Here is a 47,494-nt window from a genome sequence, read left to right as displayed (position 1 = left end):
CCCACATGGGAGAGGAAAGCGCGATGAGCGACGGTTTCGAGGACACGACGACGGATGAGCCGGTGGAGGACGACTACACCGCGGATGACGCGTCGGGTGACTACTTCGACATCAACGGTGATGGTATCGAGGACGCCACGACGGTGGCCGGTGAGGAGACCTTCATCGATGTGGATCACGACGGGGTCGCCGACGGGGTGTTGACCGCCGACGGGGAGTTGTTCTCCGACACCGATGGTGATGGTGTGCTGGATTCGCAGTTGATCGACGTCGATGGTGACGGTCTGATCGATGAGGTGCACACCGACCTGGACGGTGACGGTGACGTGGATCAGGTCGCGGCCGACACCAACGCCGATGGTCTGGTGGACTCGGTGGGTACCGATGTCGACGGTGACGGGGCGTTGGACACCTACGCGGTGGACGCCAACGCCGACGGCCTGGTGGACTCGGTGATCACCGACCAGGACGAGGACGGTGTGGCGGACGTGACGATGACCGACGCCGACGGTGACGGGTACCTGGAGACCGTCGAGTACGGCGACACCGACAACTCCCAGAACCCCGGCCTGGGCACCAACATGAACCCGAACGCCTGACGACCGGCGTGACGTTCTGACACCGACGGCCCCGCGGCCCGCCCGCGGGGCCGTCGGCGTGCCCGGGGGAGCTCACCTAGGTCTCAGGGTTTCTCCCGATGGTGCCGGCGCGCGGCCCCTGGTATCCATGAGGGAGTGCCGGTAGTGAAGGTGGTGCGTATGTCCACGCGGCGTGACGGGGCGGACGGGGACCTCGTCGAACGGTTCGTCGACGACCTGTCGGCCCGGCTGGACGGCTCACGCCGGGCGAAGGCGGACATGCTGCGTGAGGTGCGGCACGGGTTGTCCGACGCCGCCGCCGGCTACCGGGAGTCCGGCATGGCCGCCGCCGAGGCCGAGGCCGCCGCGGTGGCGGAGTTCGGTAGGCCGGCGGAGTTGGCGGGGGAGTTCCAGGTCGAGTTGGCGGCCCGGCAGACCCGGTTCGCCCTGGGTTTCTTCGCGGTGACGGGCCCGGTGGGGGAGACGTTGAGCCGGATCCAGTGGTCGAACGCGGAGCCGGTGGGGCCGGTCGCGTCGCCGCCGGAGTACACGTACCTGCTGTCGCAGGCGGTGGACGTGGTGGGTTGGGGCGCGTCCCTTCTGGCGGTGGTGTTGCTGTTGGCCATGGGGTTCGGTTTCAGCCCGTTGCGTTTCCGGACGGGGTTGGCGCAGCTGGTGGCGTGGTCGATGCTGGCGAAGGTGGTGCTGTTCACGGTCGCCGGTGCGGCGTTGATGGTCCTGTACGGCCGCTTCGAGCCGTTCGCGGATCCGTTCAGTCTGCTGGTGGGGTTGTCGCATCCGGTGTTCGCGGGTGTCGCGGTGTGGTTGGCGTGGCGGTGCCTGCGTACGGCGGGCCACGCGGACCGGTTGGCCCCCGCGTGACGTGAGTCGTCAGCCGGTGCCGAGGACGGCGCCGATGGTGTCGGCGGTCTGCCGCCACTGGCCGCGTTGGGCGGCGAGTTCCCGGGTGCCGGATCCGGTGAGTGAGTATGTGCGGCGTTCCCGTCCGCCGACGTTGCTCCAACTGCTGCGTAGGTAGCCGTTGCGTTCCAGGCGGCGAAGGGCCGGGTAGACGGTGCCGGTGGGTACGTCGAGGGTTCCGCCGCTGCGTTCCTTGAGGGCTTCGATGATCGCGTAGCCGTGGCGGGGTTCGGATTCGAGGACCGCCAGCAGCATGGCGTCGAGGTGTCCGCGCAACGTATCGGCCTTCATAGGTAGCAACGCTACAGGTATTCGGCGGTGGTCGCCACTCTCACTCGTCCGGCTTGCATACTGTGGCTGTCTACATGTAGGCTCTCGATATGTTGCTAGCCTACCTGTTGGTGGTGGCGCCGTGAGTGTCCTCGACCTGTCCCGGTTGCAGTTCGCCGTCACCACCTCGATCCACTGGCTCTTCGTCATGGTCACCATGGGCCTGGTGGTCGTGCTGGTCATCCTCCAGACCCGCGCGCTGCTGACCCGCGACCCCGGGAAACGGGAACTCCTGTACCGGATGACCAGGTACTGGGGGATGCTCTACGTCATCAACTACGCCATGGGCATCGCCTCGGGCATCATCATGGAGTTCCAGTTCGGCACGAACTGGAGCGGTCTGTCCCACATGGCCGGAGACGTGCTCGGAGTGCCGCTCGCCGTGGAGACGCTCGTGGCCTTCGTCGCCGAGTCGACGTTCCTGGCACTGTGGATATTCGGCTGGGGCCGGCTCCCCGAATGGATCCACACCCTGCTGATCTGGCTGGTCGCCGTCACCGCGTACGCGTCCGCCTTCTGGGTGCTGGTCGCCAACGGGTTCATGCAGGACCCCACCGGCTACGAACTCGTCGACGGCCGCGCCAACCTCGTCGACCCCGCGGCCCTGTTCGCCAGCCCCAACGCCATCATGGCGTTCAGTCACATCTGCGGCGCCGCACTGGCCGCCGGGGGCGTCATCCTCACCGTCGTCAGCGCCGCCTACCTGTTCCGCCGGACCCCCGATCAGGCGTTCTTCGTACGCTCGTTCCGGATGGGATACCTGGTCGGCATGGTGGGCCTGCTCTCCGCGTTCGGCACCGGGTGGGCCCAGTACGGGATCGTCACCGAGAACCAGCCCGCCAAGTCACTGGACGCCCTCACCTCCGGCGGCGAGGCCGACGCCGTGCAGGCGGAACTCGTCGCCCAGTTCGGACAGGGGGACTACCTGCTCCCGGCCGGCCTGTTCGCCGCGTTCACCGTCATGATGATGGTCGCCGAGCTCTTCGGCCCGGTCATGTTGTTCGCCTCGCCCCTGGTGATCTGGCGGCTCCCCGCGAAGCTGTGGTGGCTGATGCCGGTCTTCTGGCTGGCCCTGCCGCTGCCGTTCCTCGCCGCCGTCGCCGGGTGGGTGTTCCGCGAGATGGGGCGACAACCCTGGATCATCTACGGCGTCCAACGCACCTCCGAGGCCGTCAGCGACAACGGCATCGGCATGATGTGGACCTCGTTCATCGCGTTCACCGCGATCCTCCTGGTGTTGCTCGTCACCAACTGGTGGCTGCTCGCCCGCCACGCCGTGCGGGGACCGAACCGGGAACTGTTCGGCGTCACACCCGTCGCCCCACCGGCACCCGCCCCCGTCGCGGCCGCCGCCACACCCCGAGGAGCCCTGCATGGCTGAGTTGTTCCTGCTGCTGGTCGGCACGGTGTTCGCCGGCTACTTCGCACTCGCCGGATACGACTACGGTGTCGGGATCCTGCTGCGGGTGACCGCCGTGACCGACACGGAACGCCGGATGGCACTGGGCGCCCTCGGGCCGTTCTTCCTCGGCAACGAGGTATGGCTGGTGGCCGGGCTGGGGTTGCTGCTCGCGGCGTTCCCGCTCGCCGAGGGGGAACTCCTTACCGGCATGTACCCGATCATGGTCCCGTTGATGGCGGCCGTCCTGGTGTTCACCGCCGCCGTGCAGATCCGCAGCCGGTCACAGGCGGGGCGCGGCGTGTGGGACGTGTTGATCGTCGGTTCCGCCTTCGTGATCTCGTTCGGCTGGGGTGCCGCCCTGGGCGCCATGCTCCAGGGCTTCCCGCTGAAGTTCGGCGCGCTGCCGGTCGTGACCGGGGTGCTGACCACGGCACTGTTCACTCTGCACGGTGCGTCGCTGTTGGCGCTGCGGGGCCGCGACGCGGTCCGGGACAGGGCGCTCGCCGCCGCTCGCCGGATGTCGGGTTCCGCCGTGGTCCTGGTGCCGGTCGCCGCCGTGACGACACTGCTTACCGCGAAGGCGGTGTCCTCGGTGTGGGTGACCGGCGGACTGTTCGCGGTGTTGCTGCTGGCGGTGCTGGCCGCGGCGCGTTTCCGGGGGCGTGGCCGCCCGCTGGCCGCCCTGGTGGCGACGGGGGTGGCGTCGGCGCTTCCACTGGTCATCGCCGGTACCGCCGCGCTTCCGGTGCTGTTCGTTCACGAGGACCCGGCGCACTCGCTCACCGTCGCCCAGTCCGTGGCGGGCGACACCTCGCTCGGGTTCCTCCTGGTGACCGCCGTTCCCGTCATACCGGTGCTGTTGGGCTTCCAGATGGTGACGTGGTGGATCTGGCGGCGGGCGCCGCGGAAACCACTCTTCTACTGAACGTAGAATGACTGTCATGCGTCCCGTGGACCCCGCGATGCTGCGCAGGCTGCCGTCACTGCGACGGTACCTGCGCCGCACCGCGGTCACCTCCGTCGTCTCCGCCGGGCTGATCATCGGCCAGGCCGCCGCGCTCTCCGTCGCGCTGGCCACCGCGGTGCGAGACGGCCTCACGCCCGAGGTCACCACCGCGACGGCGTGGTTCCTGGCGGCCGTCGCCGCGCGTGCCGCCGTGCAGTGGTGGCAGGGGGCGTCGGCCGCGCGCGGCGTCGCCGAGGTCAAGACCGAGCTCCGCGACGGCCTGTTCCGGGCCGCCGCCCGCCACGGCCCGACCTGGCGGGGACGGGGACGCACCGGCGAGGCGGTCACCCTCGTCACCAGGGGCGTCGACGGGCTCGACGCGTACGTCAGTGGCTACCTCCCGCAACTGTGTCTCGCGGCGGTCGTGCCGGTCGCGATCCTGGTCGTGATGGCCGTCAACGACCCCGCCTCCATGATCGTCGTGCTCGTCACCATCCCGCTCATCCCGGTGTTCGGTGTGCTGATCGGCTGGCACACCAAGGCGCAGACGGAGCGGCAGTGGCACAGCCTCCGGCGGCTCGGCGGGCACTTCCTGGACGCGGTGGCGGGCCTGCCGACCTCCCGGGTGTTCGGCAGGGCCGCCGACGGCGCCCGCGCGGTGCTGCGCACCTCCGACGACTACCGCGCCGCGACGATGGCGACCCTCCGGGTCGCGTTCCTGTCGGCGCTCGCGCTGGAACTCGTCGCCACCGTGTCGGTGGCGTTGGTGGCGGTGCCGATCGGGCTGCAACTGCTCGGCGGTGACATGGACCTGCGGGTGGCGTTCCTGATCCTGCTGCTCGCCCCCGAGGTGTACCTGCCGCTGCGGTCGATGGGCAGCCGGTTCCACGCCGCGCAGGAGGGACTGGCCGCCACCGGGGCCGCATTCGACATCACCGACACCGACACCCCGACACCCGAGCCCCGCCACGGCAAGGACACCGCGATGATCGACCACGCCACCAGACCCTCCACACCGGAATGTCCACAACCCGCCGAGTATCCACAGGCCCCCGGGCCGCGACTTGCGCCGCCCCGCGTGGCGCCGGATAGGATGACGAGTGGGGCGGAGGTAGGAGGCCCCCCGGGTATCGAAGGCGACCGATCCGTCGAACCGTTCCTCCGGTTCACCGACCTGGCCGTCACCTACCCCGGCGCGGAGCGGCCCGCCGTCGCCGGGCTCACCGCGACCGTCGCCCCCGGTGAACTCGTCGCCCTCGTGGGACGCAGCGGCGCCGGCAAGTCCACCGTCCTCAACGCCCTGCTCGGCTTCGCACCGGTCACCGGCGGCGCCCTCCACCACCGCGGCTCTCCGATCCGGCCCGGCGAGGCGTGGCTGCGCAACGTCACGTGGGTGCCGCAACGCGCCCACCTGTTCGCCATGAGCGTCGCCGACAACATCAGGCTCGGCCAACCCACCGCCGACCCCGACCGCGTCCGGGCGGCGGCGGACGCGGCCTTCGCCACCGAGTTCGTCAACGAACTCCCCGAGGGTTTCGACACCCCGCTCGGCGACGCCGGATTCGGACTCTCCGCGGGGCAGCGCCGCCGCATCGCGTTGGCCAGGGCGTTCCTACGGATCCAACTGCTCGACTGTCCACTGGTGCTGTTGGACGAACCCACCGCCGGCCTCGACCTGCACAGCGAGGCCCGCGTCGCCGAGGCCACCGCGCGACTCCTCGCCGGACGCACCGCGATACTCGTCGCCCACCGCGAATCGATGCTCGACCGTGCCGACCAGGTGTGGCGGATCGCCGACGGCGCGCTCCGCGAGGTCGTCCACCGTTCACCGGCCGGGGCCGTGTCGTGAACGCGTGGCGCCTACTGTGGCCGGTGCGGAGCCACCTGCCGCGGATCCTGCTGGCCGGACTGGTGTCGGCCGCGGCCGAACTCGCCGGGATCGCCCTGATCGCGACCGCGAGCTGGCTCCTCGCCACCGCCGCCGGGCAACCGCCGTTGACGTCCCTCACCGTGGCGATCGTGGGCGTGCGCGCCTTCGCGATCGGCCGGGGGCTGCTGCGGTACCTCGACCGGCTCGTCGGCCACGACGCGGTGTTGCGGGCGCTGGCGCGGCTGCGGGCCCACGTGTTCCGGGCCGTGACGCCGCTGGCGCCGGGGATGACGCGCAGGCACGGTGGCGGTGACCTCCTGACCAGGCTGGTCTCCGACGTCGACTCCATTCAGGACCTGGTGCTGCGGGTCGTCACACCGGCCTGGACCGCCGGGGTCGTCGCACTGGCCGTCACCGGGTTCACCGCCGTGTTCTCGCCGGCCGCCGCGGCCGTCGTCGCCGCCGGGCTCGCGCTCGCCGGGGTCGGGTTGCCGCTGCTGGCGGGCCGGGTCGCGGGCCGTCACGCCGGAGAGGTCGCCGCGCACCGGGCGCGACTCGCCGACGCCACCGTAGACCTGGTGGGCGGTGCCGCCGACCTGGCCGCCTACGGCGCCACCGACGCCGCCGCCGAACGTGCCGGCCGTGACGCGGACCGGCTGGCCGCCGCCGAACGCCGCGCGGGTGTCGCCGGTGCCGGGATCACGGCGGCCGGGACGTTGATCGCCGGCGCGACCGTCGTCGGTGTGTTCCTCACCGCCGGAGGGCTCGGCGTCATGACGGCGGTCCTGGCGTTGACCGCGCTCGTCGGGTTCGAGGTGGTGGCGCCGTTGCCGGACGCGGCTCGGCGGTTCGTCGAGATCCGCGGCTCCGCCGACCGGGTCGTCGCGCTGCTGGACGCCGAACCGGTGGTGCCGGACCCGCCCGACCCCGCGCCGCTTCCGACCGGCGAGGCACGGTTGACGTTGTGGGACGTCCGGCCGGAACTGCCCGGTCGGCGCAGTCACGGCGCGGGAGTCACCCTCGACCTGCCGCCGGGCCGCCGCATCGGCATCGTGGGCGCCAGCGGCGCCGGGAAGAGCATGCTGCTGGCGTCGCTGGTCCGGTTCACGCCCGTCGCGCAGGGCACCGTGACGCTGGGCGGCATCGACCTGGTCGACCTGACGCGGTTGCGGGGCGACGACGTGCGGACCGTGATAGGCGGGATGCTGTCGGACGCGCACGTGTTCCACACCACCGTCCGAGAGAACCTCCTGGTCGCCGCCCCGGAGGCGGAGGACGAGGCGTTGACGGCGGCGCTGCGCCTGGCGGGCCTGCCAGACCTCGACCTGGACCGGCCGGTCGGCGAGGACGGCGGTGAACTGTCAGGCGGCCAACGGCAACGCCTGCTGTTGGCGCGGGCGCTGCTCGGGACGCACCGGATCCTGCTGCTCGACGAGCCCACCGAACACCTCGACGACGCGACCGCCGACGCCGTCACCGCCGACCTGTTGGCCGCCACCGACGGCCGGTCGGTCATCCTGGTGACGCACCGGCTCACCGGCCTGGAGGCACTCGACGAGATCCTGGTGATGGACGACGGCGCGGTGGTGCAACGCGGACGACACGACGAACTGGTCGCCGTCGACGGGCCGTACCGTCGGCTCTGGCGCGCCGGGCGGTTGCAGACCGTATTACCGGGAACCACAGAGCCGGAGAGGACGACTGATAACACCGTGAAGACACTGCGAAACCTGGCCGCCGTCGCGGTCGCCGCCGTCGCCGTGCTGGCGTTCGCGCCCGGCACCGCCTCCGCGCACGCGGGCCTGATCTCGTCCGACCCGGAGGACGGCGCGCGGCTGCCGGAGCCGCCCGCCCAGGTGGTCCTGGAGTTCTCCGAGGAGGTGGACGCGCCGTCGACCCAACTGGCGTTGGTGGCCCCCGGAGGCGACACCGTGCCGTTGCCGGACCCGTCGGTGGAGGGCGACACCATCACACAGCCCGTCACGATCGACACGCCCGGGACGTACACGTTCTCGTACCGGCTGGTCTCGCAGGACGGTCACCCCGTGGAGGGGTCGATCGAGTTCGACGTGGCGTCGGTCCCGACCCCGTCCGGATCGCCGAGCGGCCGGTCGTCCGCCCCCGCGAGCCCGCAGGAGGACACCGCGACGGCCGCGACCGACGACGACTCCGGCGGGGTCGGATGGGGGACGGTGGGCGTGATCGCCCTGGTCGTGGTGGCCGTGGTCGGCGCGGTGCTGGGAATCATGACGGTGGCGCGTCGCCGCTCCCGGTGACCGGGGTAGGCTGACCGCGGATCGATCGACCGTGATGTGAGGAGGTGGCGAGTGATGACCGGAACGTTCCGCACGCCGCCGGAGGCATCCCAGCCGTTCTGATCCCGGCCGACGGCGGCGGCCACACAGACAGGAAACGGCATCCATGCCGAAGACCACTTTCCCGGTCCGGGGCGACGAGCGCGCCCAGTTGACCGCCTTCCTCGATCAGCAGCGACGTCTCGTCCGGACGAAGTGCGAGGGCCTGTCGGAGGCCGACGCGCACCGGAGCCTGTTGCCGTCCTCACCGTTGACCACGGTGGCCGGCCTGGTGTCCCACCTGCGGTGGGTCGAGTACTCCTGGTTCCACCTGAACCTGCTGGGGACGCCCGACTCGGGGCAGACCCCGTGGGCGCCGGACCGTCACCCCGACGCGGAGATGATGGTGGACTCCGTCCCGTTGGCGGAACTGCTGGACGACTACGACGCCGAGTGCGCGCGGTCCCGCGCGATCGCGGCGGCGCACTCGCTCGACGACGTCGAGAAGGCGCCGCCTCCGGCGGAGGCCGGGTCGTCCGGGCCCGTCTCGCTGCGGTACATCCTGTTGCACATGATCGAGGAGACCGCCCGGCATCTCGGGCACCTCGACCTGTTGCGCGAGATGTCGGACGGCGTGAAGGGTTACAAGCGTCCCTTCGACGGCGCCTGACACACCCCCGCCGCGGCGTCCCGGTGCTCCCGGCTCGCCGCGGCGGGGTCGGTCCTGTCAGGACTACCACCTGCGCGTATGGCGTCGCGGGTTGCGTGTGACCGGTATGGTCGATGGAAGCCCGCACCGTGCCCTCGAACGAAGGTGTGCCGTGACTCATCCTCCACAAGGTCCCGATCACCAGAGCCCCTTCGGAATGCCCTCGCCGGATCCCTCCGGTTGGCCGGAGTCGCGGCAGGAACCCCACGACTATCCGGACCGGGGCAGCGCCGGCACCGAGTACCGGTTCGATTCGCCCGTGGACGGTTACACCCCGGGTCAGCATTCGGCCGTCCCGGCGTCGCCGGGCGCGCCGCAGTACGGGACGCCCGGGTATCCGACGTCGGCGCCGCCGGGTTGGGCGGGGCCGCCGCCCGGCCATCCGCCGCAGCACGTCCCGCAGTATCCGCAGTACCAGCCGCCGGTCCCGCCGCCGAAGTCGCAGGCGGGGTTGTTCGTTGGCCTGGGGCTGGGTCTGTTGGTGATCATCGCCGTCGTGATCGTGGTGATCGCCGCGAACAGTGGTGGCTCCTCCGGCACCACGGCCGACGACACCGACGCCACGACCGCGTTGACTCCGACGCAGGTCGTCGACGGCTACTACCAGGGCCTGAAGAACCACGACGTGGACGCGATCCTGGCGACACTGTGCCAGGTGGAGGTCAACGCCTACAACGCCGACCCGTACACGGAGGAGGAGCTGGAGACCGAGTTGTGGTCGCTGGCCGACGCGTCCTCGTACGAGATCACGCGTGAGGAGGGCGCCGACACGGCCGAGGCGCGGGTGTACGTGGACGTCACGTACCAGGGGCAGACGAGCGTGACGATCGCGGTGTTGCAGAAGGAGAGCGACGCCTGGAAGATCTGCCGCTGGGAGTACCAGTAGCGCCGTGCGGCCCGGGAACCTGAAGCCGGGCTGAATATCCGGTTGACGCCGTTTCGCCCGGTTTGCGACACTTCGCGGTGTGTGTGGCCTGCCCCCGGTCGGGGTGGGGTGTGGGCTCGCCGACGTCTCGCGGCCCGGCATCCCGTCGCGGACCCGTCCGGTCCGGCATGCTGGTCGCGGCGGTCCTGGTCCGCCGCCGGAGGAGGTGCCGGGGTGTCGTTCACCGACGAGGAGCTCGCGTATCTGCGCGCCCAGCCGTTGGCGCGCTTGGCGACGGTCGATCCGGCGGGCGCGCCGGACGTGGTGCCGGTGGCGTTCGAGTGCGACGGCCGGGTCTTCTGGGTGGGTGGCTCGGGCGAGTCGGTCCTCGCCACGCGGAAGTTCCGCAACGTCGCCGCCGGGGCCGACCGGGTGGCGCTGGTGGTGGACGACCTGGTGTCCCTGGACCCGTTCGTGGCGCGCGGCGTCCGGGTGTACGGGCGGGCGGAGCAGCCGGTGCGCCGCACCGGCATGACCGGCCCCGGCGTGTACATGCGGATCACGCCGACGGTGTCGTGGAGTTGGAATCTCGCCGGGGAGCCCGTCGGCGAGGAGTGGTACCCGAGTCGGCGCACCGTGCACGACGTCCCGCGCGACTGAGCACAGTGGTCCCGAGCGCGGCCGTCGTGTGATCCGGCGCGGCGTGAGGTGGCGATCACGGTCCTTCACCTGCTACCGTTTCGCCATGCGCTCGCTTCTGCTCACCAAGCGGCGCGCGATCGACTTCTGCCTGATCGCCGCCAGTCTCTGTCGCCGCTAGTCGGCGGCTGCAACGCGCGCGCCTCCGCTTCGCATGTGATTCGTTCCGCGAAGTCTTGGTATCTGGAATCGCCAGTCCTCCCGTGACGAGTCACCTCGCGTGGTCCCCAGCGCCTGCCACCCGGTCCCTGGTGTGGTCCGTCCGTGTCAGCCGGTAACGCGGTCGCCTTCCATCTCCATCGAATCCTTTCCGTCATCCACAGGAGACACCGCATGAGCCGTGACAACGTCCTGGTCAGCGCAGACTGGGCTGAACAGAACCTCAACGCCGACAAGGTGGTGTTCGTCGAGGTCGACGAAGACACCGCCGCCTACGACGGGTCGCACATCCCGGGCGCCGTCAAACTCGACTGGAAGACCGACCTGCAGGACCAGGTGCGGCGTGACTTCGTCAACGCCGAGCAGTTCTCGACGCTGTTGTCGCAGCGCGGAATCGCGAACGACGACACCGTGGTCCTCTACGGCGGCAACAACAACTGGTTCGCCGCGTACGCGTACTGGTACTTCAAGCTGTACGGGCACCAGGACGTGAAGCTGCTCGACGGCGGCCGGAAGAAGTGGGAGCTGGACGCCCGTCCGCTCACCGCCGACCCGGTCTCCCGCGCGGCGACGAACTACGTGGCGAACCCGCTGGACGAGTCGATCCGCGCCTACCGCGACGACGTCGTGAAGGGCATCGGCGTCGTGAACCTCGTGGACGTGCGTTCACCCGACGAGTACGCGGGCCGTCTGCTCGCCCCGGCGCACCTGCCGCAGGAGCAGTCGCAGCGGGCCGGGCACGTACCCACCGCGTTGAGCGTGCCGTGGAGCAAGGCCGCCAACGAGGACGGGACGTTCAAGTCCGACGCGGAGCTCTCGGCGCTGTACGCCGACGCGGGCCTCGACGCCGACAAGCCGACCATCGCGTACTGCCGCATCGGTGAACGCTCCTCCCACACCTGGTTCGTGCTGCGTGAGCTGCTCGGCCACCGGGACGTCCGCAACTACGACGGCTCGTGGACCGAGTACGGCTCCCTGGTCGGTGTGCCGATCGCGTTGGGCGACGAGCCCGGAAAGGCGGTATGACGTGACCGTGAATCAGACGGCGGCCGGTTGCGCCGCCCCTGCGCAGGGCGGCCCGTTGCCGGCCTCGGTGAACCTCGCGACCGAGACGGTCGTGTCGGGCCGGGTCGTGAACGCCTCCGGTGACCCGGTGACCGGCGCCTACGTGCGCCTGCTCGACGGCGGCGGCGAGTTCACCGCCGAGGTCGTCACCGGTGAGGGCGGCGTGTTCCGGTTCTTCGCCGCGCCGGGCGGATGGACGTTGCGGGCGTTGTCGCGTGACGGCGACGGTTCGCTCGACGTGACGGCACGGCAGGGCCTCAACGAGGTGACCGTGGGAGTGAACCGGTAGACCCGGGGGCGGAATGGACCCGCGGACGGCGGAAGGGAACCCCACCGTCCGCGGGTCTTCGCGTTCTGGTGCGGCCTGACGGAGCCTCACGGTGAGACGGCGCGCACACGCAGGGCGAGGTCGCGCGACCCACTGTCGGTGTGGTGGCCGCCGGGTCGCATAGTGGTTGCCGTGGCAGTGAACCTGATCGAACTCGTGGGGTGGCGCGCGTGACCGGTGGCCGGGGCGGCGCGCGCGACGGTGCCCGCCGCGTGTGGCGTCTCGTGCGGCGCCGGAAACTGGCGGTGGTGGTGACGGCGTGGGCGGTGCTACTGGCGGTGTTGGCGTTCCTGTCGCCGTCGGTGACGGTGCGGGAGCAGACGACCGTCGCGGAGGTGCTGGACACCCTGGACGCCGCGATGGGCGACGCCGCGGTCGCGCTCGCCGGCGGCGACTTCGGTTACCGGGTGTCGGGCCTGACGTCCACGGGCGGCTGCGACATCACCCCGTTGCGGGGCGGCGACCGGTACCTGCGCGAGACGGAGGTGTTCGCGGCGGACACCGGTGCCGCCGTGACGTCGTTGTTCGAGGCGCTGCGGGAACCGTACCGGCTGGAGTTGGTCTCGGCCGACGGCATGCCGCCCCGGTACACCGGGGTGGTCCCGGGTTACGTCGAGCTGGAGCTGCGCACCGAGCCCGACCGGGTGGTGTGGGTCGCCGACACCGGTTGCCGGGCGCCCGGTGACGAGGTCGGCAGCCTGCGGACCGGTTTCGAGCCGCCCGCCGAGGCGGCGGCCGGTTTGACGGCCCTGGGCGTGGAGTCCCCGGTGTGGCGGCTCGCGAGCGCGTACTGCGGTGGCGCGGGCGGCACGGTGAGGTCGGTGACGGGCACGGCGACCGTCCCGGACGGCGCGCCGGGTGTCGACGGGCTCGCCGAGGACCTGCCGGAGTCGGCGACGGTGCTCGTGGCGAACGAGACGGTGCTGGCGTACCGGATCCGGGACGCGGTGACGGTGATCGACGTGGTGGACGGCACCGCCCACGCGAGCACTACTGTGGATTGTCGCTGACGGCCGCCTCGTCCGCGCGGTGCAGGGCGGTGTAGATGTCGTCGGCGGACATTCCGCCCGCCACCTCGCCGTCGGTGTCGCGTACCGCGACCAGGCCCGTGTCGCCGTCCAGCAGTTCCGACAGCGCGGTCCGCAGCGACGCGTCGTGGTCGACGCGCGGGTGGTCGCCGGCGGGCAGGTCGCGGAGTCCGCTGGTGGGGACCTCGGTCACCGATAGGCGTTTCACGCCCCGGTCGGCGCCGACGAACTCACCGACGAAGGTGGTCTGCGGGCTGGCCAGGATCTCGGCGGGGGTGCCGTACTGCTCCAGTTTGGCCTCGTGGGACAGGACCGCGATCTTGTCGCCGAGCCGGATCGCCTCGTCCACGTCGTGGGTGACGAAGACGATGGTCTTGCCCACGTCCGCCTGCAACCGCAGGAACTCCTCCTGGAGCCTGCCGCGCGCGATCGGGTCGACGGCCGAGAACGGCTCGTCCATGAGCAGGACCACCGGGTCGGCGGCGAGGGCGCGCGCCACGCCGACGCGTTGCCGCTGGCCGCCGGACAGTTGGTGCGGGTAGCGCTTCCCGTGTACGGCGACGTCGAGGCCCACCAGGTCGAGCAGTTCCTCGACACGTTCGTTGGTGCGTTGCCTCGACCAGCCGAGCAGGCCGGGCACGGTGGCGACGTTGGCGGCGACGGTCTGGTGCGGGAACAGGCCGACGTCCTGGATCACGTATCCGATGCGGCGGCGCAACGCGACCGGGTCGGCGGTGGCGACGTCCTCGTCGCCGATGGTGATGCTTCCCCCGGTGGGCTGGATGAGCCGGTTGATCATCCTGAGGACGGTGGACTTGCCGCAGCCGGACGGGCCGACGAGGGCCACCAGGTCGCCGGCGGCGATGTTCATGCTGAGGTCCGCGACCGCGACGGTGCCGTCGGGGTAGACCTTGTTGACGCCGTCGAGCCTGATCGGTGCGGCGCTGGCGGTAGACATGGGTTCGACCCTACCCATCGGGGGCACGTTTCAGGCCGGGGTGTGGCCGGGCCGATGCGCGCGGGCGCAGGTGGTGGCGTCGGAGCCGTTGGCGGGGGGGGTATCGCCCGGGGTGCGGTCCGGCCGTCCAGCCGGTACGGTGACGGGGTGTCTGTCGCGAGCCCATTCGACGACTCGGCGAACCCGTGGTTCTCGTGGTCCTATGTCGAGTCGAACTACGAGTCCCTGCTCGACGCGCTGTGGGAGCACGTGCAGTTGACGGCGGTGTCGGTGGTGATCGCGGCGGCCATCGCGATTCCACTGGGGATAGTGGCGGCCCGGTCGCGGTTGGCGGCGACGACGATCCTGTCGGCGTCGGGCGTCATGTACACGATCCCGTCGCTGGCGGTGTTCGCGCTGTTGACGCCCTACCTGGGCCTCTCCTCCGAGACGGTGGTGTTCGGCCTGGTCATGTACGCCCTGCTGATCCTGGTGCGCGCCACCCTGACGGGACTGCGGCAGGTGCCGGTGGAGGTCATCGACGCGGCGGGCGGCATGGGTTACAGCAGGCGGCAGCTCCTGGCCAGGGTGGAGTTGCCCCTGGCGTTGCCGAGCATCATGACCGGCCTGCGGATCGCGACGGTCTCGACGGTGGCGCTGGTGACGGTCGGTTCCGTCGTCGGGCACGGCGGCCTCGGCCAGTTGATCGTCAGCGGTTTCCGGAACAACCTGTACAAGCCGCAGATCATGACGGCGACGGTGATGTGCGTGCTCCTGGCGTTGCTGTGTGAGGCGGCCCTGGCGTTGGCGGCGCGCATGCTGACACCGTGGACGAGGAGGCGGGCGTGAACCCGTTCGCGGCGGCCTTCCAGTGGCTCAACGACCCGCTGAACTGGACGAATCCGGACGGCGTGCTGGTGTTGCTGTGGCAGCACCTGTACCTGTCGGCGCTGGCGGTGCTGCTGGGATGCGTGGTTGCCTGGCCGATCGGGTTGTGGCTCGGTCACTCCGGTCGTGGCGGTGTCGCCACAGTGACGGTCTCCAACCTGACCAGGGCGATTCCGACGATCGCGTTGTTGAGCATCTTCCCGCTCACGGCCCTGGGGTTCAGTTCGTGGTCGGTGATCATCCCGTTGGCGGTGTTCGCGGTGCCTCCGCTGTTGGCGACGGCGTACACGGGGGTCCGCGAGGTGGACGCCGGTGTGCGGGACGCCGCGATCGGGATGGGACTGTCGAAGTCGCAGCTGATGCTGCGGGTGGAGTTGCCGCTGGCGGTGCCGCACCTGGCGGGCGGGTTCCGTACCGCGGCGGTGCAGGTGGTGGCGACGGCGAGCCTGGCGGCGTTGTTCAACGGCGGTGGCCTGGGTGAGATCATCGCGCGTGGTTTCGGCAAGACGATCGCGGTGGGCGCGGGCGAGATCCTGGCGGGCGGCCTGTTGATCGCGGCCCTCGCGTTGGTCGTGGAGGGGCTGCTGGGGCTGGCCGAGAAGTACGCCACACCGCGTGCACTGCGGACGGCGGTCGGCCGGTAGCGCTCCGGGCGCGACATCCCGGGCGGCGCATCGTATCGGCGGCGCGCGCCGGGGCGGGTGTGAAGACGCGGATACTCGTTCCGTTCGTCGGTGTGACCCCGTACGGTGGGGGCATGGCCCCCAAAACCATGAAGAGGATGACCGCGCTACCGGTGATGGGACTGCTGGCGTTGACGCTGGCAGCCTGCGGTGACCCGGGTTCATCGGGCACGACGGCGCCGGAGGACGTCACGGGCGAAGGTTGCGAACCGATCGCCGGTGACACCCTGGTGGCGCTCGAAGACGACAAGCAGTTGCAGGCGTCGGAGAACGTCCTGCCGGTGTTCCACTCCGACGCGGCGGACGACGCCGCGTTGGCGGCGGTGAACGCGGTGTCGGCGGTGTTGACCACCGACACCCTGATCGAGTTGAACAAGTCCGTGGACGTGGACCGGGTGACGCCGGCCGACGCGGCGGAGGGTTTCCTGATCGAGTCCGGTGCCGCCGAAGGGCTCTCCGGTGGCTCGGGCGAGCTGATCGTCGGCCACGCCGACTACTCCGAGAGCGAGACGCTCGCGAACGTGTACGCCGGTGCCCTGGAGGCCGCCGGGTTCGAAGTGGAGCTTCAGGCGGTGGGTAACCGGGAGGCGTACCTCACGGCGCTGCGCGACGGCCAGTTCCAGGTGATGCCGGAGTACGCGGCGTCGTTGACCGAGTTCCTGAACCCCGACGCCGGTCCCGACACCGCGCCGGTGGCGTCCAGTGACATCGCCGAGACGATGGCCATGCTGGAGCCGTGGGCGACCGAGGCGGGTCTGACCGTCGGCGAGCCGTCCGAGGCGCAGGACACCAACGCGTACGCGGTGACCACGGCGTTCGCGGAGGAGCACGGCATCTCGACGTTGAGCGAGTTCGCGGAGAAGTGCAGTGGCAAGGCCAGCATCCTGGGCGGTCCGGCGGAGTGCCCGGACCGGCCGTACTGCCAGCTCGGCCTGGAGGAGACGTACGGCATCCAGTTCGGACAGTTCAAGAAGCTGGACATCGGGACGCTCAGCAAGCAGGCGCTGGTGCAGGGTGAGATCACGGTCGGGACGGTGACGTCGACCGACGGTTCGCTGGCCGAGGGTGTCACGGTGGAACCGGAGCCGCAGCCCGAGGAGAGCTGATCCACGTTCGTCACGACGGGGTGTGTGCGGGTGTCCGCGCGCGCCCCGTCGTCGTGTGCGGTCCCCGGGGCGGCGGTGGAGAATCGTAAAAACGTTTTGCTCGCCGGCGCGGGCGAATACTGTGATGCCCGCCACTGTCCGGCCGTGTCGATACGGCCGTATATGTCCTGTGTTGACCCCAATTCGGCGGCGGTCTCCCGCGGTCCACTGAGGCTTCGAGCCATTTCCATGCCTTTACAAGCGAATCCGATTCGCATACTCTCCCCGGCAAGCTCGTGCCCGCGAGCCCCGCTCTACCCGAGCGTCAAGTGGCGTGACCGGCACACACGTCCCTCCCGGGCGGTGGTCGGCCGTGCCCTTGTAACCCTTCGAGGGAGAAGGCACATATGACCAAACGAACACGACTGGCCGCGGCGGTCGGTGTGGCGGCGACGGCCGCCATCGCCGCGGTGACCCTGGGCGCCGCCCCGGCACATGCCGAGGGCACCGTCCTCGGCGCGGACGCCCCGAACGCCATCGACGGCGAGTACATCGTCAAGCTGAAGGACGTCGTCACGACGGCCACCGGCGAAGGTGTCCTGGCCTCCTACGAGACCGACGTCGCCGCCCGCTTCCCCGCGTTCAACGGCTTCCTGCTGGAGATGTCGGCGGACGAGGCCAGGGCACTGGCCGCCGATCCGTCGGTGGACTACGTGGAGCAGAACGGCACGGTGAGCATCGCCGGTACCCAGTCCAACCCGCCTTCGTGGGGCCTGGACCGGATCGACCAGGACTCGCTGCCGCTGGACGACTCCTACACCTACCCCGACTCGGCGGGTAGCGGCGTGACCGCGTACATCATCGACACCGGTGCGGACCTCGACCACCCCGACTTCGGTGGCCGGATGACCAGCGGTGCCGACACCGTCGACAACGACGACGACGCCGAGGACTGCCAGGGCCACGGCACCCACGTGGCCGGTACCGTCGGCGGCACCGAGTACGGCGTCGCCAAGTCGGTGGACATGGTCGCGGTGCGGGTGCTCGACTGTAACGGTTCCGGCACCTACGACGGTGTCATCGCCGGTGTGGAGTGGGTGACCGCCAACGCACAGCAGCCCGCGGTCGCCAACATGAGCCTCGGCGGCGGCTTCAGCCAGGCCGTGAACGACGCCGTGGCCGCCTCGATCGCCTCGGGTGTCACCTACGCCCTGGCGGCCGGTAACGACTACGGCTCGGACGCCTGTGGCGGCTCGCCGGGATCGACCCCGGAGGCGCTGACGGTCGGCTCGACCAACAGCAGCGACGCCCGCTCGTCGTTCTCCAACATCGGTTCCTGCGTGGACGTCTTCGCCCCCGGCGAGGGAATCACCTCCGCGTGGCTGAACGGCGGTGAGAGCACCATCTCCGGCACCTCGATGGCCTCCCCGCACGTGGCGGGCGCGGCGGCGCTGCACCTGGGTGAGAACCCGAGCGCCACCCCGGCCGAGGTCGGTACCGCCCTGGTGGACAACGCCGTGGACGGCGCGGTCGGCAACCCCGGTTCCGGCAGCCCGAACAAGCTGCTGAACATCGGCTACCTCAACGGCGGCGGCGGACCGGGCGAGCCCGGCCCCGGCGACTGCGAGGCCACCAGTGACTCCGCCACCGCGATCGCGGACCGCTCCACCGTGGAGTCCGTGCTGGCGTTGTCCTGTGAGTCGGCCGGCGCGGCCGAGGTGACGGTGGACATCACCCACACCTACCGCGGCGACCTGTCGATCACCCTGGTGTCGCCCGACGGCACCAAGTTCAGGTTGAAGGCGGCGAGCGTGAGTGACAGCGCGGACGACGTGAAGGCCACCTTCCCGGTGGACCTGAGCGGCGAGACCGCCACCGGTGACTGGACGCTGGTCGTCCGGGACCACTACCGGGGTGACACCGGCACGCTGAACAGCTGGTCGCTGACCATGTGATGCGGCGCCGGTTCCACACCGACGTCGTCTGAGAGCCGCCCGGCCGTGAAGCCGGGCGGCTCTTCGCGTGTCCCGGGCCGTTCAGTGGGCTCGGGACCTCCCCACGACTATCCCTTGTCGACCCGGCGTCGTCGCGGGATCGTCGTGGGCGGCGCCCGCGTGCGGCCGCACCTGCGCGACCGTGTCGTCACGACTCCACTGTGGTTCGCGGCCGGCCTCGATTCGACCCCCGGCTGACCTGCGGCGCGGAACTCTGCGTGCTTTAATGATCATTAAATTGATGGGCGTGAATCTATTTACAACATGAGAATAGTTCAATACGCTCAATGCGGTTCGTGCCCTCGAACCGCGCTTCTCGCCCGGAAGCGAACCTCTCGCGGCCCGGCCGGATTCCGGCACAGTCTGACCGAGCCGCCCCGTATCCCACAGGGAGCGAGACACATGACACAACGATGGACAAGGCGGCTGTCGGCCGTGGTGGGCGTATCCGCCACCGCGGCACTGGCGGCACTGAGTCTGGGTGCCACCCCGGCACAGGCCGAAGGGGTCATTCTCGACGCCGACCTCCCCAACTCGATCGAAGGCAGCTACATCGTCGCGCTCAAGGACGGCGTGAGGACCCAGGCCGACGGCCTGGCGGCCGCCTACGACGGACAGATCAAGCGCACGTTCGGCTCGATCAACGGCTTCTCGGTCCGGATGGACGAGGCCGACGCGTTGAAGCTCGCCGCCGACCCGGCGGTCGAGTACGTGGCCCAGGACGGCACGGTGAGTATCGCCGCGACCCAGAACAACCCGCCTTCGTGGGGCCTGGACCGGATCGACCAGGCGAACCTGCCGCTGGACAACTCCTACACCTACCCCGACTCGGCGGGTAGCGGAGTCACCGTCTACGTCATCGACACCGGCGCCGACCTGGATCACCCGGACTTCGGAGGCCGGATGTCCAGCGGTGCCGACACCGTCGACAACGACAACAACGCCGAGGACTGCCAGGGCCACGGCACCCACGTCGCCGGCACCGTCGGCGGCACCCAGTACGGCGTCGCCAAGAACGCCGACATGGTCGCCGTCCGGGTGCTGAACTGCTCCGGTTCCGGCACCTACGAAGGCGTCATCGCCGGCGTGGACTGGGTCACCGCCAACGCCCAGCTGCCCGCCGCGGCCAACATGAGCCTCGGCGGCGGCTTCAGCCAGGCCGTCAACGACGCGGTCTCGGCCTCGATCGACGCCGGTGTCACCTACGCCCTGGCAGCCGGTAACGACAACGGCGCCAACGCCTGCAACGGTTCGCCCGGCTCCACACCGGACGCGCTGACGGTGGGTGCCACTCAGAGCAACGACGCCCGCGCGTCGTTCTCGAACATCGGTTCCTGCGTGGACATCTTCGCGCCCGGCGTGAGCATCACCTCGGCGTGGCTGAACGGTGGCACCAACACCATCTCGGGCACCTCGATGGCGTCGCCGCACGTCGCCGGCGCCGCCGCCCTGCACCTGGGTGAGAACCCCGGTGACACCCCGGCCCAGGTCGGTGCCGCCCTCGTCGGCAACGCCACCAGCGGTGTCATCTCCAACCCGGGTAGCGGCAGCCCCAACCTGCTGCTGAACATCAGCTACCTGAACGACGGCACGCCGCCGACCGACAACTTCTCGGTCTCGGTGTCCCCGACCTCGGGTACCGTGCAGCCGGGTGGCTCGACCACGGCCACCGTGTCGACCCAGACCACCTCGGGCAGCGCCCAGACGGTCAGCCTGTCGACCTCCGGTGCGCCCGCGGGGGTGACCGCCTCGGTCAGTCCGTCCAGTGTGACCACCGGTGGTTCGGCGACGCTGACGCTGACGGCGTCCAGCAGCGCCGCGTCCGGCACCTACACGATCACGGTGACCGCGACCGGTTCGGTGACCCGCACGGCCAGCTACTCGCTGACCGTCGGTGGCACCGGCGGTAACTGCGCCGGCGCGAACAACACGGCGCGGGCGCTGCCGGACACCGCCACGGTGAACTCCACCGTCGCGGTGAGCTGTGGCCGCAACGCCTCCGCCAGCAGCTCGGTGACCGTGGACATCAACCACACCTACCGCGGTGACCTGCGCATCGTCCTGATCGCCCCGGACGGCACGCAGTACGTGTTGAAGACCCAGAACATCTTCGACGGCGCGGACAACGTCAAGGCCACCTTCCCGGTGAACCTGTCCTCCGAGGCCGGCAACGGCACGTGGACGCTGCGGGTCATCGACTACTACTCGGGTGACTCCGGCACGTTGAACAAGTGGTCGATCACGCTGTAGCCCGATCGCTTCACCCTTCCCTTCCCAGACGCCCGGCCGGAACCATCCGGCCGGGCGTCGCCGTGTGCCCGCGCCCGGCGTCACGGAAAGTGTTCGCGCGGAGACGATTCCGCCCATTTGTCCACATTATAAATTTGTTTCTTTTCCGTTACCTACCAATCGGTAGCCTGCCTGCGAGAACGCACGGTAACGACCGCGACGGCCGTCGCCCCTTAGGAACTATTTGGGAAAGAGCTCTTTACATGCCTAAATCCAGCACATACGGTTCGCATACGGCCTCGACGGGGCGACCAGCCCCGGGAGGGCCGGCTTCTTTCGGCCGGGCGGCGGTGCCGACTACTTCGGTGGCGCCACGGAGGTCGCGACGCGACACCCACAGGGACGCTGAGGCACGGCACCGCAGCAGCCCGCCCACCCCAACGAGAGAGAAGACCGCATGAGAATCAACAAGACGGGGCGCATGGTCGCCCTCGGAGCGGCGGGATCCGTCGCGATCGCCTCGGCGATACTGGCAGCCGCCCCGGCACACGCCGAGGGCACCGTGATCGGCGCCGAGAACCCGGACGCCATCGCGGGGGAGTACATCGTCGTCCTGAACGACGGGGTCTCCGCCTCGGCGAAGACGGCGGCCGGTATCGCGTCCGAGTACGACGGGAAGGTCCGTCAGACCTTCGACACCATCAACGGCTTCTCGGCGAACCTGTCCGAGGACGAGGCACGTGCACTGGCCGCCGACCCCTCGGTGGCGTACGTGCAGCAGAACGCGGTCATGACGATCGCCGCCACACAGGACAGCCCGCCGTCATGGGGGCTGGACCGGGTCGACCAGGACACCGCCACCGGCGACGCCGCCTACACCTACCCGGACTCCGCCGGGTCGGGCGTGACGGCGTACGTCATCGACACCGGCGTCGCCATGGACCACCCCGACTTCGGGGGACGGGCGACCAGCGGTGTGGACACCGTGGACGGTGACGAGGACGCGACCGACTGCCAGGGCCACGGCACCCACGTGGCGGGCACCATCGGCGGTGAGGCCCACGGCCTCGCCAAGAGCGTCGACATCGTCGGCGTCCGGGTACTGGACTGCAACGGATCCGGCAGCTATGAGGGCGTCATCGCGGGCATCGAGTGGGTCACCGAGAACCACACCGCCCCCGCCGTCGCCAACATGAGCCTCGGAGGTCCGCAGGACCAGGCCGTCAACGACGCCGTGGAGGCCTCGGTGGCCGCGGGCGTGACCTACGCGGTCGCCGCGGGCAACGACTCGGGTGCGGACGCCTGCGGATCCTCGCCGGCATCGGCCCCGTCGGCCATCACCGTCGCCGCCAGCGACGACACCGACGCCCTCGCGTCGTTCTCCAACATCGGCACCTGTGTGGACATCATCGCGCCGGGCGTGGACATCACCTCGACCTGGCTCGACGGCGGCACCGACACCATCTCGGGCACCTCGATGGCGTCCCCGCACGTCGCCGGGGCCGCCGCGCTCTACCTGGGTGAGAACACCTCGGCCACCCCGGCCGACGTGTCCGCCGCCCTGGTCGACAACGCGCTGTCCGACGTCGTCCCCGACCCGGGGACCGGCACACCCAACAAACTGCTCAACATCGGTTTCCTGAACGCCTGAGGTGACCGAGCACTGATCCGGCACATGCCGGGGCTCCCGCCAGGGGGTCCCGGCATCAGTGTGTCCGGGGGCCGGCGGCTACTCGCGCACCCCGGCCAGGCCCCGGTCCAGGAGCGAGAACACCGCGGCGACGGTCTGGGCCTCGTCGGCGCCGTCGTTGTACACGTTGCCGCTCGCGTTGGCCGAAACGTGTCCACTGAGGGCCGTCACCGCGATCCAGTCGTAGACGTCCTCGGGCTCGTCGTAGTCCTCGACGTCCTCGGCGAAGTCGTAGGAGGACGTGTCCCACCCGGGTGCCGCGTGGGGAGTGGGGTGGACGCGCCCGGAGTAGTCGTCGGCGGCGTCGGCGCCGAAGGCGAAGACGTAGAAGTTGATGATGAAAGCGTCCATGTCCCACTGGTACACGCAGCTCACGGCGCTGGCGGCGTGTAGCACCTCGTCCCCGCCGACACCGGCGTCGGCGAACTCGACGGCCTCGTCCACGGCGCCGCTGCTCGCCGTGAGGTCGATCTCGTCGAACGCGGGGAAGCCGGGGAACACGGACCGCAGCGCGTCCTCGCTCGGACAGACCTCCTCCGCCGAGGCCCAGAAGTCGTAGGGGAGGTCGTCGAAGAACTCCTGCGCCGCCCCCTCGGGCATCGGGGGCGCCGGGTCCACGAACTCCGCGCGACCGCCACAACCGGCCGGAGCGACGAGCAGCGTTCCGGTGAGCAGGACCCGTGTCGCCCACCGCCGGCCGGGCCGTTCACGGAAGCGGGGTGCCGTCATGCCGTCGTCTCCTGGGGTCGGGGGCCCGCACCGGTACGGTTGGGCGCTCAACCTATCCCCGGACGGCCGAGCCGGGGTTACCGGCGGATGCCGGCGCGGCGACCGCCGGGTGAACGCCCGGCGAACCACCACCCGGCGCACGACCCCGTCACACCGTCTCCGCGCGGTACAGGTCGGCCACCGACACGGTGTCGATCTCGGGATCCGCCTCGACCGCCGCCTCGAAACCCGCCGCGGCGTAACAGGCCAGGCGGCAGTCGGTGACATCGATACCCATGTCTCCCAACAGTTCCCGCGCCCTTGTCAATCGCGCCACCTGACGTCCGCCCATCGTCTCGCCCCACTTCGCCTCTCCGATGGACAGGAGTCGGCGAGGTCGTCCCGGTTCCTCCGGAGCGAAGACCGCCACGTCGATCTCGATCTGGCGGCGCCGGTTGTGGTCTGCGACGACACCGGAACCGACGACGCCCGCCGGTTCGCCCCGATGGTCACGAAGCAGCGCGAAGTCACGGCAGAGGGTTTCCAGGTGTGGTCCGAGGATCTGGCTGTGGAACCGCGATCCGGCGTTACCCCACACCAGCTCGGCGCGCCCGCTCTCCACAAGCGCCCATTGCGGCCGCATCACCACGTTGTAGAAGGCCATCAGGGGCTCGACTATCCGGTAACGTGGCCGACCGCGACGGAAGACGTCGGGCTCTTTCGACAACAACTGGCAGTCTTCGAGGACCGTGAGTTGTCTGGCGAGCTCGTGCGCTCTGCGACCCACGTAACCGGCGATGCCCCCGGCCGTGTGATTGCCCGCCGCGACCGCCGCCAGTATCGAGTGGTAGAGGGCCGCATCGGGTACCCGGGTCTCCTCCTCGAGGAGGTAACGTGCCTCTCGGCACAGCGGAATGGTGGGGTCGAGGACGGTACGGCACACCCAGTCGGAGAAGTCGTCCGGCCCGTCGGGGAGATCGCCTGCGATGAAACCGCGGTAGGCGGGCGTGCCTCCGAGCACACTGTGGGTCTTCAAGGCCGTGATCGGCTCGGTTATACCGAGGAAGGCGGCCGCCTCGCGATAGTCGAAGGGGCGGATGACCAGTTCCAGATTCGCCCGTCCGCGAAGTGGCGCGTTGCCTGAGAGGATGCCGCCCATGACCGACATCGCCGAACCGCACAGCAGGATCGACAGGGGTGTCTCCTCGAACACCGCCCGGTCGACCGCGTGTTGGAGTATCGACGGCAGCTGGGGTGACGCGTCGGTCAAGTAGGAGAACTCGTCGATCACGACCAGGTGCGTTCTGGCGGGTAGACGGGCGTAGAGGAACCGGACGGCCGTGTCCCAGTCGGTGAATCGGCCCACCGGTTCCCCCAGGAAGTCGCCGAGTGCGGTGGCGAACAACCGGAGGGACTCCGTCTCGGTGGACTGAGTGGCGCCGAAGTAGAAACCGCCGGCGGCCTCGGTCAGCGACTGCAACAGGAAGGTCTTGCCCTGCCGGCGGCGTCCGCTGACGACTCCCAGCTGTGGTTGTCGGGATGCGCGCGTGGCGAAGCGGGCCAGCGCGTGCCACTCTCTTTCGCGGCCGAACAGGCGGCTGGGTTTGGATAGCATTGCTCTCCGAAAATGCTCACATCAATGTTAGTAACATCGATGTTAGCAACTCGGAGTAACCGGACGGCGTCAGCCGCTCACCAGGCAGAACGGGTGTCCGGCGGGGTCCAGGTACACGACGAAGCCGGTGCCGTCGTCGCCGAGGTGGTCCTCCAGGTGCCGGGCGCCCAGGCCGACGGCCCGGTCGCCCTCCGCCTGGAAGTCGTCCACTTCGAAGTCCAGGTGGAGCTGTTGGGGGATCTGCTGGCCCGGCCACTCGGGTGCGCGGTAGTCCTCGACCCGCTGGAAACCGAGACGTACGGTCGGCGTGGTCACCGTGATCCACTCGCTGTCGGTGTCACCGATCTCGCCGCCCAGCAGGTCGGCGTAGAACCGGGCGAGGGACGTCGTGTCGGGGCAGTCGATTATGACGTGCGTCTTCCTGATCATCCCGCCACGGTAAACGTGAAACCCGTTCCCGTCCTTCGATTCCGGCAAAGTCGCCCGGCATCGGCGTGGGGGTCGGGGGTGAGACGCCGACTCGCCCGGCTCCGGTGGGAGGGCGGGTCACTCGCCCCGGGCGAGCCGCAGCGCCGCCGCCAGCGACTCCTCGAACGGCGCGGCGTCGGCGTACCACCGCGCCTCGTGCTCGAACACGATCGGACCGGTGAAACCGTTGCCGCGCACCAGGGCCACCGTCTCCCGGATGGGCAGCACGCCGGTGCCCGGCACCAGCGGCCTGCGGTCCTCCGCCGACGAGACGTCCTTGATCTGGAACTCGGCCAGGTACGGCCCCAACAGTGCCGCGCTGTCGGCGGGCTTCTCACCGGACCGCCAGGTGTGCAGGAGGTCCCAGACCGCGCCGGCCCGTCCGGTGACGCCCGCGAGCAACCGGGCGATCGCCGTTCCGGAGAGGAAGGCGTCGTGTGTCTCCACCGTCAACCGGACACCGCTGCCCTCGGCGGCGTCCACCGCCGCCGCGAGCCGGTCGGCCGCGACCTCGGGCTCGGTGTCGCCGGGGAACAGCCGCAACGCGGGCGCTCCGAGGTCGACCGCGAGTTCCAGGTGGGTGTGCAGCGGCTCCAGCAGGTCCGGATCGGACAGTCGGACGTATGTCGCGAGCGCCCCGACCGCCACCCCGGCGTCCCCGAACCGGGAGGCCACCTCGGCGCGTCCCCGTGACGAGAGCCCCGGGTTCACCGGTTCGTCCTCGGCGATCCGCAGTTGCACCAGGTCCGCGCCGTGCCTGGTGGCGACGTCCAGCACCTCCGGGACGGGACGCCCGGGGAATCCAAGAGTGGAGAAGCCCGCCTGGTACATGGTTGGCAGCCTACCCCTTGGCAACCGCATACCGGGGTGGTGGGCGCGCCGGGGCCGAACCGGTGTCGCGCCCCACCGACCGGCGGCGCTGATCTGCCAATACGGACGGTATGCGAGTGGAACGTCTCGGGTAATCTGCGATACGTGGATCACACCCGCCCCACCACACTGGCCGACGTCGCCGCCCGCGCCCAGGTATCGGTCGCCACCGCCTCCCGAGTCCTCAACGGCTCCCCCCACAAGGTGAGCGCCGCGCTCGCCGAGAAGGTGCGCAAGGTCGCCGAGGAGCTGCGGTACGCGCCCAACGTGCAGGCCCAGGGACTCGCCCGCAACACGTCCTCGGTCGTCGCCATGCTCCTGCACGACGTCACCGACCCGTACTTCGCGCTCATCGCCCAGGGCGCCCTGGTCGCCGCCGGTGAACGCGGCGTGCAGATGGTCATCGGCGAGACCGGCATCGACCCCGACGCGGAGATCGCCCAACTGGCCTCGCTGCGCGGCTTCCGGCCCCGCGCCACCATAGTGGTCGGTTCCCGTACCACCCTCGCCGACGCGGAGGACCGGCTCGCCGCCGCGCTCGCCACCTCCCGCGAGTCCGGTGCCGGAGTCGTCTCCATCGGACAACCGGGCCTGCCCGGCGGCTGCCTCTACCCGCAGAACCGGGAGGGTGCCGGAGTGCTGGCCGAACATCTCGCCTCGCTCGGTCACCGGCGGTTCACCGTCGTCGCCGGTCCCGAGACCCTGAAGGTGGTCGCGGAACGCCGCGAGGGCTTCGCGGCGGCGCTTCCGCCCGGCGCGGACGTGGCCGTCATCGCCACCGACTTCAGCCGCGACGGCGGTTACGCCGCCGGACGCCGGTTCTGCGAGTCCGGGCGGGACTCCACCGCCGTGTTCGTCTCCTCGGACGTGATGGCGGGCGGTTTCTGTACCGCCCTGCGCGAGGCCGGGGTCTCCATCCCCGGGGACGTCTCGGTCGTCGGCTTCGACGACGTGCCGCTCGCGGCCGACCTCCACCCCCCGCTGACGACCGTCCGGCTGCCACTGTCCGACATGGGCGGCCGGGCGTTGCGCATGGCGTTGGACGGCCCGTTCGACCAGGTCGTGCCCATCCCGGGTGAACTGGTGGTACGCGGCAGCACCGCCGCGGTCTGAGTACTCCAGGGCCGGGAATATCCCGAAAACGCGTCGCCGCGCACTCCGACCGGCTTATCGTCCCGATGTGTCTGGGAAACGACGGTCGCGAATGTCCCGACTGGTGTGCGGTGGAATCGCCGCCGCCGGGCTGGCCGGTCTGCTCACCGGATGCGGCGGTGAGGGCGGCGGTGTCGTCGTCAACCTCTACAACGCGCCGCAGGAGAACCTGGGCAAGATCGTCGAACGCTGCAACGAACTCGCCGACGGCGAATACCGGATCGTCCTCAACACGCTGCCCCGCGACGCCGACTCGCAGCGGGAGCAACTGGTGCGGCGACTCGCCGCCGGCGACGAGGGCATGGACGTTCTCGGCCTCGACGTCACCTGGACCGCCGAACTGGCCAGTGCCGAATGGATCGAACCGTGGCCCGACGACCTGCGGCGGCAGGCCGAGGAGGGCGTCCTGGAGGCGCCACTCAAGACGGCCACCTACGAGGGCGAACTGTACGCCGCGCCCTACAACACCAATGTCCAACTGCTCTGGTACCGCTCCGACCTCATGCCCGAACCCGCCGAGACGTGGCGGGAGCTGATCGACACCGCCGAACGGCTGGCCGCCGAGGACCGCCCCCACTACGTGGAGGTGACCGGCGCCCAGTACGAGGGCCTGGTCGTGTGGTTCAACAGCATGATCGAGAGCGCCGGCGGATCGATCCTCAACGAGGCCGGTGACAAGGTGGAACTCGGCGAGCCGGCCGTCACCGCCATGGAGGAGATCAGGGACTTCTCCCGTTCGGCCGCCGCCGACCCCTCGTTGTCGAACACCCAGGAGGACCAGGCGCGGCTGGCCATGGAGAGCGGTGTGGCGTTCGCCCAGGTGAACTGGCCGTTCGTGTACGCGTCCATGGTCGCCAACGAACCGGGTATCGCCGAGGACTTCGAATGGGCGCCCTATCCCGGGATCGACGGCCCCGGCCGGTCGCCGCTGGGCGGCGCGAACTTCGGCATCAGCAGCTACTCCGCCAACAAGGCGGCCTCGTTCGACGCGGCGTTGTGCCTGCGCGACGAGGAGAGCCAGTTGATGGCGGCGGTCAACGACGGGCTCCCGCCGACGATCGAGTCGGTGTACGACGACCCGCAGATGGCGGAGGCGTACCCGATGCGCGACGCGATCCTGGCGGCGTTGGAGACGGCCGCGCCCCGACCGGTGACCCCGGTCTACCAGAACGTCTCCACCGTGACCTCGGCGTTGCTGTCGCCGCCCGCGTCGATCGACCCGGAGCCGACCGCGCAGGCGATGCGGGACCAACTGGTGCAGGCACTGGAATCGAGGGGGGTGCTTCCGTGACGGCCAAGGGCGACGTCAAGTCCGCGGAACGGCGGCTCGGCTGGCTGTTGTGCGCTCCGGCGGTGGTGTTCATGCTGTTGGTGGCCGCCTACCCGATCGCGTACTCGGTCATGCTGTCGTTCAAGCGGTACGACCTGCGGTTCCCCGACGAACAGGGCTGGGTCGGTTTCGAGAACTACGCCACCGTCCTGACCAACCAGTTCTGGTGGGACGCGTTCTTCGTGACGGTGTTCATCACGGTCGTCAGCGTCGCGATCGAACTCGTCCTGGGCATGGGTCTCGCCGTCGTCATGCACCGCACTCTGGTGGGGCGCGGCCTGATCCGCACGGTGGTCCTCATCCCGTACGGCATCGTCACGGTGGTCGCCGCGTTCGGCTGGTTCTACGCGTGGACGCCCGGTACCGGTTGGCTGGCCGGGATGCTTCCCGAGGGCAGCGCCCCGTTGACGGAGCACTGGCCGGCGCTGTTCATCATCATCCTCGCCGAGGTGTGGAAGACGACGCCGTTCATGGCGCTGCTGCTGTTGGCGGGTCTCGCCCTGGTCCCCGACGAACTGCACCGTGCCGCCGCCATGGACGGCGCGGGCCGCTGGAAGCGCTTCGTCAGGATCACCCTGCCGCTGATGCGCCCGGCGATCGCGGTGGCGCTGCTGTTCCGCACCCTCGACGCGTTCCGCATCTACGACAACATCTACATCCTCACCAACGGCGCCCAGGACACCGGCTCGGTGTCGATCCTGACGTACACGAACCTGGTCAGCGGCCTCAACCTGGGCATCGGCTCCACCATGTCCGTGCTGATCTTCATCACCGTCGCGATCATCGCGTTCGTCTTCGTGAAACTGCTCAACACCGGCGCCCCGGGATCGGGAGGACGGCGATGACCGGTAAGAGGATACAGTGGACCGTGCTGGACGTCGTGGTCGTCGCGTTCGCGCTGATCCCGGTGCTGTGGCTGACCAGCCTGTCCCTGAAGGACCCGGCGACCATCGGCGACGGGAACTTCCTCCCCAGTAGCTGGACCTTCGAGAACTACGTGAACGTGTTCACCGACGGCGCGTTCCTGCGACCGTTGGTCAACTCGATCGGGATCGCGCTGTCCGCGACGCTCATCGCGATCGTCCTGGGCACCTTCGCGGCCTACGCCATCGCCCGCCTCGACTTCCCCGGCCGCAACCTGATGCTCGGCGCGGCCCTGCTGGTGGCGATGTTCCCGCAGGTGTCGCTCGTGACGCCGCTGTTCAACATCGAACGCTCACTCGGCCTGTTCAACACCTGGCCCGGCCTGATCCTGCCGTACGTGACCTTCGCGCTGCCGTTGACGATCTACACCATGTCCACGTTCTTCCGGGAGATCCCGTGGGAGCTGGAGAAGGCCGCCAAGATGGACGGCGCCTCCTCGTTCCAGGCGTTCCGGAAGGTGATCGTGCCGTTGGCGACGCCGGGCGTGGTGACGGCGGCGGTCCTGGCGTTCATCCAGAGCTGGAACGACTTCCTGTTCGCGATCTCGTTGACGTCCACCGAACGCAGCCGTACCGCCCCCGCCGCGATCTCGTTCTTCACCGGTTCGTCGCAGTTCGCCGACCCGACCGGTTCGGTGTCGGCGGCGGCGGTGATCGTCACCATCCCGATCGTGATCTTCGTACTGATATTCCAACGACGCATCGTCAGCGGCCTGACGGCCGGTGCGGTGAAGGGGTGAACCGTGGCCGAGATCGTGCTGGACAAGGTCTCCAAGTCCTACCGCAAGGGTGACCCGGTGATCCGGGAGATAGACCTGACCATCGCCGACGAGGAGTTCCTGATCCTGGTGGGTCCGTCCGGGTGCGGTAAGTCCACGATCCTGAACATGATCGCCGGCCTGGAGGACATCACCTCCGGTGAACTGCGCATCGGCGGCGAACGCATGAACGACACCGCGCCGCAGAACCGCAACATCGCGATGGTGTTCCAGTCCTACGCGCTGTACCCGCACATGACCGTGCGGGAGAACATCGCGTTCCCGTTGACGATCGCCAGGACGCCTAAGAACGAGATCCGGGAGAAGGTCGGGCACGCCGCCGAGATCCTGGAACTGGACGGCTTCCTCGACCGTCGGCCCGGTGAACTGTCCGGCGGGCAGCGGCAGCGGGTCGCGATGGGCAGGGCGATCGTCCGGGAGCCGCAGGCGTTCCTCATGGACGAGCCGCTGTCCAACCTGGATGCCAAGCTGCGCGCCCAGATGCGCACGTCGATATCCCGGTTGCAGAAGAGCCTCGCCACCACCACCGTGTACGTCACCCACGACCAGACCGAGGCGATGACGCTCGGGGACCGGATCGTCGTGCTGCGCGACGGCGTGGCACAGCAGATCGGTTCACCCGAGGACCTGTACGAACGTCCGGCGAACCTGTTCGTCGCGGGGTTCATCGGTTCCCCGACGATGAACTTCCTGCCGGGACGGGTCGTGGAGGGGCGGGTGCAGACCGCGATAGGCGCGCTCCGGCTCGGGGACGAGGTGCAGCGCGACATGGCGGCGCACGACACCGAGCGGGAGGTCATCGTCGGGCTGCGGCCTGAGGCGTTCGAGGACGCCGAGTTCACCGGTGACGAGGGCCGGCTCGGCTTCGACGACACCGTGGACATCGTCGAGTCGTTGGGAGCCAGCAAACTCGCCTACTTCAACCTGGACGAGCCGCCGGTGTCGGAGCACCTGAAGTCGGTCGCCGACGTGACCGGCGGCCGGGACCGGTTCGGTACCGCTCAGCTCGTCGCCCAGATCGACGCCCGGTCCCGCGCCCGGGAGGGTTCGCGGCTGCGGGTGACCTTCGACCCGCACGACGCGCTGGTGTTCGACCCCGAGGACGGTTCCCGGCTCGGCCACCTGGTGTGACGCGGCGGCACCGGGGAACCGTCGGCCGTGGGGGTTAGAGTCCGGCGATGACCGACGTACTGATGCGTGAACTGGCTGACCGGGTCGAGATCTCCGAGTTGATCAGCCGGTTCTACCGAGAGGTCGAGGCCGCCAACGGTCACCCGGAACGGCTCGGCCCCGATTGGGAACGGTCGTACTTCACACCGGACGTGCGGGTCGAGTACCCGTTCGCGGTGTTGGAGGGGATCGAACTCGTCGGCCGGTCGCTGCGTGACGCGACCGGGATGTTCGCGGCCGTGCACGTGCTCACCACCGATCACGAGATCCGGATCGACGGTGATCGCGCATTCGCGCGCTGGAACACCTACAACACCCACGTCCATCACCCCGGTTTCGCCGCCGAGCACGGCGAACTGTTCGTCGTGGGGGACAGGTTCACCGGCGACCTGGTCCGCACCGCCGACGGCTGGCGGTTCGCCACCCAGACGCTGGAGGTGATCTGGAGCCGAGGCACACCGCCGCCCCCACCGATCCCCGAGTGAGGCGTCGGCCCCCCGGAGCCGGCACCGCCTCCAGGCGGGGGCGTCTTGCGCGGGCGGTGGTGGCGTCGGGGCGTCGACGGCCGGAATGGCGTGAGTGTCCCCCGGCTTCGGACGGAGCCGGGGGCGGGGCGGTCCATAATGCCGCCACGACCGCGCCGGTGGTGGCAGGCACCGGGCGGAGGGAACGTCGGCGGGCCGCCCGTGGCCGTCTCCGCGTGCCGGGAGCGCTCCCGGCACGCGCGAGGCGTTCCCTGATCCATAACCCGGCCATGACCAGCGGTAACGCCTTTGACCCGAATTCCGCGCGAATGTCCATTTCGGTTACCCGCCGGTTTGTCGCCGCCGGATAGCGTCCCGGTGAACCGACCCGGCGTGCCCATCCGATGACAGTCCGGGTACCACCCTTCCGAAAGGCGATCGCGATGGCGGAACTCGTCGCGCAACTGGCGCTGATTCACGAGGCGGGTGCGAGCCACCTGCCCACGGCCGCGGGATGCTACGAGACCTCCCGCACCGATGTGGCCGGCGTGTACGCCCCGGCCGGCGAGACCTACTGGTCGGCGGCCAACAGCGCCGCCGCGTCCATCCTCAAGGACGCCGGCCAGAACATCTCCGACGCGGGTGACGTCCTACGGCTCCTCGCGTGGGAACTCGCCGAACGCGACGGTGTGACGTCGCGCCTCCTCACCAGGACCGGGCTCAAGGAGATACCCGAGCTCGGCCGCGACGGCTGGTCGGACGGGAGCTGACGATGAGCGGTCTGGATCCCATCGACGACGTACTCGCCTCGGTGTCCGGTGACGGCTACATCGAACGGCTCAACGGCAAGATATCCGAGCTGATGCAGAAGCTGCGCGACGGCGACGGCGCCATCAGCGAGGAGGGCTCCGGGGGCGACCCCTCCCAGCCCTACCTGTCCACCGACCACCTCACCGAGGTGCTGACCGACCTGGTGAGTGTCGATCCGGCCTCCTTCGACGCGGCGATCACCGCCTACTCGGCGGCGTCCCTGCGGCTGGGGGCCGACCAGCTCCACGACGAGGCCGTCGAGGAGGTCAACCCCGACACCTCGGCGGCGAGCCGGGTCACCGACTACGTGCAGAAGGCACTCGACACGGTCGCCGGTGACGGCACACCCGGCGACCCCGGTTGGAGCGGCGCGTCCGCGACCGCGTTCGAGGAGAACTTCGCCAAGTTCTACGTCGGTCCCGGCCAGGCGGTCGTCAACCAGCGTTGGATGATCAACAGCCTCCAGGTGACGATGGAGGCCCACCGCGCCGTCCACGCCCGTGCCCGTGCCGACGTCGAGGAACTGGTGGACAAGGCGTTGGAGGCGGCCGGAATGGGCGACGACCTGAGCCCCGGCGGTACCGCCGAGGCGTTCGTGACCGTCGTCGCCGCGGTCGTCGGTGTGGCGGCGGCGGGTGTCGGCGCCACCACCGCGTGGCCGATCGTCGCGGCGGCCACCTCGGGCGCGGCGTCCATCCTCGGCGCGAGCGAACCGGAGGAGCCGACCAAGTACGACCTGTCGGGCGAGGGCGCGTACTGGTTGTTCTTCGACATCCAGAGCGCCGCCGAGTCGATCAAGACCGCCCGCGACGGACGCGAGGACACCATCCAGTCCACCGTGGAGACCTTGACGGAGAAGTTCGGGCAGGTGCGCGCGAAGATCGTCGGCCCCGAGGTGCTGGACGCCCGGGGTGGCTCCCCCATCGGCTACCAGGGCGGCGAAGGCGGCCTCGACGACGACTACGTGGACGGCTACCACCCGCCGGCCTGACCCCACCCGGGGCGGCGTCGTGCCGCCCCGGGCCGCCGGACCACCGCCCACCGCGCGGTGCCACTTCCGAAGGAGGATGCGAGATGTCGGTATACGCGAGCATGATGGACCGGCTCGACCTGAAGGTCCACTCGCCCGACAGAAACATCCGGGCCCGGTTGACCGACCGCACCCGGTTGGAACTGTCGTTCGTCCCGGAGTCGTACCGCTCGTACGCGGACGGTTCGCTGGCTCACCAGGTGGCCGCCGTGGCGCGCCTGCTGTGGGTCGGGCGTCGCCGGGCCAGCCTGATCGCCCGCAAGGAGGCGCTGGGCGAGTCCTCGGCGGCGGCCTACGAGGAGCCCCGCAGCCCGGAACAGCGGGAGTTCTTCGAGAGGCGCGCCCGCATCGAGGCGACCGGCGAGTCCGACAACGGGTGGGTGACGGTCGCGACCGTCGGTTGGACGCACTGGGACGTGACCCTGGCACCCCGCACGGTGCGGACCCTGCACGAGGTGCAGTTCTGCCGGGAGGTGGAGTCGGCGTTCCCGAGACTGCTGGCGGACTACCGGGCCGAGAACGCCGCGTTGTTGGACGCGCTGCACCGCAAGACCCGCCCGGAGTACTTCGACCACCCCGCCCGGCGCCGCGCACCGCGCCGCTGACGGCGTCGCGGCCCCGGCGTGCGGTGCCGCGTGGTCGCGACCGTTCCGCTCCGGCCGCCGGTCGGATCGCGATCGGCGGCCGGAGCGCAGGACCGAGACGGTCTCTCAGTCCGGTGTGGCGTCCTGCCAGGTCGCCCGGGACAGGGCGAGGTCGGCGGCGGACTGGTACCCGTGGGCCGCCGCCCAGGCGGTGGCGAATCCGGGCCGGTCGGTGGGACGGGTCCGGCCGAACATGTCCTGCTCCACGGCCTGGGCGCACCGGGTGAGGTTGTCAAGGACACCGGCCGCGTGCGGCATGAACCGCTGCCGCAGTCTCGCCGCGGCCCGCCGGGTCGACGCCGCGGCGACGGTACCCGCGCAGTCCCGGCCGCCCATCGCGATCCGTTGCAGGATCAGCCGCATCGGTTCGATCGGGGAACCGGTGTCGTCCACGGCTGAGCCGGGCAGGTCGACGGGGCGCACGCCCGGCAGGTCCTCGAATCCCAGGTGGACGACACGGCCGTCGAGGCGGACCGCCAGTGGGGCGACCCGGCGGGAGCGGCCGGGGAGGAGCCGGGCGACGAGCCGGAGCCGGTGGCCCTGCATCGCGCCGAGCCGCCGCAGGTTCTGCGTGAACTGGACCCGGGGGTCGGTGTTGTCGGCGACGGCCGTCATGGCGGTGCCCTCGTCGGTCACCAGAGCCGGCCCCGACGATCCCATGTGTACGGTCGCGTCCAGGAAGAGCAGGTCCGCGGCCTCAGGCCGGTCCTCCGCCGGTAGTGAGAAGGCCGTGAACGCCCGGTCGAGTTGCGCCGGCAACGGTGTGCGCCACAGGTCGGCGAGCGGTTCGGCGTCCCAGTCGGAGGTGCCGGTCACGGACGCCCGGGCCTTGCCGCCGCCGAGCCGCCCGGTGGTGGTCGCGGTCGCGTCCTGCAGGTACAGCACTCCACCGGCGAGGTCCCGGTGGCTGACGGAGAGGCCGCCGATCGAGACGGCGCCACGGTACGCCGTCGCCGGTACGCCGTCGGGCATCACGTCGGACACGGTCACCAGTCCGCGCCGCGCGTCGGCCAGCACCGTGACGACACCGCCGTAACCGGTGTGCGACGCGACCGGGACGGCGCACACGCCGTGCAGCCGCATCGGATCGGCCGGTTGGTAGCCGCGCCGCGCGACACCGATGACGGCGGCGTCGACGGCGTCGGTGTGGCACAACCGCCATGCCGTGTCCAGCAGCTCGGCCAGTTGCGCCGCCGCCGTCGGCAGTGAGAAGTGCGGGTGGTCGTGGGCCAGGTCGGTGACCGACTTCGACAGCGCCGCCCCCGCCGCGGCCACCCGGTGGAGCCCGGCCACCCGGCAGGCGTGCACGGCTCGCAGCAGTGACGCCTTCAAGGCGGTGCCCGCGGCGGCCAGACCCGTGTCGGCGAGTTCGACGCCGGTCTGCCACGCCAACGCGGCGGCGGCGCGCTGCTCCGGTGTCAGGGTGACCACGGCCGCCGGTTCCGGTGCGGCAGCGGTCGCCGTCTCGTCCTCGCCGGTCGTCTCGGCGGCCTCGGTGAGCGGGAGCGAGCCGACGACGGCCAACAGGTGCAGGCACCTCGGACTCAGCAGGCAACTGCAGCCGACCTGGTCCGCGGTGGTGAGGGGACCCGCAGACAGCCGCACCGTCTCACTGCCGGTGTCCACGGTGACGCCGTCGCCGGTGTCGTTCCACTGCCACGTGTCGGCCTTCGCGGGGTCGGCGTCGAGCCGTTTGCGGACCCGTGCGGGAGCGTCGGAGAGCAGTCCGCTCAACAGGTCTGGCGCGATGCTGGGTTTCACCGGGTACTCCTGTTCGGCCCGGTCGGTCCGGGCGTCGGGTGCGCGGGGTTCCGGTTCACCGCCGATTCACCTGATCGACGATCCACCGGGCGAGTTCGCTCGGGCTCAACGCGGCGACCGGCATCCCGGCGGCGGCGACCGCCGCCGCGATCTGCTTGTTGTAGACGGGTACACCGGTGTCGTCGAGCGCGGCGAGGCCGAGCAGCACCGCGCCGGTCTCGGCCAGGGAACGGATCTCCGACAGGAGCCTCCCCGTCGAGCCGCCCTCCTCGAAGTCGGTGATCAGCGCGACGATGCTGCGCGACGGGACGGTGAGCCGTTTCCTGGTGTAGGCGACCGCCTTGCCGATGTCGGTGCCGCCACCGATGGACACCTCCATGAGCAGCGACAACGGGTCCGACACCCGGTCGGAGAGGTCGAGGACCTGGGTGGAGAACGCGGTGAAGGTGATGCTCAACGCGGACACGCCGTGCAGGATGGCCGCCGTCAGAGCACTGTGGATCACCGAACGTTCCATGGACCCGGAGACGTCCACGATCAGGTGGATGTGCCACGAGGCGGTCCGGTTTCCCCGGCTGTGAAACACCGGGCGTTCCACGGCCAGTTCCAGTACGTCGTCCCGCATCCGGGCGGTGTGAAGATTGCGGCGCAGCGTTCCGGACAGGTCGAGCCGGCCGGTGGGACGGAACGTCGGTCGCGGCACCGTCAACCCGGTCAGGGCCGGGCGCATCCGGGTCGCCAGCGCCTTGACGAGCTGGTCGACGATCCGCGCGACGATGGGCCGCAGCACGGCGAGCCTCGACTCCGGAAGCGCGCCCGCCAGCGACAACACGTTCTGCAGCAGGTCCACCGAGGGCTCGACCCGTTCCGGGTCCAGTTCAGACACCACGTCGTTCCGGCCGCGCGCGGCGGCGGCGCCGAGCACCTCCTCGCGCACCCGTTCGCCGAACAGTTCGGTCAGGTCCTCGGCCCACTCCCTCGCCGACGGATACGGTGCCTCGAGCCCGCCTCCGGCGGAGCCCTCGCCGTGTCCGCGGCCGTACAGTTCGTCGAGCGCCCGGGCGAGCCTGCGCTGCTCGACGGGCAGCTTCTCCGCCTGCCGTCCGAGGATGAGACGCCAGCGGTGCGCCGTCTCGGGTGACATGGCACCGGCGGTGGCCGGTGCGGCCGGTGCGTCGGGGGTCTCGGCCGGGGCCGGGAGCATGGCGGCCACGGCGGCGTACCCGGCGCGGTCGGCGGCCTCCCAGCGGGCGAGGTCCGCCGGGTCATCCGTCGTGTCCGGTATCGCGTCGAGTTCCAGGGTCGCGAGCAGCCGGTCGCGCGCGGCCGTGGACAGCGTGTCGAATCCCTTGCGGAGCGCGGGAAGCCGGTCGAGGAAACGTTCCGGCGACCAGGCGCCGATCCGTTCGGTCAGCCCGGTCAGCGACTCCGAGGACGCCTCCAGCATCGGCCCCGCCATCACGAGCACACCGCGCAACCGGTCGCCCAGGGTGGGGCCGCCGGCGTCCACCCAGCCGGTGATCCGGCCGGTGAGCCAGTCGGAGTCCCGGGCGGACAGCCGCACCAGTGCGGCGGCGATCGCGCCCTGCGCGGCGGGTCCGGCGGTGTCGGTCATCCGTTCCAGTTGCCACACCAGTGATTCCCGGTGCGTGTCGTCGGCGAGTCCGATCAGGTCCCGCAGCGCGGCGAGTTCGACGGGGGAGTCCGCGCCGGCGTAGCCGTCCACACCGGACACGGCCGTGGTCATGAGGCGCGTGGCGGTCCGGTCGGCGTTCGCCGGCGGCGTCGGGATGCCCGGCACGCCCCCGGACCGGATGCGGTGGACCTGCCGGTACGCGTCCAGCAGCTCGACCAGGCCCGCCGTGGCGGGGAACGTGTCACCGATCTCCGCGATCAGTCGTGCCGTCAACTCCGGTAGGCCCGCCTCGGCGGCCTCGTCGAGTATCTCGGTGACGGAGGTGCCCCGGCGGAGCCGCCAGGTGAGCCGTCCCTCGGCGGCGGTGGCGAGGTCGGGGCCGTAGACGCCCGCCAGTTCCACCGTGGCGTCACTGGCGGGTGTCCAGTGTGCCTCCCAGGTCTTGGTGACGGACTCCGCGCCGGCGACGCCGGTCATCTCGCCGGGTTGGGCGTAGTCGATGCCGGCGGCACGCATCCGGAACATCGCCACGTGCCGGCGGCGGTCGAGCGGCGACCGGAACGGGTCGAGCCGGAATGCCCTGTCGCGCACCGGAAGCCGCAACTCCTTGCGCAGGTCCGCCACGTGCGCGACCAGCCCGGAACGGGGCGCCTCCCCCGCGATCCGGCCGCGCCGCTCCCCGACCAGGACCTGTTCGGCGGCCTTGGCGACCGCGCGCGCCCGGCCCAGGGGTTCCCCCTGCGCCAGCGCGGACTGCAGTCCCTCCACCAGTTCCGCCCGGCCCGGCGCGGGCAGGCCGCGCAGGCTCGCCAGCTCCCGGGCCATCGTGTAGACGGCGACGGCGTCCGGGGTGCCCGCGACGTGGCCGTCGGCCCGCAGCCGCGCGCACACCCGGGCCGCCAGGAGCGCCACCGCGTCGTCCAACGCCTCCGGCCGCCCCTTCGACAGCACGACCTCCTGATGCCAACCGGGGTCCCGCACTCCCGCCGGGTAGCCCGACCGGGAGTCCAGCAGCGCGAAGTTGTACGGGATCAGGGATGTCACCACGTCCTCGCGTGCCGCCGGCAACGGCATCTCGGGCGCGGGTTCGACGAAGGCGGCGGCGTGGAACGCGCCGACCACCACGGCGGGACGCGCCGCGCCGACCTCACGCAACCGGTGGCGCATGTGCGTCTCGCGGACCAGGTCGGCGTCGCTCACCGGGTCGGCGTCGGCGCGGACCGCCCAGCCGTAGGCGAGCGCGGCGCGGCGCACCCGTTCGGGATCGGCGCCGTACGAGGGGGTCTCGACGAGCCGGTCCCAGGCGGCCTCCAAGGTGTCGGTCCCGGCGTGCCTGCGGAGCAGGTCACCGACACCGCGCCGCGGCGAGTCGTCGTTCCGGTCGACGGTGACGTCGATCGCGTGGGCGGGGACGCCGTTGGCGGCGGCCCACCGCAACGCGGCCAACTCGGGGGAGAAGTCCGCGAACGGGTAGAAGCCGAGCCGGGCGCCGTCCGGCCGGGCGATCGCCAGCGCGACCGGCGTCGTCGTCTCCGGGTGGGCGAGCCACGGAAGCCACTCCTGCAGCTCCACCGGCAGCTCGACGAGCACGGCGTCGGGGGCGGCGGCGTTCAGCAGCTCCGGCACCGCCACCGCCAGCGCCGCCGAGTGGTGCCGGACCCCGATCAGGAAGGGCGCACTGCTGGTGACGAGCCGTTCCACGGCTTGGGAGGGATCGGTCACGGTCACTCGCCGACGACGTGCCGGAGCTCGTAGAGCCGTTTCCACAACCGGGCGCCGCCCTCGGCCCGACGCCGGATCGTGGAATCCCAGTACCCGACGAGTTTGGCCTGGTCGGCGGGATCGTCCTTCCTGGCGACGCCGAGCAGGTGCCCCGGCAGTAGCGACACCGGGTCGCCGACGGAGAAGTACGCCGACTGGAGGCCCAGCGAACCGGCGACCGCGACCGCCTCGGCGGTGCTGAGGACGGCGGTGGTCCGTTCCACCGGCCAGCCCTCGACCGTGCGGCCCTGCCGCAGGTCGCGGAACACCGTCACCAGCGCCTCGACCACCGCGTCGTCCACTTCGGCCGGTGCGTTGCCGCCCGTGATGGTGCGCATCGCCTCCCGCTTCACCAGGGCGGTCTCGGCCTCCAGCGACCCGATGGGTTCGATGACCTCGAAGTTGAACCGGCGCTTCAGGGCGGCGCTCATCTCGTTGACGCCCCGGTCGCGCAGGTTGGCGGTGGCGATCACGTTGAAGCCGTCGACGGCGTACTCGGTCTCACCCAGCTCGGGGACCGACATGTGGCGTTCCGACAGCACCGACACCAGGGCGTCCTGCACCTCGGGGAGGCAGCGGGTCACCTCCTCGATCCGGGCGACCGCCCCGGCGCGCATGGCCGACAGGATCGGCGAGGGCACCAGTGCCTCCGCCGACGGTCCCTTCGCCAACAGGAGCTGGTAGTTCCAGCCGTACCGCAACTGCTCCTCGTGGGTGCCCGCGCTGCCCTGCACGGTGCGGGAGCTGTCGCCGCTGATCGCGGCCGTCAACAGCTCCGACAGCATCGACTTCGCGGTACCCGGTTCCCCCACCAGCAGCAGGCCGCGGCGGCCCGCCAGTGTGATGACGGCGCGTTCCACCAGGGCGCGGTCGCCGAGGAACTTGCCGCTGATCCGGCCTCCGTCGCCCATGATGAACGTGACGACGGCCGAGGGGGTCAGGCGCCATCCGGGTGGACGCGGGCCGCTCTCCTCGGCGAGCAGCGCCAGTTCGGCGGCGTACCTCACCTCCGCGGGTTCGACCTGACGGTTCATCGTGGTCCCTCCCCCGAGGTGTGACGCCGCCATGCGTGCGCGAACAGTTCCGGCAGCGGCCGGGTCACCGAACGTGGTATCGAGTCGAACACCGGGTACATCGGATCCTTCCATGTCTCGGACGGCACCTCGGGTGCCTTCGCGGTGCCCCAGCCGCCGGGTAGGAAGACGTCGCGCCCGGCACGGGACCGTTTGGCGGCGACGACGAGTTCCGCTTCCAGCAGTGCGGCGACCGCCTTCTTGTGCCGGGCGGGCGTCCAGTCGTTCCAGGTGCGGACGTGCCGGTCGGTGGGGTCGAGCAGGGTGAGCAGTTGCAGGTACAGGGTCGCGGCGTCCTCGGAGAGGTCCAGAGTGGATCGCACCTCGTCCACCAGTTCCGGCACCGACGCCCGTGGGTCGCATTCGTACCGACCGGGCGGGAGGGAGCCTATCCGGGCGGCGAGCGCCACCGGGTCCGGTCCCCGCCACCAGTCGATGAGGGTCGTGTAGTGCATGTCGTCCAGGGCCCGCAGGGTGGCGCCGGCCGCGTCGTCGGTGAGACGGGCGGGCCGGAAGTACACGCGGAACCAGTCCTGTTCCTCGACGGCGACGAACAGGCCGCCGTCGTGGACCTTCCGGCCGAGGGCCTGGTCCCAGTACGGTTCGTCGCCCAGCAGTTCCCGGGGGAACCGTGCCGCCGAGTGACCGCCGATATCCCATAGTGGACGATCGTCGGCGAGCGAGGCGAGGACCGCCTCCCGTACGCGCGGAACGCCGTCCCGGACCGGATCGCCCTCCGGCAGCGCGGTGTACGCCCAGCTGACCACCCGTCGCAGGTCCAGGAGTTCCATGACGGTCAACAGGCCGTCCGCGTCGCCCAACGGAGGGGCGGCCGCCGGCGCCTCGGCGTCGGGCTCCCGCCCCACTTCCGTCAGGTACCTCAACACCGACTCGGTGCCGTTGTGGAGCTCCAGCCGGTCGGCGGCCAGGATGACCTCTTCGGACAGTGGAATGCGGCGGCCGTACCGGGCGACCCAGGCGTCCGCGAGCCGTGCGGCGAACCGGGGCGGGTCCCACAGGACCGTCGCGTCCTCACCGAGCGCGGCCTCGTACAGTGCGAGCCGGTCGCCGCGGGTCATCCCGTCGAAGGCCATCCGGCCCGCCTTGGCGGTGGTCGTCTTCAGGCCCAACCGTTCCCGCCCCTCCGGGCCCAGGAAGTCCGACTCGTACACCTCGATGCCGGGCAGTCCCGTCAGCAGCAGGAGCGCGGCGGACCCGTTGAGACCGGTCCGCTCCGAGAGGATCGCGACCGCCTTCGGATCCGGCGGCACCACGGGCCGACGCTCCGCCGCCGCGAGGAACTCCGCGATCCGGTCGGGTGAACCCCACCCGACCGGGACGGTGTGGACGGCGGTGGCGGTGGCGGGGCGTCGCGGGTCACCCAGTTCGATGAACCGGTGATGCCGCTGGCCGTCCCGGTACACGGAGTCGACGGTGACCAGGGCGCCACCCGGGTCGCGGTGCGCGACGGCGCCGCCGGTGACCATCGTTCCGCGCCGCAGGACCCCCGTGGTCGCCGGACCGTCGGCGAGTAGTCCCAGCAGCCGTCGCAGCGTGTCGCGGACCGTGTCGTCGTAGGCGACGCTCACCGCGCGGACCGCCAGGGCGGCCAGGTTGCCGAGCAGCGGCGTCCAGTCGGTGGAGTGGTAACGCAGCGCGGCCAGCGTGGTGGGGCCGTCGATCCGCTCGGCGAGGAAGTCCAGTTGTGCCGTGAGCTGGTCGGCCGTCCGGTCGTACTGGGCGGGCCGGCCGGAGGTGACCAGGCCCGACAGTCCCTCGGCGAGACCGGTTCGGTCGATCGCCGGGGGCCGGCCCACCGTCGACCGCCCGGCCGACAGCAGCCGTTCGCGTTGGTCCCGCAGTCCCACCGCGCGCCGGGTCATGTCGGTGACGGCCTCCCGCAGCACCGGATGCCGGATGCCGATGTCGGTGAGTACGGCGTCCGTCCGGGCGGTGGTGCCCTTCGGTTCCGCGCCGGAGTCCACGGCCGCCCTGTCCTCGGTGAGGGCGGTGACGAGTCGTTCCACCGTCGGCGTGTCGACGTCCCGTAGTGCCTTCGACCCCTCGGGGTCGCGCGGGGACGTGAAGTGCCAGAAGGCGGCCGGCGGGGTGGTCGCGGTGCCGGTGGCCACCGCCCAGTGCAGGGCACCGTCGGGGCCGATCAGGTTCACGAAACCGGTGCCGGTCATGATCCTGGGGGTGTCGTGGCCGGGGATGTCGAGCAGTCCCCACGGCGAGTCCCGGTCGGACGGGAGTGTCGCGGTGCGGCCGTCGACGCCGGTGATCACGGTGGTCTTCCCGTTCGCGGACGCCCGGAACCCCACCAGCCCGCCGTCGTGTCCCAGTGGCGATTCCGCGGCGACGGCCTCGGGGAGCGCCGCCAGCGAGTTCACGTGGACCAGCCACCAGTGCCCGTCGGGTAGGGCCGCGTCGTCGAAGAACGCGGGAGTCGAGTGACCACCGACCTTGCCGGTCTGCGGGTCCACCTCCCGGAAGCGGACGCTTCCGGACTCCCACTGCCCGATCCAGAAGCGTTCCCCGTCGCTGAGGACGTCGTCGTTGTCGTTGATCCGGTCGTCGCCCCGGCGCAGCGCGGTGCCCTCGGTGAGGCGGGTGCCGTCCGAGGTGAGCGGGGTGAACCCCATGCCCTGGATGTGCGTGGAGAGCCAGGAGTTCGCCAGCGGCGCGACCCGGGACGGGTCGTGGCTCCAGTAGTGGTGGTACTCCCGGCCGGCCTTCCACGCGACGATGAACGCGCCGTCGGCGTAGGCGACGACGGTCCGGTCCGGTCCGGCCGACGTCTGCAGCGCGTGCTCGGCCACCCTGCCCTCCGGACCGACGGCGATCGCCTTCACTCCGTTGTAGACGGTCAGGATCGGCCAGCTCGGGATCATCTCCACCCGGCCGCCCAGTTCGGACACGGCTTCGTCGAACGCCGGCCAGCCGAGCTCGGCGGGTGTTCCCGCGCGCAGCGACCGGCGCAGCCGTTCCACCGGATCCATGTCGGCCAGCGCCCGCCGCGCCTCCGGTTGCTCGTCCAACGAGATGTGCTCGAACAACTTCATGGAGGCTTCCAGATCGAGCAGCCCGCCGCCCTCGGCGCGGGTGGCGCGATCGACCAGCCAGCCGCCCACCACCGGACGCAACCGGCGGTGCCGCAACGTCTCGGGACCGACCGCCAGCCTGTCCAGTTCGGTGTACAACAGTTCCCGGAAACGCGGGTCGGTCACCACCGGGGCCAGATCGGTCCGGGCGGTCGCGATCCAGTCGGTCACGTCCAGCCTGGCGTTCTTCACCGGGTCGGCGACCGGAACACCCAGCCTCAGGAAGGTGCTCAACAGGTCGATGTTGACGCGGTTGACGTACCAGTCGGTTCCGGCGGACAGGTCCACTCCGGTGAGCCGGGGAGCCAGCTCCTCCACGAGCGCCAGCAGCCGGGGCGGTGCGCTGTCCCGGCGGTCCGACACCTTGAGCTGACCGATCATCCGGTGGAGCCAGGAGCGGGCGTGCCCCGGATCGTCCAACAGCCGGAACGCCCCGATCTCGTCCAACAGTTCCAGCCACCACGTGGTGAACGTGTGCGCGTCCCGGTCGTTGTCGGAGTACCTCGGGAACAGGTGCAGGATCGTCCGGGCGTGCCGCTCGTCGGAACGACCGAGCGCCACCAGCGCGGGCCGGAACACCTCCCAGAACTTCACCGGCGCGTACCGCAACGCCGGGGCGTCGAACAGTTCGGTGAGCAGCCGCCGTGCCTCGGCGTCCGCGTCGCGTCCGGTCGCCTTGACGAGTCGCCGCCACTGCGCGTGCATCGTCGACCACGGCGCCAGCCCCGCCCTGATCCGGCCGAACGCCAGCGACTCGAACTTCGCCAGCGCCTCGTCCGGCGCGTAACGCCGCGACAGCTCGTCGAGGTACTCGGTCAACGCCTTCACCGACAGCGCGCCCGCCAGCGCGAACTCCAGGTACACGGCCTGCAGGGTCGCCTCGTCTACCGGTAGCGCGTGCCGCCGCTCCGCCTCCCTGGCCTTCCCGAAGTACTGCACCGTGTAGTGGGAGCGGTCGGCGCGCAGGAAGATCCTCCCCGCCTCCTCCCAGAATGCGGGGAGGTGCCCGGCGGGAAGCCGGTCGGCGACGTCCAGCAGTGTCAGGTGGGCGGTGCTCGGTGAGGCGACGGCCTTGCGGGCCGCGAACTCCATATCGGGGATGACCGACAGCGCGAGTCTCCCGTTGGCGGGGTCGTTGATCAGCGCCCACGCGGGGTATCCGACGCCGCCGGTGACGCCGCGCGCCACCGGCGGCGAGACGGTCGGCGCGGTGAAGCCCAGGAAGCCGAGGGTGCGGTCCTCGGCCTCACCCAACCGTTCCGCGACCAGCCGGACGACTGGGCGGCCACCCAGTGCGGGGTGCCGGTAGCCGCGGGCGCGGACCGGCTCCCCCTCCTCGGAGTCCACCGGTGCCATCCCGGCGCGCAGCAGCGCGTCGCCGGTGTCCGGGGCGTCCGTCCGGGCCGCACTCACCGGGGTCCCTCTCCCGAGGTGTGACGCCGCCACGCCTGGGTGAACAGTTCCGTCAACGGCCGGTTCACCAGCGGCGACGAGGCGTAGTAGCTGGTCGGCGGCGCCGGGTAGAGCGGCTCCTTCCAGGTCTCACGCGGCTTGGCGGGCGCCTTGAGGTCCTGCCAGCCGCCGGGGAGGAACACGCCACGCCCGGCACGGGACCGTTTGGCGGCGACGACCAGTTCCTTCTCCAGCAACTCGGCGATCGCCTTCTTGTGCCGTGCCGGGGTCCACCCGTTCCAGGTGCGGACGTTGCGGTCGGTGGGTTCGGGCAGGGCCAGCAGTTGCAGGTAGAGGGTCGCGGCCTCCTCGGACAGGCCGAGGTCGTCGCGTGCCTCCGCCACCAGGTGCGGTACCGAGGCACGCGGGTCGGCTTCGTACCGGCCCGCCGGGATCTTCCCGATCCGGGCCGCGATGTCCGCCGCGTCCGGGCTGCGGAACCAGTCGACCAGCCGGACGACGCCGGTGTAGTCGATGGCGCGCAACGCCGTCCCGGCGGAGTCGTCGGTCAACCGGGCGGGCCGGAAGTACGTCCTCGACTGGCGTCGTCCCCGCTGTTCGGCGACGACGAGTCCACCGTCGTAGGCGGTGCGGCCCAACTGCGCGATGTGCCGCTCGTCCTCGCTCAACAGGTCGTCCGGCACGTCGAGGTATCCGATCCCGAACAGTTGCGACTCGTCGGCGACGTCCGCGTGGGCGGCCGCCAGGGCGCGCGGGATCCCGTCGCGCACGGGGTCGCCCTCCGGGAGTGACGCGTACGCCCAGCACGCCGCCTGTTGGACGTCGTTCAGTTCCCTCGGGGAGAGCAGTCCGCTCTTGTCACAGAACGCGCGGTCGCCGTCGGTGAAGAACCGCAGTACGGAGTCGGCGCCGTGGGACAGCCCGATCTTGTCGGCCTGGGCCCGGGTCTCCTCGGAGAGTGGGACGGAACGACCGTGCCGCTTCACCCACGCCTCCGCGAGTCCCGCCGCGAACCGGGGCTGGTCCCACAGGATCGTCGGGTCGTCGCCCAACACCTCCTCGTAGAAGTCCAGGGCGTCGTCCTGTCGCAGTCTCCGTACGGTGGCGCGTCCGGACTGCGCCGCCGCCGACGTCAGGCCGAGCCGTTTCCGGGTGTCCGCGTCCAGGAAGTGCGTCTCGTAAACGGTGACGCGGGGAAGCCCCGTCAGGAGCAGCGTCGCCGCCCCGGAGCTCATGCCGGTCCGTTCCGACAGCAGTGCCACCGCCGCGGGATCGACCTCCACGACCGGTTGCCGCTCGACGGCCGCCAGGAACTCCTTGATCCTGGCGGAGGCACCCCAACCGGTCGTGACGGCGCGCAACTCGTTGGACACGGCGGGCCGTTCCGGTCGGCCGACCTCGAGGAAGACGTAGTGGGTGACACCGTCGACGCGGATCGTCGTCGTCGTGATCAGCGCACCGTCGGCGTTCCGCACGCCGACGTGCTCCCCTGACGTCATCGCGCCGATCCTCACGTCGCCCGAGGTGATGGGACTCTCCGCCGCCAGTGTGAGCATCCGGCGCAGGGCGTTCCGCGCCGACTCGTCGAACGCGGGGCTGACCGCGCGCACCGCCAGGGCCGCGAACCTGCCCAACAGGTCGGTCCAGTCGCCGTATCTCTGCCAGGCGTGTTTCGCGGCGTCGTCGGAACCGATGGTGCCGGCCAGGAATCCGATCTGTGCCTCGAACACCTCGGCGGTGTTGTCGTTGTACACGTTGTCACCCTGACGGAGCCCGGAGAGTCCGGTGGACAGTCCCTGACGGTCGATGGACGGTGTCCACTTCGTGGGTGCGTTCTCGGGCTTCAGCATCAGTTCGCGGTTCCGCGCCATCCTGGTGGCCTCGCGCACCACGGCGGCGACGTGGTCGCGGATCCGCTCGTGCGTGATGCCCACCTCGGACAGTTCGGTCTCCAGCCGGGCCGGTTTCCGGTCCTCCGACTCGTCGCGTCGTGTCTCGATGTCCTCGTGTGCGGCTTTGATGAGCCGCCACGCCGTCTCGCGGTCGATGTCCCGCAGGATCTTCGACGACTCCGGGTCGCGTG

General features: G+C 70.6%; 38 protein-coding genes (1 of these 38 only partly in view). 27 read left to right on the top strand and 11 right to left on the bottom strand.

The features are described from left to right. On the top strand, nt 1-599 hold a 599-nt coding region (locus LX16_RS21095; protein ID WP_211354663.1), incomplete at its 5' end, for a hypothetical protein. 159 nt (nt 600-758) lie between these two features. Next, nucleotides 759-1,460, top strand: a complete 702-nt coding sequence (locus tag LX16_RS21090) for a permease prefix domain 1-containing protein (RefSeq protein ID WP_147141984.1) — start codon at nt 759-761, stop codon at nt 1,458-1,460. A gap of 9 nt (nt 1,461-1,469) precedes the next feature. Here LX16_RS21090 and LX16_RS21085 read toward each other — a convergent pair whose 3' ends face one another. Beyond that, nucleotides 1,470-1,790: a PadR family transcriptional regulator gene (locus tag LX16_RS21085; RefSeq protein ID WP_147141981.1), complete on the bottom strand. Its 321-nt coding sequence runs from the start codon at nt 1,788-1,790 to the stop codon at nt 1,470-1,472. Nucleotides 1,791-1,911: 121 nt separating this feature from the next. Here LX16_RS21085 and LX16_RS21080 point away from each other — a divergent pair, with 121 nt between their 5' ends. The 10 genes from LX16_RS21080 (at nt 1,912) to LX16_RS21035 (ending at nt 13,176) form a co-directional block, all read left to right on the top strand. Beyond that, entirely contained in the window at nt 1,912-3,210 is a 1,299-nt protein-coding gene (locus tag LX16_RS21080) for a cytochrome ubiquinol oxidase subunit I (protein ID WP_158645676.1), read from the top strand. After that, nucleotides 3,203-4,156, top strand: coding sequence for a cytochrome d ubiquinol oxidase subunit II (locus LX16_RS21075; RefSeq protein WP_147141974.1), 954 nt, complete (start codon nt 3,203-3,205; stop codon nt 4,154-4,156). Before LX16_RS21080 ends, LX16_RS21075 begins: the two co-directional genes overlap by 8 nt. Nucleotides 4,157-4,172: 16 nt before the next feature. Then, nucleotides 4,173-6,026 carry a thiol reductant ABC exporter subunit CydD gene (gene cydD / locus LX16_RS21070; protein ID WP_158645675.1) on the top strand — a complete coding sequence of 618 codons (1,854 nt, stop codon included), beginning with the start codon at nt 4,173-4,175 and terminating at the stop codon, nt 6,024-6,026. Further along, nucleotides 6,023-8,323 (top strand): thiol reductant ABC exporter subunit CydC, encoded by a 2,301-nt coding sequence (gene cydC, locus LX16_RS21065; RefSeq protein ID WP_147141967.1) that lies wholly within the window; start codon nt 6,023-6,025, stop codon nt 8,321-8,323. The genes cydD and cydC overlap by 4 nt, the downstream gene beginning before the upstream one ends. A 145-nt stretch (nt 8,324-8,468) precedes the next feature. Next, nucleotides 8,469-9,011: a DinB family protein gene (locus LX16_RS21060; RefSeq protein ID WP_147141964.1), complete on the top strand. Its 543-nt coding sequence runs from the start codon at nt 8,469-8,471 to the stop codon at nt 9,009-9,011. A 151-nt stretch (nt 9,012-9,162) separates the two neighbouring features. Next, nucleotides 9,163-9,936 (top strand): Rv0361 family membrane protein, encoded by a 774-nt coding sequence (locus LX16_RS21055; protein WP_147141961.1) that lies wholly within the window; start codon nt 9,163-9,165, stop codon nt 9,934-9,936. A gap of 213 nt (nt 9,937-10,149) precedes the next feature. Beyond that, nucleotides 10,150-10,575 (top strand): PPOX class F420-dependent oxidoreductase, encoded by a 426-nt coding sequence (locus LX16_RS21050; RefSeq protein WP_147141958.1) that lies wholly within the window; start codon nt 10,150-10,152, stop codon nt 10,573-10,575. Nucleotides 10,576-10,947: 372 nt separating this feature from the next. Next, the gene (locus tag LX16_RS21045; protein WP_147141955.1) at nt 10,948-11,799 is read left to right on the top strand and encodes a sulfurtransferase; all 852 of its coding nucleotides are present in this window, start codon (nt 10,948-10,950) and stop codon (nt 11,797-11,799) included. A gap of 1 nt (nt 11,800) precedes the next feature. Continuing rightward, nucleotides 11,801-12,127 carry a DUF1416 domain-containing protein gene (locus LX16_RS21040; RefSeq protein WP_147141952.1) on the top strand — a complete coding sequence of 109 codons (327 nt, stop codon included), beginning with the start codon at nt 11,801-11,803 and terminating at the stop codon, nt 12,125-12,127. A 209-nt stretch (nt 12,128-12,336) separates the two neighbouring features. Next, nucleotides 12,337-13,176 (top strand): hypothetical protein, encoded by an 840-nt coding sequence (locus tag LX16_RS21035; RefSeq protein ID WP_147141949.1) that lies wholly within the window; start codon nt 12,337-12,339, stop codon nt 13,174-13,176. Here the strand turns inward: LX16_RS21035 and LX16_RS21030 are convergent. Next, a complete protein-coding gene (locus LX16_RS21030; protein WP_147141946.1) occupies nt 13,157-14,152 on the bottom strand; it encodes an ABC transporter ATP-binding protein in 996 nt (331 codons plus the stop codon). The genes LX16_RS21035 and LX16_RS21030 overlap by 20 nt on opposite strands. Nucleotides 14,153-14,299: 147 nt before the next feature. Between LX16_RS21030 and LX16_RS21025 the strand changes: the two genes are divergently transcribed. The 6 genes from LX16_RS21025 (at nt 14,300) to LX16_RS21000 (ending at nt 22,661) form a co-directional block, all read left to right on the top strand. Beyond that, nucleotides 14,300-14,980 (top strand): ABC transporter permease, encoded by a 681-nt coding sequence (locus LX16_RS21025; protein WP_211354662.1) that lies wholly within the window; start codon nt 14,300-14,302, stop codon nt 14,978-14,980. Beyond that, the gene (locus tag LX16_RS21020) at nt 14,977-15,663 is read left to right on the top strand and encodes an ABC transporter permease (RefSeq protein WP_147142114.1); all 687 of its coding nucleotides are present in this window, start codon (nt 14,977-14,979) and stop codon (nt 15,661-15,663) included. Before LX16_RS21025 ends, LX16_RS21020 begins: the two co-directional genes overlap by 4 nt. 113 nt (nt 15,664-15,776) lie before the next feature. Continuing rightward, on the top strand, nt 15,777-16,808 hold the full coding sequence (locus LX16_RS21015; RefSeq protein WP_211354661.1) for a glycine betaine ABC transporter substrate-binding protein: 1,032 nt from the start codon (nt 15,777-15,779) through the stop codon (nt 16,806-16,808). Between the two features lie 386 nt (nt 16,809-17,194). Next, a complete protein-coding gene (locus tag LX16_RS21010) occupies nt 17,195-18,742 on the top strand; it encodes a S8 family peptidase (RefSeq protein ID WP_147141937.1) in 1,548 nt (515 codons plus the stop codon). 441 nt (nt 18,743-19,183) lie between these two features. Continuing rightward, nucleotides 19,184-21,031 (top strand): S8 family peptidase, encoded by a 1,848-nt coding sequence (locus LX16_RS21005; RefSeq protein ID WP_147141934.1) that lies wholly within the window; start codon nt 19,184-19,186, stop codon nt 21,029-21,031. 436 nt (nt 21,032-21,467) lie between these two features. Further along, nucleotides 21,468-22,661: a S8 family peptidase gene (locus LX16_RS21000; RefSeq protein ID WP_211354660.1), complete on the top strand. Its 1,194-nt coding sequence runs from the start codon at nt 21,468-21,470 to the stop codon at nt 22,659-22,661. Nucleotides 22,662-22,739: 78 nt separating this feature from the next. Here LX16_RS21000 and LX16_RS20995 read toward each other — a convergent pair whose 3' ends face one another. The 4 genes from LX16_RS20995 to LX16_RS20980 form a co-directional block, all read right to left on the bottom strand. After that, nucleotides 22,740-23,429, bottom strand: a complete 690-nt coding sequence (locus LX16_RS20995; RefSeq protein ID WP_147141931.1) for a hypothetical protein — start codon at nt 23,427-23,429, stop codon at nt 22,740-22,742. 148 nt (nt 23,430-23,577) lie between these two features. Then, nucleotides 23,578-25,023 (bottom strand): AAA family ATPase, encoded by a 1,446-nt coding sequence (locus tag LX16_RS20990; protein ID WP_147141928.1) that lies wholly within the window; start codon nt 25,021-25,023, stop codon nt 23,578-23,580. Between the two features lie 69 nt (nt 25,024-25,092). After that, nucleotides 25,093-25,452, bottom strand: a complete 360-nt coding sequence (locus tag LX16_RS20985; RefSeq protein WP_147141926.1) for a VOC family protein — start codon at nt 25,450-25,452, stop codon at nt 25,093-25,095. Nucleotides 25,453-25,569: 117 nt separating this feature from the next. Further along, nucleotides 25,570-26,322 (bottom strand): sugar phosphate isomerase/epimerase family protein, encoded by a 753-nt coding sequence (locus tag LX16_RS20980; protein ID WP_158645674.1) that lies wholly within the window; start codon nt 26,320-26,322, stop codon nt 25,570-25,572. Nucleotides 26,323-26,466: 144 nt separating this feature from the next. Between LX16_RS20980 and LX16_RS20975 the strand changes: the two genes are divergently transcribed. The 9 genes from LX16_RS20975 (at nt 26,467) to LX16_RS20935 (ending at nt 34,624) form a co-directional block, all read left to right on the top strand. After that, nucleotides 26,467-27,474, top strand: coding sequence for a LacI family DNA-binding transcriptional regulator (locus tag LX16_RS20975; protein ID WP_158645673.1), 1,008 nt, complete (start codon nt 26,467-26,469; stop codon nt 27,472-27,474). Between the two features lie 91 nt (nt 27,475-27,565). After that, nucleotides 27,566-28,804 (top strand): ABC transporter substrate-binding protein, encoded by a 1,239-nt coding sequence (locus LX16_RS20970; protein ID WP_147141917.1) that lies wholly within the window; start codon nt 27,566-27,568, stop codon nt 28,802-28,804. Continuing rightward, entirely contained in the window at nt 28,783-29,688 is a 906-nt protein-coding gene (locus tag LX16_RS20965; protein ID WP_170283882.1) for a carbohydrate ABC transporter permease, read from the top strand. The genes LX16_RS20970 and LX16_RS20965 overlap by 22 nt, the downstream gene beginning before the upstream one ends. Then, nucleotides 29,685-30,506, top strand: a complete 822-nt coding sequence (locus tag LX16_RS20960; RefSeq protein WP_147141913.1) for a carbohydrate ABC transporter permease — start codon at nt 29,685-29,687, stop codon at nt 30,504-30,506. The genes LX16_RS20965 and LX16_RS20960 overlap by 4 nt, the downstream gene beginning before the upstream one ends. Nucleotides 30,507-30,509: 3 nt before the next feature. Continuing rightward, nucleotides 30,510-31,676 carry an ABC transporter ATP-binding protein gene (locus LX16_RS20955; protein ID WP_147141912.1) on the top strand — a complete coding sequence of 389 codons (1,167 nt, stop codon included), beginning with the start codon at nt 30,510-30,512 and terminating at the stop codon, nt 31,674-31,676. Between the two features lie 47 nt (nt 31,677-31,723). Then, entirely contained in the window at nt 31,724-32,200 is a 477-nt protein-coding gene (locus tag LX16_RS20950) for a nuclear transport factor 2 family protein (protein ID WP_147141909.1), read from the top strand. Between the two features lie 422 nt (nt 32,201-32,622). Then, nucleotides 32,623-32,949 (top strand): hypothetical protein, encoded by a 327-nt coding sequence (locus LX16_RS20945; protein WP_147141906.1) that lies wholly within the window; start codon nt 32,623-32,625, stop codon nt 32,947-32,949. A gap of 2 nt (nt 32,950-32,951) precedes the next feature. Continuing rightward, nucleotides 32,952-33,980, top strand: a complete 1,029-nt coding sequence (locus LX16_RS20940) for a hypothetical protein (protein WP_147141903.1) — start codon at nt 32,952-32,954, stop codon at nt 33,978-33,980. An 83-nt stretch (nt 33,981-34,063) separates the two neighbouring features. Next, nucleotides 34,064-34,624, top strand: a complete 561-nt coding sequence (locus tag LX16_RS20935; RefSeq protein WP_147141899.1) for a hypothetical protein — start codon at nt 34,064-34,066, stop codon at nt 34,622-34,624. Nucleotides 34,625-34,729: 105 nt separating this feature from the next. On the opposite strand, the gene LX16_RS20930 is transcribed toward LX16_RS20935, so the two are convergent. The 5 genes in view from LX16_RS20930 to LX16_RS20910 are tightly spaced (at most 55 nt apart) and all read right to left on the bottom strand, a layout consistent with a single transcriptional unit that may run on beyond the window. Continuing rightward, a complete protein-coding gene (locus tag LX16_RS20930; protein ID WP_147141896.1) occupies nt 34,730-36,424 on the bottom strand; it encodes a hypothetical protein in 1,695 nt (564 codons plus the stop codon). Nucleotides 36,425-36,479: 55 nt separating this feature from the next. After that, a complete protein-coding gene (locus LX16_RS20925; RefSeq protein WP_211354659.1) occupies nt 36,480-39,782 on the bottom strand; it encodes a DUF5682 family protein in 3,303 nt (1,100 codons plus the stop codon). A 2-nt stretch (nt 39,783-39,784) separates the two neighbouring features. After that, nucleotides 39,785-40,855, bottom strand: a complete 1,071-nt coding sequence (locus LX16_RS20920; RefSeq protein WP_147141890.1) for an ATP-binding protein — start codon at nt 40,853-40,855, stop codon at nt 39,785-39,787. Continuing rightward, nucleotides 40,852-45,411 carry a hypothetical protein gene (locus LX16_RS26720; protein WP_158645672.1) on the bottom strand — a complete coding sequence of 1,520 codons (4,560 nt, stop codon included), beginning with the start codon at nt 45,409-45,411 and terminating at the stop codon, nt 40,852-40,854. Before LX16_RS26720 ends, LX16_RS20920 begins: the two co-directional genes overlap by 4 nt. Continuing rightward, a protein-coding gene (locus LX16_RS20910; protein WP_147141887.1) for a hypothetical protein crosses the window boundary here: on the bottom strand, nt 45,408-47,494 show its 3' end. 2,410 nt of this gene lie beyond the right edge of the window; 2,087 of the gene's 4,497 nt are visible here — the last part of the coding sequence; the start codon falls outside the window, past its right edge — the gene reads right to left on this strand; its stop codon occupies nt 45,408-45,410. Before LX16_RS20910 ends, LX16_RS26720 begins: the two co-directional genes overlap by 4 nt.

It is taken from the genome of Stackebrandtia albiflava (assembly GCF_007994225.1).
Taxonomy (GTDB): Bacteria; Actinomycetota; Actinomycetes; order Mycobacteriales; family Micromonosporaceae; genus Stackebrandtia; species Stackebrandtia albiflava.
Note: the sequence above shows the minus strand (reverse complement) of the source record. Positions and strands in the feature narration are given on the sequence as shown.

Bases quoted from the DNA above. Each gene is read 5' to 3' on its own strand.
- LX16_RS20995 (WP_147141931.1), bottom strand. From the start codon at position 23,429: ATGACGGCACCCCGCTTCCGTGAACGGCCCGGCCGGCGGTGGGCGACA.
- LX16_RS21045 (WP_147141955.1), top strand. From the start codon at position 10,948: ATGAGCCGTGACAACGTCCTGGTCAGCGCAGACTGGGCTGAACAGAAC.
- LX16_RS21000 (WP_211354660.1), top strand. From the start codon at position 21,468: ATGAGAATCAACAAGACGGGGCGCATGGTCGCCCTCGGAGCGGCGGGA.
- LX16_RS21085 (WP_147141981.1), bottom strand. From the start codon at position 1,790: ATGAAGGCCGATACGTTGCGCGGACACCTCGACGCCATGCTGCTGGCG.
- LX16_RS20990 (WP_147141928.1), bottom strand. From the start codon at position 25,023: ATGCTATCCAAACCCAGCCGCCTGTTCGGCCGCGAAAGAGAGTGGCAC.
- LX16_RS21075 (WP_147141974.1), top strand. From the start codon at position 3,203: ATGGCTGAGTTGTTCCTGCTGCTGGTCGGCACGGTGTTCGCCGGCTAC.
- LX16_RS20935 (WP_147141899.1), top strand. From the start codon at position 34,064: ATGTCGGTATACGCGAGCATGATGGACCGGCTCGACCTGAAGGTCCAC.
- LX16_RS20940 (WP_147141903.1), top strand. From the start codon at position 32,952: ATGAGCGGTCTGGATCCCATCGACGACGTACTCGCCTCGGTGTCCGGT.
- LX16_RS21030 (WP_147141946.1), bottom strand. From the start codon at position 14,152: ATGTCTACCGCCAGCGCCGCACCGATCAGGCTCGACGGCGTCAACAAG.
- LX16_RS20985 (WP_147141926.1), bottom strand. From the start codon at position 25,452: ATGATCAGGAAGACGCACGTCATAATCGACTGCCCCGACACGACGTCC.
- LX16_RS20960 (WP_147141913.1), top strand. From the start codon at position 29,685: ATGACCGGTAAGAGGATACAGTGGACCGTGCTGGACGTCGTGGTCGTC.
- LX16_RS20970 (WP_147141917.1), top strand. From the start codon at position 27,566: ATGTCCCGACTGGTGTGCGGTGGAATCGCCGCCGCCGGGCTGGCCGGT.
- LX16_RS21010 (WP_147141937.1), top strand. From the start codon at position 17,195: ATGACCAAACGAACACGACTGGCCGCGGCGGTCGGTGTGGCGGCGACG.
- LX16_RS21060 (WP_147141964.1), top strand. From the start codon at position 8,469: ATGCCGAAGACCACTTTCCCGGTCCGGGGCGACGAGCGCGCCCAGTTG.
- LX16_RS20920 (WP_147141890.1), bottom strand. From the start codon at position 40,855: ATGAACCGTCAGGTCGAACCCGCGGAGGTGAGGTACGCCGCCGAACTG.
- LX16_RS20950 (WP_147141909.1), top strand. From the start codon at position 31,724: ATGACCGACGTACTGATGCGTGAACTGGCTGACCGGGTCGAGATCTCC.
- LX16_RS20945 (WP_147141906.1), top strand. From the start codon at position 32,623: ATGGCGGAACTCGTCGCGCAACTGGCGCTGATTCACGAGGCGGGTGCG.
- LX16_RS21015 (WP_211354661.1), top strand. From the start codon at position 15,777: ATGGCCCCCAAAACCATGAAGAGGATGACCGCGCTACCGGTGATGGGA.
- LX16_RS20980 (WP_158645674.1), bottom strand. From the start codon at position 26,322: ATGTACCAGGCGGGCTTCTCCACTCTTGGATTCCCCGGGCGTCCCGTC.
- LX16_RS21005 (WP_147141934.1), top strand. From the start codon at position 19,184: ATGACACAACGATGGACAAGGCGGCTGTCGGCCGTGGTGGGCGTATCC.
- LX16_RS21090 (WP_147141984.1), top strand. From the start codon at position 759: ATGTCCACGCGGCGTGACGGGGCGGACGGGGACCTCGTCGAACGGTTC.
- cydD (WP_158645675.1), top strand. From the start codon at position 4,173: ATGCGTCCCGTGGACCCCGCGATGCTGCGCAGGCTGCCGTCACTGCGA.